This window comes from Brevibacillus sp. BC25 (assembly GCF_000282075.1).
Classification (GTDB): Bacteria; Bacillota; Bacilli; order Brevibacillales; family Brevibacillaceae; genus Brevibacillus.
On sequence record NZ_AKIX01000023.1, the window covers coordinates 1 to 57,671 of the forward strand.

A 57,671-nucleotide genomic window follows, 5' to 3' on the forward strand; every position below is an offset into this window, starting at 1 on the left:
TGGGGACACGACTTCATCCGTTAACATACGATTGCCCGAAGCCACTACTAAAAGTGGGAAATAAACCAATACTTGAAACAATATTACAAAGTTTTATTGACCAAGGCTTTCATAAGTTCTACATCTCAGTTAAATATAAAGCGGAGATGATTCAAGGGTATTTTGGTGACGGTGACCGTTGGGGTGTGACAATACGATATTTACATGAACAAGAGACTCTTGGTACTGCTGGAGCTTTAAGTTTGTTACCTGAACGACCCAATAATCCATTTATTGTTATGAACGGAGATTTGCTTACAAAAGTGCATTTTGAACAGTTGCTAGATTTTCACAAGACTTATCAAGCTTATGCAACTATGTGTGTGCGAGAGTATGATCATCAAATCCCCTATGGTGTAGTTAGGCTCGATAAACAACGATTAACGAGCATTGAGGAGAAGCCGATGCAACGGTTTTTTGTTAATGCTGGGATATATGTACTCGACCCTAATGTTCTAGACTACATCAAGCATAATCAGTATTTAGACATGCCAAGTCTGTTTGAAGAACTAATGCAGGAAGAGAAAAATACAATTGCATTCCCTATTAGAGAATACTGGTTAGATATTGGACGTATGACTGACTACGAAAAGGCCAACAAAGAATACATGGAGGTATTCAGTTGAAAGCGATCGTCATTGGGTTTGGATCTATCGGGATGAGACACGCTAGATTACTTGATAAACTCGAGTGCAAAGTTGCAGTTGTGAGTAGCCGTATTATCGAATGGGATTGTCACTATTTTTCCCTCACGGAAGCACTACAAATAGAAAAGCCCGATTATGTAATTGTTGCTAATCGTACTTCTGAACACTATAAAACATTACTTGAATTAAGTAGAAATGGGTTCAAGGGGACTGTTTTAGTCGAAAAACCACTATTTGATCAAGAAAATGAAGTTCCCCCTAATGATTTTCAAAATCTTTTTGTAGGGTATAATCTTCGTTTTCACCCAGGAATAAAAAAACTAAAGAGTTATTTAGAGAACGAAAAAATATTATCGTTTCACGTTTATACTGGTCAATATCTTCCTCAATGGAGACCACAAATCGACTATAGGACCGCCTACTCTTCCAGGAAGGAAGATGGGGGTGGCGTTCTAAGAGATTTAAGCCACGAACTTGATTACGTAAATTGGCTCCTCGGTGGTTGGGAAAGGTTAACAGCCTTAGGAGGGCAGTTCAGTAGTTTAGAAATTAATAGTGATGATATATTCTCTATCTTATTGCAGACAAAGAAATGCCCCGTGGTCACAATCAATATAAATTATATGGATAGGCTTGCAAAACGATTTGTAATAGTGAATACAGAAAATAATACGATTAAATTAGACATGATTAATAATGAAATAGTAGTTAACGATGAAAAAGAGACATTCGAAGTATCACGAGATTTTACATATATCGAACAGCATACTGCAGTTTTGAATAGAAATATGCAGGATTTATGCAGTCTTGGTGAAGCAAGTGAAGTAATGGGTATGATCAAAGCTGTAGAAGAGGCCAACTTGGAGCAAAGGTGGATTAGAAAATGAAAAGAATATGTACAATTTGTGCTAGGGGAGGATCGAAAGGGGTAAAAAATAAAAATGTCCGCCTTTTACTGGGCCATCCTCTTATAGCATTTAGTATCAGACAAGCGAAATTATCAGGTTTATTTGACTGTGTGGCTGTAAGTAGTGATTCAAAAGACATTTTAGAAGCTGCAAGAACATATGGAGCTGACGTCTTAATCGAACGACCGGCTGAAATGGCCACTGATGAATCTGCAAAACTGCCTGCAATTCAGCATTGTGTAAAAGAAGCAGAGGCTAGATTGGGAGTATCTTTTGACATTATTGTCGATTTAGATGCAACATCTCCGTTACGTGATGTTAAGGATTTAAATTTGGCAGTAGAATTATTTGAAAAGAAGAAAGGATCTAATCTTATTACCGCAGCTCCCGCAAGAAGATCTCCTTACTTCAATTTAGTAGAATTGAATTCCGAAGGTTATGTATACCTATCAAAAAAACTTGAAAAACCTATTGTGAGAAGGCAGGACTCTCCAAAATGTTTTGACATGAATGCTTCTATATATGTATGGACCCGCAATGCTTTCTTTGAAAAACATACTGTATTTAATGATGATACATTACTGTATGAAATGCCAGAGGATCGCTCTATTGATATTGATTCGGAGATAGATTTCAAATTTGTTGAATTCTTAATGAGCCAAAAGAGGGATAGCTATGAAGCCTTATTTGTTTAAGAATTTGTTTGATTTACAGGGGAAAACTGCGGTTGTAACAGGTGGACTTGGAATTCTAGGTAAGAGAATTTGTCAAGGTTTAGCCGAATTCGGCGCAAATGTTGTTGTTGTGGATTTACATGAGAATGATGCAATTGCGTTTGCCGAGGAGCTTGCCGATGTCCACGGAGTTAAATGCTTGGGTGTTCAATGTGATGTTTCTTCGACAGAATCAGTTAAAGAGATGGTTGAGAAGGCTGTTAGTACTTTTGGCGAAATTAATATTCTCCATAATAATGCCGCGAGTAAATCAAGTGATCTCGATGCTTTCTTTGCCCCGTTTGAAGAATACACATTAGATCAATGGCGAGAAATCATGGCAGTGAACATTGATGGTATGTTTTTAGTAGCGCAATCGATAGGAAAACAAATGGTTCTTCAAGGAAAAGGCGGTTCAATTATTCAAACTGCTTCAATTTATGGGATTGTTGCTCCAGATAATAGAATCTATGAAGGGTCTTATTATTTGGGTAAACAGATCAATACCCCAGCTGTTTATTCTGCATCAAAGGCCTCTGTAGTTGGATTGACAAAGTATTTATCCAGTTATTGGGCTTCTCATGGGATTAGAGTTAATACCCTTATTCCTGGGGGAATTCAAAGTGGGCAGAATGAAACGTTTATTACAAAATATTCAAATCGCGTACCGCTGGGAAGAATGGGGAGACCAGAAGAAATTGTTGGGGCAGTGATTTACTTGGCATCTGATGCATCTAGTTATGTAACTGGACAACAATTTGTAATAGACGGTGGTTTATCGGTCTGGTAAAACGATCGAATAGAAAATTGAAAAGACTGGTGAATTCATATGAATATCCTTATTCTTGGCGATTCCCTTGCACTACCACGTCCTCATAGAATTAATAATTTTGATCCGATTCAAGATAAAGAATTAGCTGTTCATTTTAATGAGACTTACGGGTTTTTATTAGAGAAAGAATTACGATCTCAATTTACTGAAATGAATTTTACTGTCACCAATCGTGCGCAACGATTCTCTACTATAAAAAATATTTGCGAACAATTTGGTGACCATCTTTTTTTCTTTCAACCAGATGTCATTGTTATGCAAGTAGGTATTGTTGATTGTTGGTTTAGAGAGGAACTGGGTGGAAAGCAAATAGTTGAAATTGAAGATTTTGAGCAATACTACAGGAAAATTATCTCATTAGTAGAGTTGCGCCCTCAAACGAAACTAATTGTAATAGGGATCTGTAAAACTTCCCTGAAGATGGAACAACGTTATCCCGGAACATTAAAACAAATATCTTTGTACAATGATATTTTAAAAACTGGCGAAAACCATAGCCAAGTATTTTTTATAGATATGGAGTCTCATATTGAGCCAAGCGATCCCCATGTTTACTTACTGCCAGATGACCATCATTTGAACAAGCGAGGTAATTTGTTGGTCAACACTTTTTTACTTAATATAATCAAAGCATTCTATGAGAATATAGCAGGTTGTAACGCCTTTGAAACAGAGATAGATACAAGTTATAAGCATTTTACTCGATCTTTTGGGTATTACCCATATTATGGAGATAACCTTTATAACCTTATATACCTTTCATTTCAGATGCAAGACTTGAGAAAGACAACTGAGTATATCAAGTTTGTGAGGGAAAATAAAATTAAACATACGCTTTTACCTCAACTTGTGGACATGATTAAGGAGCAAATCAATTGATGAAAACGATCGGGATTATTGGGCTAGGACCGATGGGACAAAGATATGTAAATGCTGTTCAATCCATGGAAGAAATTAGAATAGCTGTAGCTGATGTGAGATCAGACGCAGTTAAGAAAATTGAAGATTTCCACTTAAAACAAGAGGTATCCATATATTCAAATCATTTGGACATGCTGCAAAATGAGCGGGTCGACATATTAATCATAGCCACTAATGGGCCAAGCCATTATCCTCTTTTTTTAGATGCAATGAAGTATGGTGTGAAAAAAGTCATTTGTGAAAAACCAATTGCAATATCAATATCCCAGGCTAAAGATATGGTAAACAAATCTAAGGCAGAGGGGATGTTGCTTGCAGTTAATCATGGGAGAAGATGGTCCAAAGATTATGTGGCGTTACGGGATAAATTAAGAAACGAAGTTATTGGTCCAGTAGAAAGCGTGATGTTTTCAATGGGCGGCGGTCAATTGGGATGCAATGGTACTCATTTTATTGATCTGGTGAGCTTTTTATTAGATCAGAAAGTGGTACAAGTATGCGGCTTCCTAAATGATGAAAACATACCCAATCCACGTGGAGCACAATTTAAAGATCCTGGCGGTTATGCGATCTTCCATCTTAGTTCAGGAACACGCATGTTCTTTGAAATGACTGATGATTTGGGAATTCCCCCGTTACTTATAATAAATGGTAAATATGGACGAATTATTATTAATGAATTAAAACGGTCATACACGATTGAAGCGAGAGAAAAGCAAGATCAAGAGTTATCAGTGACTAGGTATGGAACTCCATTAAAATTAATGGAAGAATGTAATCTTGAGCTTGATATTATTACCTTAAGTCGTGATCTAGTAATGAGCTTACTAAGAGACGAGATTCCTGCTAATCCGCTACATGCTGTTGAGGCATTAGAGGTGGTTATTGGAATACATTTCTCCCACGAAACGGGAAATAAAATGATTGAGCTTCCTCTTACTGATAAAGAATACTCAAACAAAATGTTTTCGTTTACTTAAGGGAGGTTCTCATGATATCTCTGGGGATAGTTGGAACTGGTACAATCGCTCCTTTCTATATATCAGCCATTAATTGGCTAAATAAAAATAATGACTCTAATATACGAGTAAGTGCGGCCGTAAATCGTACCAGAGAAAGTAACGAGAGAGCGAAGCATGAATTAAAGATACCAAGGACGTATTCTACTATTGTTGACATGCTTGAAAATGAGAAATTAGATGGAGTGATTATAGCAGTCCCTGCTAGCCAAATTTATGATGTCACTTCAGCATTGATACCATATCAAGTTCCTTTATTGATTGAAAAGCCACCCGGTTTAACAGCACAACAAACGAAATCTTTAGAGGTATTATCCAAGCAGCACGGTACAAGCATAATGGTAGGTTTTAACCGTCGATTTTACAGTGTAGTTAATCAGGCAAAAAATGTAATTGAGGAAGCTGGCGGTCTGCTCGGAATGCGCATGGATGTATTTGAGAGGTATCGATCGCTTCGAGAAAATAATTATCCCCCCGAAAAGCTAGAGATGTTATTTACAGGAAATAGCATCCATTGCATTGACTTGATTCGCTATTACTGTGGTGACCCCAAAAGGGTGAATGCGTTTCATAATTCACAGGATGTAGAACCTTTTAATCATCGATATGCTGCTCTCATTGTTTCAGAATCAAATATACCAGTTACATTTCAGGCGTACTGGCATGCCCTTGGAAATTGGAATTACGAATTATACATACCAGATGGAAAAATACAGTTCACTAATTTGGAAGAAGCCCATGTTTTTCTAAGAAATAAGGAGCCTTACCGGTTACTTCCTGAAGTAGCAGATGTGAATGCTAAACCTGGTTTTGCAAATCAAATCTTATACTTTATTAGAAATGTAGTAACACATAGTAAAGGTGCAGTATATGAGGGAAGTATGTCCATTCAAGATGCTGCTCGAACGATGCAATTAGTAGAGTCACTTAGTCCATCAACAGCGGAATGTATAATCTAAAAGTTTTAGTAAAAAAAACCGATAACTATCTTAAGAAAATATTTCTTAAGGAGGATTGTAATGGAAGTCGGTTCATTAAATAACTTCGGAAAAGCGAAACCGTACACTGAGTTAGTTCAGAATAACAATCAGTCGCAAGAAAAGCCAGCGCCTATAGAACATTCGCAGCAGAGCAAACGTGATTTAGAACATGAAATATCAGGCATAAACAAGTGGTTGCAATCAAGCAGTTCCCACATTAAGTTTACCCTTCATGAGGATCTCAATGAGTATTATGTTCAGGTTATTAATGACCAGACAAACGAGGTGATTCGTGAGATCCCTTCAAAAAAAATGATGGATATGGTAGCGAAAATGCATGAAATGATCGGATTGCTTGTTGACGAAAAGCGATAGGAGGCTACACCCATGGGAATAAGACTTACTGGTATGGCATCAGGAATGAACACTGAAAATATGATCAAAGATTTGATGAAAGCTCAACGCGAACCTGTCAATCGCCTACAACGGAATAAATATAGTGTTGAATGGAAGCGCGATGCTTACCGAGATATGAATACGATTCTTGCAGACTTGCAGAATTCAATGAAAAGTCTAAGGATGTCAGGAAGTTTTAATAAAAAGATTGCTTCCTCCGAAAATGACACAATTGCATCTGTTAAGGTAGCAGGTAAACCTAGTCTATCTTCATATTCTATAGAGGTAGAGAGCTTGGCTAAAGCTGGTACACCTCCAAAAGCTGAGTTTAACCTAGCGGTGACAGATCCCAAAATTCCAATTGGTGGATCGGATTTTACTATCACAATTAGTAAGGATTCGAACGGTGACGGCACAATTGATTCAAATGACACTGTTGGTGTACCTATAACTGTTTCAGGAAAGAATGACTCTTTGGATAGCATTATCCAAAATATCAATAATGCAAAAGCCGGAGTCAAAGCAAGTTATTTTAATAATAAGCTTGTACTGACATCAGAGGATGGCAAACAGTTTAAAGTAGATACTTCGAATTCAAATAACCTAAACATAGGTTCAACTACCTCTACTGCCGGTACCGCTGGAACTCCTGCAAAATTTAAGATTAATGGCGTAGAATATACATCGGCAACAAACTCTTTTTCATTTGATGGCATGGATCTTACCTTAAAACAAGCTAACGTTGGCGCACCCGTAGTAGTTAGTACTAAGACTGACGAAGATGCTGTTTTTAATATGGTAAAAGACTTTGTCGACAAGTATAACGCTGTTCTTGAGACAATCAATAAGAAAATAGCTGAACCCAAATACAAGGGCTATCAGCCTTTATTAGAAGAAGAAAAGGAAGCTCTGCCTGAAAAAACGGCTGAAAAAATGGAGAACATGGCAAAAAGTGGTGTTCTCTTGAGGGATCCTATTCTTACGAGCGGATTGAATGAACTACGTCGTGCGATCAGCACACCATTGCAGGCTTCGGGTACTAATCCAGCATTTGATACACTTTCTGAGATTGGGATTGGTGGCGCTCCAAGTGGTAAAAATGCTTATCTCGAAAACGGAAAGCTATATATTGATGAAACGAAGCTTCGTGAATCTATCCGTAATAATGGCGATGATGTACTGAAACTGTTTACAAACTATAGTAGTAGTAGCGATGCTTCGACAAAGTATACTGAAAGCGGAGTAGCGGAGCGTTTGTATAATCAATTAAATCAGGTCATAGACAAGATAACAAAGGAAGCAGGAGCAGTAGGAACAATTGCAGATGATAGCAATTTAAGCAAGAAAATTAAGCAGACTGATGCTGATATTGATCGTTGGGAAGATCGTCTTAAAATGATTGAAGACCGTTACTGGAAACAATTCAGTGCCATGGAAAAAGCAATGTCGAAAGCTCAATCCCAAGGCTCTTGGTTTGCGCAAATGTTAGGACAGAAATAACAGGGAGAGATGCAGATGTTACAGAATGCTGCACAGACATACCAGTCCAATCAGGTAACAACCGCTACCCCTGCTGATTTGACACTGATGCTGTACAATGGGGCACTCAAGTTCATTAAACAGGCAAAGGCAGCTCTAGAGGAAAAAGACATAATAAAAGCCCATGAGGCCTCTCTGAAAGTACAGAATATCATTTACGAGCTGATGTCTACCTTAAACAGCGATTATGATATATCCAAGGAATTCTCCAAACTCTACGAATATATGCTTAAACGTACAATTGAGGCTAATATGCGTAAAGACGTACGCATTCTTCAGGAAGTAGAAGAACTTTTTGTTCAATTCCGTGACACTTGGAAAGAAGCCATGCTATTGGCGAAAAGACAAGGGTAGGGTATTAGGATATGGAAAAAACAGTTGATGTTCTTCTAGGTAGCCTGTTAGAAACAACATTACGCTTAGAACAAGTAGTAGGTGTAAAGGATTCGGAACCCGATGAATGGTTGTCCTTATTAGATAAGCGAGAAGATGTGATTTCACAAATTCAGCAGTACGAGTTAAACAGTGAATCTCTATCATCAACTCAAAAGCAGCAGCTAGAGCAAATTTACGAGATTAACCAACGCCTCATTCCTCTGATCGACGGAAGAAAGCAGGGCGTTCAGCAGCAACTAAACAATGTTCAACGCAGCAAGCTCGCAATGAATACGTACAACGAAGCAGGTCCAAACGGCTATGGTGCCTTTTTCGACCGCAAAAAGTAAAAACGGCCGGGGAACCGGCCGTTTTCTTTTCACAACTTATGCACGAATATCGATCGATTTTCCAAGAGACGGATGACTTGCCTGAGCCGCTTGAACATTTTGTTGCGTTTTAGCAAAACCCTCCAACATGATGGAAGCTTGCGCTTGCGAAGTCTCCTGCACTTGCTTCGTCAAACTAATAGTAACAGCTTGCTTTAATTGTACGGCATTCACAGATGATCACCTCTTTGCTAGAATTACTTTCTTTATCATTATCGACATTTTCTATACCAAGCTTCACTATAACCATGACTCTATTCCCTCATCTTTTTTCCACCATCTGCTATACTTTAAGAACAACTTGTTGAAAAACTAGGAAGGTGAATCACTTGTGTCCACAAAACGTCGCTCACTCGTCTTAATCGGAGCCGTCCTCCTCATCTTCATACACGCGGTCTACCTAAATGGAACCTTATCGGACCTCCTCAACGTAACCGCCATTGAGCTAGTCGCGCTCTCCGTAGTCATGTCCTATGCAGTCAAACGCAAGCATCTCGACCTGAAAAAAATCTGGCGCCTCCTCATCCACGGCCGACAAAGTAACGTCGAAGAGACGATCAAGCGCTTCTACTACTACGCGCTCGTCCAGAAGGAACAGGGCTATATCGCGCTCGAAAAGGAGCTGCAACAAGAACCCGATTCATTTGTCCAACGCGGATGCTTGCTGGCGATCGAGGGTGTTCCCGAAGAAGAGCTGCGCTTGATCCTGGAGAACGAGCTCAAGGGCGAGCAGTATCGCTACCAACAATCAGCAGGGTTCTTCCGTCTCATTAGCTTGTTGGCGCCGGGGATGGGATTGGTTGGTACGCTTCTGGGGATGACGGGCGTACTGAAGTCGCTCGAAGACATGGCCTTGACCGGACACAGTCTGAGTGCAGCGGTCGTAGCGACGCTGTATGGCGCGCTCTTGGCGAATCTGTTCGCGTTGCCATGCTACTATCGCCTGATGGATCTATACGACCGGGAAATGTTTGAAAAGCGTCTTTTCGTCGAAGGGTGTATTGGTCTCCAGCGCATGGAGACACCACGCTTGTTGTTTGAAAAGCTGAACTCATTCTTGCCAGGTGACCAAAAGCTGGTGCTGATTAAAGAGGCAGGCAGCATGAAGGGCACGATTGAAAGGCAGGACCGCTATGCATGACGAACGGTTATACGACGAAAAAGAGCTAGAAAAAAGCTGGCTGCTCAGTTACAGTGACCTGATTACGCTGTTGTTCGTGATCGTGATTATTATCGCGGCGACACAGACGAAGAGCATTCAGGCACAAAAAGATGAAGTCCAAAAGGAAAAAGCGAGCTTGGAGCAGGTGCATGAGAGTCTCGACCTGCTCAACCTGCAAAAGCTGGAGCTACAGCGAGAGGTCTACCAATTGGAGGCTCGCCAGAAGGAGCTCAAAGGCGAAAAAGAAGAAGAAGGCTCCGAAGACACCGTAAACGTGCCGAAGCCGCCAATGGGCATGTCTGACTCGAGTGAGCGCGATATGGAGACGGTGCGCAACCAGCTATCCTCCGCTTTGGCTGAGCTGAATCTCGACTACGAGGAGACCGAAGAAGGCTTGCGTATCCGTTTGCCGGAAACGATTTTGTTTACGAGTGGTTCGGCAGACCTACAAGCCCAAGGGAAGCAAGTCGTCGGGACGGTAGCAGGGGTTTTGAAGCGCTTTGAGCACAAGGTGCGAATCGAGGGCTATACAGATGATGTGCCGATATCTCGCAGTTCCTTCCAATCCAACTGGGAGCTATCCTCGGCGCGCGCGATCTCTGTCATGCGTGAAATGGTGGATGCTAACTCCTTACCAGCGTCTCGCTTTACAGTGGCAGGCTTGGGGGAATACAAACCGCTTGTGGACAACTCCAACGCGGAGAACCGTGCGAAGAATCGTCGGGTAGAGATCGTGATTTTGGGGGAAAAAGAATAATTCATTATTTTCAGATAAAAGCAGGATTTTTATATGCAGGATAGAACTATATCCCGTATATATGAATCCTGTTTTTTTGCTGCTAGATCTACTTATTCTCCCATTTCGTTCCCCTTACTTTCGTACTAAAGTGGCAGAATATACAGGAAAATGGTTATACCCAGCTTGTGCACAATGGTATGTGGATAATGTGGATAACTCTGTGGAGAACGCAAAAAATCCGTAATTTCCATGTGGACATTGCTGGGGACAAAATGGGCAGATAGAGAGACACAAGGGGGATTTCGAAATGCGTATCGGGACAAATTGGTTCAAATCGCTCGCGTTGGTCGTCGGTGTGGGGGTACTCCTCGCAGGCTGTGGATCGGGTGGTCAGCAAACGTCTGGCAGTGGTGGTTCGGGTGACAAGGTGTACGTAGTCGGTACAGATGCGGCATATCCACCATTCCAAATGCTTGAGGCTGACAAGATTAGTGGCCACGACATCGATGTAATGAACGCGATCGCGGAAGCTGGCGGATTCAAGATCGAGTGGAAAAACACTGGGTGGGACCCACTTTTTGATGGACTAGACAAAGGGACGGTTGATATTGGAATCTCGTCCATCACGATCACGGAGAAGCGCAAGGAGAAATACGATTTTTCGGACTCATACTTTGAAGCAAACCAACTCATTCTGGTAGCGGAAGATTCTCCAGTGACGAAGCTGGCAGATTTGAAAGGCAAGAAGATCGGGGTTCAAGCTGCGACCACGGGTGAAGAAGTGGTCAAAAAAGCGTTTGGAGATACGTACGAAGGCTTGAAAGGCTATGACGACATGCCATCCTCCGTCGATGACTTCTTTAATGGTCGAGTCGATGCAGTGATTGGCGACAATGGCGTTTTGTCATACTACGTGAATAAAGTCAAAGATAAGAAGTTTAAGCTGATTAAAGATGATTCCTTTGAAAAGGAATTTTACGGAATTATCGTGAAAAAGGGCAATACCGATGCGATGAAAAAAATCAACGACGGATTGAAAAAGATAAAAGAAAATGGAAAGCTGCAGGAAATTTACACCCAGTACTTTGGCAATAAGTAGGCAGCAAAATGGCCGGGTGCGTCTCTACGACGTAGCCGGCGTTTGTTCGCAACTTGGCTTGCTGACATGAAGAAGGGAGGATTAGCCATTGGACTGGAGTGTCATCTACGACTACCGAGAATTGTTTATCCGAGGCATTATTAATACAATTTTACTAACGGCAGTGGCTACGGTTTGCGGAACATTTTTGGGGTTGTTCATCAGCTTGGGCAAAATGTCTTCCAAGCGAATCGTACGTTGGACCTGTTCGATTTATGTAGAGCTGTTTCGGGGAACCCCGATGTTGGTCCAAATTTTGCTGATTCATTTTGCCGTGATTCCGTCGATTTGGGGTATTCTGTATCCGGGAGCGAGCAGTCCGGAAGCGATTTATTCAGGCTTCGTCGCGCTTTCGCTCAATGCAGCTGCCTATATGGCGGAAATCTTTCGGGCTGGCATCCAATCAATTGATCCGGGGCAAATGGAAGCGGCACGATCACTTGGTATGAACAAGGGCCTTGCCATGCGCCAAATTATACTTCCACAAGCATTTACACGTATGCTGCCTGCGATCGGAAATGAGTTTATTGCTCTCTTAAAAGATTCATCCCTACTAGCAGTAATCGCGACACCGGAATTAAACTACGCAGCCATGAACGTGGCGAAAAGTACATTTGAGCGCTACCCCCCGTATTTAACGGAAGCGGCGGTTTACCTAGTACTTACGTTGTTCTTGTCCCGTGTAGTTGTACGAGGACTTGAGAAAAAATATTCCACACGGTGATGACGTATTCGTCCATTTTTCGGCGATTCAGTCGGAAGGGTTTCGTTCGTTAGATGAGGGACAGGCTGTAGAATTCGACATTGTGGAAGGGGACCGCGGTCCACAAGCGGCGAACGTCGTGAAATTATAAACGAAACAAATAGCAAAATCCCCCTGGTTCCTTGATCGGACAGGGGGATTCGTTTTTTCAACGTGTTTAACTGATCATTCTTTGAATGCGTAGGGAGCGCTGGAGTCTCAGGTCTATAAAATCATTACCTCTACGAACGAGAGGGCGCATAGGCTCATCGGTATGAATCATAATGATTTCGACGTGGTCGCCATTGTTCAAAAGCGCATGGGAGCCGACGTAAAGTAAGATAATGTAATGGATAAAACGAGATACAATCATCGGATTTAATTGGCCAGTACAAGCTAACTCCCACAGAACATTCGCGGCTTCAAAGGGAGAGGTTCCCTTCCGATACACGCGATCTGTGCATATCGCATCAAATACGTCTGCGACACTGATGATTTGGCATTCAAAAGGAATGCCATCTTTTTTTCTTCCGAGGGGATATCCACTTCCATCCCAACGTTCGTGGTGCATCAGAGCGCATTGTGCCAGCAAGTTGTCGGCATCGTCCATGGTGCGCAGGAGTTCGTAGCCGTATACGGTATGCTTTTTCATAATCGTATACTCTTCGTCTGTCAAACGCTCTGGTTTGGACAGCAGCTCATCGGGAATTTTCATCTTGCCGATGTCATGGAGAAGACCTGCAAGGCCTAAAAAATGAACATCGCGTTGCGGCAATCCGATGATTTTTCCGATTAAAGCTGCCACGATACCTACATGCAGGGAGTGGCGATACGTATAACTTTCTGTTCCTTCATTCAAATAAATGAAGCGCAGAAATCTCATGTGATGAAGAACTTGATCGAGCATAGGATGAACAGCGTCGCTAAATTGTTGCAGTCGGGGGGTATCCCCATTTGCGAGCTGGTTAAATAAATACTCGGTCTTTTGTACGGCCACCATATAGGCCTTTGCAGCCTCTGCCTCACTCCAATGAAGGAGAGGAAAAGGCATATTGGGTGCCTCAGAGTCAGTAGTAACGTGTACGGCTTCCACCTGGTGAGCCTCTAGCAGTCGTATATCACTTAGATGAAGGATTGCACCAGCGGGTAGTAAAAGCAGACCGTACTCATTGTAGACGTCTTGAGCGAGCGTTGTTCCGATAAGTGAATGGGAAGGTTTTACCTCGGCCATGAGGATTCCTCCAGTGCGATGTACGACCGCGATATAGGATTGGATGACTACCTGTCCTATTATAGCATAGGGAATCTAGTAAGTATTGGTAAAATAATGTCGGATATTGATGGTTTGTAAAAGATTTGCAAAGATTTTTTTAATCTGAGTGGAGGATTATTTACAGAAGTGGCGAATAGGTATGTATAGACGGAAGGAGGTTGGAACCATGAAATTTAACATTCGTGGAGAAAACATTCAAGTCACCGCTGCACTTAGAGAATATGTCGAAAAGAAAGTCGGCCGTCTGGAAAAATATTTTGAAACTCCACAGCCTACAGAAGTACAAGTCACCATGCATGTACATCGCGGAGAAGGCACGATCGAGGTAACTATCCCACTGAGTGGGGTCATTATCCGAGCGGAGGAAACGCACGAAGATATGTATGCTGCTATCGATCTGGTAGTAGAAAAGCTGGAACGTCAGATTCGCAAACACAAAACGAAGCTGATGAGGAAGCTTCGGGTTGATTCGACAGGAAGAATCGCACAGCGTGAGAGTCAGCCAGTAGCAGTCATGATCCCGGATGTGGATGAGGATGATATCGACATAGATATCGATATCGTTCGAACCAAACGCTTCGACCTGAAGCCGATGGATGCACAGGAAGCGGTCATGCAAATGGATATGCTGGGACACAGCTTCTTCGTTTTCCAAAACAGTGACACCAATGACGTCAGTGTGGTGTATCGCCGCAATGATGGGCGTTACGGATTGATTGAACCAAAATAACGAAACTTTACACATTCTCATTCGTATAAGACTAGGGAGTTGCTATTGGCAACTCCCTTTACTTGTGTAGAGGATGCTCTATTTGATAAAATATCTTTTTAGAAAGTATTATTTTCGTAGAATCGGTATCCTTATTTTATTATCTGGACTCATGCTGGCTTGTGTATTTTTGTTTGGCAGCATATGGAAGGGGTGTCCTCATGTTAGGACTCGTTAAAAAGATATTCGGCGATAGCAATGAACGTGAAGTAAAGAAAATGTTTAAGCGTGTAGAAAGTATCAACGCGTTGGAACCAACGATTAAGGTACTCTCGGATGACCAATTGCGGGAGAAGACAGCTGAGTTTAAGGCTCGCTTGGCAAATGGAGAAGAACTGGACAAAATTTTGAATGAAGCGTTTGCCGTTGTACGTGAAGCATCGATCCGTGTACTGGGCATGCGTCACTTTGACGTCCAGATGATTGGTGGTATGGTTCTTCAGGAAGGCCGTATCTCCGAGATGAAGACGGGTGAAGGTAAAACGCTGGTTGCGACACTCGCGACATACCTGAATGCTTTGATGGGCAAAGGCGTCCACGTCGTTACCGTGAACGAATACTTGGCTGAGCGTGACTCGACCATCATGGGTAGGCTGTATAACTTCCTCGGACTGACAGTCGGTTTGAACAAGAATGGACTGAGCCCTGAAGAAAAACGCGAAGCATACGCGTGTGACATTACGTATGGTACGAACAATGAGTTTGGTTTCGATTATCTGCGTGACAACATGGTTCTGTACAAGGAACAAATGGTGCAACGTCCGCTCTTCTTCGCTATCATCGATGAGGTGGACAGCATTTTGATTGACGAAGCACGTACGCCGTTGATCATTTCCGGTTCTGCTAACAAATCGACAGAGCTGTACTACATCTGCTCTCATTTTGTGAAACGCCTGGAAGAAGAAAAAGATTTCACAATCGATGAGAAGCTGAAAATCGTCAACCTCTCAGATGAAGGTGTAACCAAAGTCGAACAGGCATTCAACATCGACAACCTGTACGATACGGCACATATCACGTTGAACCACCACATTACGGCGGCGTTGAAAGCACAAGTGCTATTCAAGCGCGATGTCGATTATGTGGTGCAGGAAGGCGAAGTTGTGATCGTTGACGAGTTCACCGGCCGTCTGATGGTTGGACGTCGTTACAGCGATGGCTTGCATCAAGCGATTGAAGCCAAAGAAGGTCTGCGTGTCCAAAGCGAGAGCATGACACTGGCGACCATTACCTTGCAAAACTACTTCCGTATGTACCAGAAGCTGGCGGGTATGACAGGTACAGCGAAGACGGAAGAAGAAGAGTTCAAAAAGATTTACGGTCTCGACGTTGTGGTTATTCCAACGAATAAGCCAGTACTGCGTGTCGATTCACCTGACCTTGTTTTCAAAACAGAGGCAGCCAAATATCGTGCGGTTGTAAACGACATTGTCGAGCGTCACAAAAAGGGCCAACCGATCTTGGTAGGTACCATCTCCATCGAAAACTCGGAGCGCTTGTCCCAAATGCTGAAGCAAAAAGGCGTGCCGCATAACGTATTGAACGCGAAGCAGCATGAGCGCGAGGCGGAAATCGTTGCACGTGCAGGTGTGTACGGAGCGGTTACCATTGCGACAAACATGGCGGGTCGTGGTACGGACATTCAGCTTGGCGAAGGTGTTGCGGATGTAGGCGGTCTTCATATTATCGGTACAGAACGCCACGAGAGCCGCCGGATTGACAATCAGCTGCGCGGTCGTGCCGGTCGTCAGGGGGACCCGGGTTCATCCCAGTTCTTCCTCTCGATGCAAGATGAGCTGATGCGTCGTTTCGGTGCGGACAATATCATGAATATGATGGATCGCCTGGGTATGGAAGAGGATATGCCGATCGAGAGCCGCCTGGTTACTCGTGCGGTAGAATCCGCTCAGAAGCGTGTAGAGGGTTCGAACTTCGATGCACGTAAAGGCGTTCTCCAGTACGACGACGTGATGAATCAGCAGCGACTGGTTGTCTACAAACAGCGTAAAGACATCCTGGAACAGGAAAACCTCAGCGATGTTGCTTTGAATATGATCTACGCAGTAATGGAGCGTGCAGTGTCTCTGCATTGCCCAAAAGAAGAGGTACCAGAGGATTGGGATCTGCAAGCAATGGCCGATGCTGCCAATAATGGATTCCTCTATGAAGAAACGATTACGGCTAAAATGCTGAAAGGCATGGAAGCAGAAGAAATTCTCGAGCTGTTGAAAGCAGAAGTCGATAAGCAGTACAAACAGCGTGAAGAAGAAATCGGCGAATCGATTCGCGAGTTTGAAAAAGTCGTTATTCTGCGTGCTGTCGACAGCAAGTGGATGGATCACATCGATGCAATGGATCAGTTGCGTCAAGGGATTCACCTGCGCGCCTACGCACAAAACGACCCGCTTCGTGAGTACCAGTTCGAAGGATACGAAATGTATCAAGGTATGCTGGCTGCAGTTCAGGAAGAAGTCGCTATGTATATCATGAAGGCCGAAGTCAGCCAAAACCTGGAGCGTCAGGATGTCATTCGCGGTCAAGGAATCGACCCGGATAACTTGCAAACTTCCGGACCATCTGATCGTCCAGATCCAGAGACCTCCGGTGATGCTGATCCGAAAAACCGTGCACAGCGTCGGGCTCAGGAGCAGGGACGCAAACGTCAAAATAAGAAACAATAAGCAAGGACAGAACATTCTTCTCGTATCGGCAAATTCGGTACGAGGGGGATGTTTTTTTCTTGCCCATTCCTAATGCCTTGACAGTATTCGTCCTCATCTATTCTTCCTCGTCTGATATTAACGATCAATTTGTCTAACACTGGTAAATGTGATCGAACGATTCAAGTGGTAATTATCTGAAAAATAAATAGAATCGTAAGTACAACACTTTTACCAAAAATTCACGAAGACGGGGGAATGAACAAATGAGAACGTCAGTGAACGTGATGGGGATACAAACGAAGAATATAATGGAGCGCATTTCCGTTACTTTAAAAGCAGTCCTAAAGACAGGAAAAGAAAATAAAAAAGTACAGCTGATTGAAAAGGAGGAGGGAATAGAATTACCGAGAGTCATCTCAGCGCAAGACCCAGTCTTTGAGGACAAGCGACTGATAGAGGAAATACCGGAGCCGAATTGGAATGAGGCCTTGATCGCACCGCCGAATGGAATGGTGGATCGAACGCATGAAAGTCCGCTAGCCAAAAAATATCGAAAAACACACAACTGGAAGCGACAAGCCTTCATCAAGCAAGCCTACCAGCTGAAAGCAAGCGAAGCTCGGCGTACCCATCTCTATCTGGTTACCGCACCACAGGCGGAAAATAAACAACCACATGAAATCCGAGACCTGAGATCCTCGCCATCACCACCGGTGGCAACGTGACAAAGTGTAGCGGCGAAGTCCCTTTTCTAAACGTGACAAGCTGCCGTATTTGCGCATCTGGCAAATTACGTTACAATAAAACATAGCTTACGTAAAGAGAAGGTGATTCGCAACATGGCATTAATCGATATTGCGGACATCAAACAAGAGATGTCTAGCATGGCTAAGCGTTTAGCGGATATTAGGGGGTCTCTTTGACCTCCCAGTAAAACAGGAACGAATCGGTGAACTGGAAGAGCGCATGCTGGCACCCGATTTTTGGGATGACAATGATGCAGCGCAGAAGACAATCAGTGAACTGAATGTAATCAAAAGCCTCGTAGAGACGATGGCAAAGCTGGATTCTCAGTACGAGGATCTCCAGGTAATGCTGGAGCTCGTCATCGAAGAAGGGGATTCGTCCCTCATTCAAGATCTGTATGACAGTACGCAGGAGCTGAGGAAGTCATTTGAGAGCTTTGAGCTGGAATTGCTTTTGAGTGATGAATACGACAAAAACAACGCCATTCTGGAGCTGCATCCGGGAGCGGGTGGTACAGAGTCCCAGGATTGGGCGTCCATGCTTCTACGTATGTATACACGTTGGGGGGATGCCAAGGGCTTCAAGGTTGAAACATTGGACTATTTGCCTGGCGATGAAGCCGGTGTAAAAAGTGTCACTCTCCTCATTAAGGGCTACAATGCGTATGGTTACCTCAAATCAGAAAAAGGGGTTCATCGTCTTGTGCGGATATCTCCGTTTGATGCCTCTGGACGTCGTCACACATCGTTTGTGTCTTGCAACGTCCTGCCGGAGATCGAAGACGATAATGTGGTAGACATACGTACAGAAGACCTGAAAGTCGATACGTATCGTTCCAGTGGTGCGGGTGGTCAGCATATCAACACGACTGACTCCGCTGTACGGATTACTCACTTGCCTTCTGGAATTGTGGTGACGTGTCAAACAGAACGCTCCCAGATTAAAAACCGGGAGCGTGCGATGAAGATGCTGACGGCACGACTGTTTGAGAAAAAACGGGAAGAACAAGAGAAAACGTTGGCCGCGATTCAAGGTGAACAAAAAGATATTGCATGGGGCAGCCAAATTCGTTCCTATGTCTTCCACCCATACAGTCTGGTAAAAGACCACCGGACGAATATGGAGGTAGGAAACGTTCAAGCAGTCATGGATGGTGATATTGATTCGTTTATCGATGCCTATCTGCGCGCGCAGATTAATCGTTAAACGAAACAGAAGGCTTCAAGGCTTTTGGTATGGAAATCGATACGGTGGTTCCTTTGCCGACATCGCTGGCGATGTTGATTGTGCCGCCGTGATCGCGAATAATTTTTGTGCTTACCATTAACCCCAGGCCAGTTCCTGTTTCTTTTGTACTATAAAAAAGCTCTCCTAATCGAGGAAGTAGCTCGGCAGGGATACCTTGTCCTTGATCGCTGATTCGGATGATAACATCGGAAGATCGCTCTACAACCTTGATTGTGAGATTTCCACCTAACGGCATGGCTTCCATGCCGTTTTTTATGATGTTTATGAAGACTTGCTTGATTTGATATTCCTCACACAATATGAGGGACGTGACTTGCGGAAAATCAGTAAGAATGGATACGTTTTTTAGAAGTGCTTGTGGTTCCAAAAGCTTAATGACAGACGAAAGCAATGGCAAAAGGCCGTTGGGAGCAAATCGCAACGCTTGCGGCTTCGCCATAATCAAAAGCTCACTGGTAATCGAAGTGATCCGTTCGATTTCGGATCGCATAATTTGCAAGTATTGCTGATTGGCGAACTCGTCCCCTTCCATGAGTTGAATAAACCCTTTTAAGGCCGTAAGTGGATTGCGAATTTCATGGGCGATTCCCGCGGCAAGCTCTCCTAGAACTGACAGCTTGTCAGAGTAACGAAGCAATTCTTCTGATTGCCGACGTTCTGTAATATCACGTGCCACAAAAACCGTGCTGAGAATATTACCGCTCGAACAAATGTCAGGTGTTCCTTTCACATCGAATAGCAACATTCTTCCATCTGGGTGCAGGTAATGGTACTCGGCGTCGAGTGTGATCTTCTGCTTCAGCATTTGAGCAAAATCGCTCTTGGCGTTGGTTACTTGCTCAGAATGAATCAAGATAGAAAAATGCTGGTTGATCACTTGATCAATCGTGAGACCAGTAACCGCTTGAACAGAAGGGGAAGCGTAGGTAATAATTCCATCTACATTTACAATAAAAATCAAATCCATAATGTTTTCGGATATTAACCGAAAGTTCTCTTGCATCTGGTAAAGTGCCTCTTCCATTTTCTTTTGCTGCGTGATGTTTTTGGCAATGGAATAGCGACTGATGATTTCGCCGTTTTGAAAAATGGGAAAGCTGGAAGCGATAATATCCACAACCTGCCCGTTTTTATGGAGCAACTGATAATGCTTATTTTTTCTGATTCCTGTAGAGAGGATTTGTTGTTGTTTCTTACTGTCGAGATCTTCTGTAGAAGCGAGAATTTCCCAAATTTGCATGTGCAGCAATTCTTGAGAGGTGTATCCTACCAATGCTTCACCAGCAGCGTTTACTCCTGTGAATCTGCCCTGCATGTCGAACATGAAAACAGCGTCAGGATTGTTGTGGAAGAGAGATGTATATAACTGTATCTGCGTGCCCATACCTATCCGCCTCTCTGTTGCTACTTGCTACCTTTGAATCGTTCGCTGTAGAAAGGAAAAATCCTACCAGACAAAAGTCCGTATTCATAATTATGTTATACTTCATGCAAGACTAAGGTCATGAAAAAGGAGAGAAACCGTCCATGTTGTATGCCGCATTTTTGCCAATCGTGAATCAAGAGCTGAATGCTCAAGTAAGACCTGCGCATCTTACGTATATCAATGATTTGTACAAGCAGGGAAAAGTGTTCATGGCTGGCCCCTTCACAGATAAGCTTGGTGGATTGGTTATTTATAAAGCGGATTCTCTGGAAGAAGCTCGCCAATTGGCTGAGGCTGATCCAGTTGTCGTAGAAGGCGCACGGACGTTGGAGTTACGTGAATGGAGCCCGTTAGAGTTTCCTTTGTCCTAAATGGCTGTAGCAAGAATGAGAAGTGGTAGTCGGAGGCATACTTAGCGAAGAAATCCGAAAAAGGAGGGAACAGCCTTGAAACGCATTTCACTCGTTTTGACAGCGGCTGTACTCGCATTCTCGCTAAGTGCCTGTGGTACCAGCAAGCAAACACAGCCACCAGCACAACAACCAGCAACAGAAACGCCGGCAGCTGAAAAACCAGCGACAGAAACACCAGCGACAGAAACACCTTCGACGACGCCATCCGGCAGCTATGATGCAGCAACTGCAGAAACCATGTTCAAAAATACGTGTGCAGGCTGCCACGGACAGACGTTGGAAGGGGCAGTTGGACCGAACTTGCAAAAGATCGGTAGTCAGTTGAACAAGGAGCAGATCCTGGGCATTTTGGAAAAAGGAAAAGGATCAATGCCTCCGGGTCTCGTCAAAGGAAAAGATGCTGAAAACATCGCTGCATGGTTAGCGGACAAAAAGTAAACAGGGCAACAAACCAGCGCTCGAGCAATCGGGCGCTTTTTTCTTTGGACGTAAAAAAGTTTTTCTGTTGTATTCTAAATGGATTTTTATTATTATTCATGTATAAAAATACGGAATTGAATAAAGGGGAGAGAGCATGGTTCGGGTCGGAATTGTTGGAGCAACAGGGTATGGTGGCGCGGAGTTGATCCGTCTTTTGGCTGGGCATCCGCATGTTGAGATTGCAAACTTATATTCAAGTTCATCAGAAGGAGAAAGCTTGGAAAAATCGTTTCCACATGCAGCTGGGCTCGGATTGCCCACATTGTCACCGATTGATGCAGACAGCATGAGCGGTGTGAACGATTTGATCTTCCTCGCTACGCCTGCAGGAGTAAGTAGCGGGTTGTCTCCGAAGCTGGTCGAAAAAGGCGTAAAGGTCATCGATTTATCCGGGGATTTTCGTCTAGAAAACGGTGCGGTCTACAAAACGTGGTACAAACATGAGCCGGCCCCTTCCCAATGGGTAGAAACAGCCGTTTACGGTTTAACCGAGTGGAATCAAGAGCAAGTGGCGGGTGCCAGTCTCATAGCAAATCCAGGCTGCTATCCCACTGCTACGCTCCTCGCCCTTCTTCCGCTGGTGAAGACAGGCTGGGTGCAGCCTAACAGCTGGATCGTTGATGCCAAATCAGGCGTGTCCGGTGCTGGACGTGGAGTATCGCTCGGTGTTCATTACAGCGAGATTAATGAAAGCATTCATGCATATAAAGTTGCGAATCATCAGCATACACCAGAGATTGAACAGGAGCTGCAAAAACAAAGCGGGGAAGAGACGTTTGTTCAATTTACGCCGCATCTGGTGCCGATGACCCGAGGGATTTTAGTCACGGCTTACGGACAACTAACGACTGATGTCACACAAGCACAAATCCAGGAGCTATACGAAGCTACTTATGCGGATAAGCCTTTTGTGCGTGTACGTCCTGCAGGCAGTCATCCACATACGAAAGAAGTTTATGGTTCCAATTACTGCGATATCGCTATTCATGTTGATCAGCGCACGAAGCGTGTTATCTTGCTGTCGGTTATCGATAACATGATGAAGGGCGCAGCTGGTCAAGCTGTGCAAAACATGAATGCCATGTTTGATTTGCCTGAGAAAACGGGCTTGCCGCTCGTACCCGTATACCCGTAGAGGAGGAGAGCAGATGCAAGGAATTGTCGTGATCAAATGTGGCGGAAGCACCATGGATCAGCTACCTGACTCCTTCTTTCAGGCGATTGCCGGACTGCAGGCGCAAGGGCAAGAGATCGTCATCGTACATGGGGGCGGACCAGCCATTAACAGTATGCTTGATCGAGTTCAGATCACTCCGCAATTTGTCGATGGGCTTCGTGTTACGTGCGAGGACACGCTGCGTGTTGTAGAGATGGTCTTGTGCGGTAACATCAATAAGGCGCTGGTAAAAAGGCTAACGCAGGCAGGAGCCAAGGCATGGGGAGTTAGTGGCATCGATGGTCAGACTCTTTTGGCAACAAAAACGCCAAAGCCACTCGGATGGGTAGGAGAAATCAAGAAGGCTGATACGCTCATTCCGAAAGCGATTCTTGGGCAGGGCTATGTCCCGGTGATTGCTCCCCTTTCCATTAGTGAAGATGGCACAGAGACATTTAATGTCAATGCTGATGTAGCCGCAGGAGCGATTGCAGCAGCACTTAGAGCCGAAAAACTGATCATGGTGACTGATGTTCCGGGCATCATGCAGCCTCAGCCAGACGGAACCAAGGCAGTAGTGCCAGCCACAAGTGCAGAAGAGATTCAGGAAATGATTCGGGCAGAGATTATTACTGGTGGAATGATTCCGAAGGTTCAGGCAGCTATCGATGCTCTCGGACAGGGTGTGGAGCAGGTTGTCATCTGCCGGGGAACCGCTGAAGATCTGCTCGGTGTTTGTGCGGGGCAGGCAGTTGGGACAACCGTTCGTATGAATGTTAATTACGCTTAGGTGAGGAGGGAAATGAATATGCATACAACAACAACGCCTGTGCATCTCATGAATAACTATGCGAGATGGCCAATCAGTTTGGTAAAAGGACAAGGAAACCAGGTGTGGGATGATCAAGGCAAGCAATATCTCGACTTTACCTCAGGAATTGCCGTGACCTCGTTAGGGCATGTCCCGCCAAAAGTAACGGCAAAGCTGCACGAACAGCTCGATACGTTGTGGCATTGCTCGAATCTGGTGCATGTTCCTCAGCAAGAGATTTTGGCGGAAAAACTGAGCCGTCTGTCTGGACTGGATCAAGCTTTTTTCTGCAACAGTGGGGCGGAGGCGAATGAAGGGTTGATCAAGCTCGCCCGCCGCTATGCACAAAAAGTAAAAGGGACTGACCGTTACGAAATCATCAGCTTTGAACAGTCTTTTCATGGACGGACATTGGCTACCTTGACGGCTACTGGACAGGAAAAGGTGAAGGACGGATTCGCACCATTGCCGCAAGGATTTGTCACCGTTCCTTACAACGACCTTGATGCAGTCAAGTCAGCAATTACAGACAAGACATGCGCGATCATGTTGGAGCTGGTTCAGGGAGAAGGCGGCGTACATCCGGCAGAAGAGGCGTGGGTGAAGGCGCTACGTGAATTGTGCGATGCGCACGGATTACTCCTGTTAATCGATGAGATACAGACTGGGGTTGGTCGCACGGGTACATGGTTTGCCTTCCAGCAATATGACGTGAAGCCAGATGTGATTTCATTGGCAAAAGGCTTGGGAAGTGGATTCCCGATTGGTGCGGTCGTCGCGACTAAGGAAGTAGCAGAAGCGTTTGCTCCAGGTACGCATGGTACTACTTTTGGCGGGAATCCCTTGGCAGCAACAGCTGGAATCGCGACGCTTGCGACGATGGAAGAGGAGCAGATTTTGGAGCGGGTAGCCCATATCCATGACGTATTGATCAAAGAGCTGGAGAAGCTCAAGGCAGAGCACCCAGACAAAGTGGTTACGGTTCGGGGAAGAGGATTGCTGCTCGGTGTGGAGCTAACGATTCCTGCTGGTGAGCTGGTTGCGTATGCACGGGAAAAAGGAGTCATTCTGCTGATGGCTGGCCCACAAGTAGTGAGACTCTTGCCTTCGTTTGTAACGACCGATGATGAAGTAAAGCAGGCCATTGCTGTATTAAGCGAGGCGCTATCTCAGGTTTAGATGAAAAAACAAAGAATGCAACGAGTGAACGTGGTCAAAAAACTCGTTGCATTTTTATAATCTCAAATGTATATTAATACAAAAGGTTGCATAAATTTTCGATAAGAGCAATCAGGCCGGTGCCCATTGGAGAGGAGTGGCTTTATAGATGGATAGAGAGAATCAATCGTTAGGAACAGGATATTTAACGCTGGAGAGCGGCGAGGTTTTTACAGGGAAGCTGTATGGCGCCCCAATTAACGGATTCGGAGAAGTGGTTTTTCATACAGGAATGACGGGATATCAAGAGGTGATGACAGATCCTTCTTTTGCAGGGCAAATCGTTACGTTCACGTATCCCTTGATCGGAAACTACGGGATTAACGAAAAGGATTATGAGGCAGCCAAGCCAGCTTTGACAGGGATGATTGTCAGTGAGCTATGCATGGAGCCAAGCCATTACGAATCAAACATGAGTTTGGCCCAAGCGGCAGAAGCATTTGGATTCCCGATCCTTGCAGGGATTGATACGCGAACGATTACAAAGCGCGTCCGTCAAGACGGTACTGTATTCGGTGTCATTTCCGATCAGCCTATGCAGGTAGAAGAAGTTGTGTCCCTGCGCTACAAGCACGCCAAGAAATCATTAGTTGCCAACGTATCCAGACAACAAGTGGAGCGGTATCCGGGAACAGGGGAGCATGTCGTCTTGATTGACCTCGGCATGAAGCAATCGATTTTGGATGCCCTTCTCCAGCAGGGGTGCCGTGTCACGGTCGTTCCATTTGATACGAGTTTTGCCCAAATCAATGCTCTCGCACCAGACGGCTTGCTGTTTTCCAATGGGCCTGGCGATCCGGAGCACTTGCTTGCGTATTGCAGTGAATGGCGCAAAGCCGTGGAGCAGTACCCGACATTGGGCATTTGTTTGGGACATCAAGTATTGGCATTGATGTACGGCGGCAAGACAGAAAAGCTCGGATACGGTCACCGAGGAAGCAATCATCCGGTCAAGGATCTGATGACTGGCAAAGTATATATGAGTTCACAAAATCACGGGTACGTGGTCAAGGAAGAGTCTCTGGATAAACGACAGTTAACGGTTTCCTATCGCAATGTCAATGACGGTTCAGTCGAAGGATTGCGTCACGTCAGTCTGCCTGTTTTCAGTGTGCAGTTCCATCCGGAAGCACATCCGGGCCCTAGTGATACGTCCCACATTTTCCACCAATTCTTGCAGTCGATGCGCGTAGTAGGAGCGAAGAGATATGCCTAAATTGCCACACATTCATAAAGTATTGGTCATCGGTTCTGGTCCGATCGTCATCGGGCAGGCAGCGGAGTTTGATTATGCAGGTGCACAGGCTTGCCTTTCCCTAAAAGAAGCTGGCGTGCAGGTCGTGCTGGTGAACAACAATCCGGCAACGATCATGACAGATGAACAAGTAGCGGACAAAGTATATCTGGAGCCGCTCACGGTGGAATCCGTGACAGCTATTATCGCAAAAGAGCGTCCCGATGGCCTCTTGCCTACGTTAGGCGGCCAAACGGGACTTAATCTTGCTGTTTCGCTGGCAGAAGCGGGCGTGCTGGAAAAGTACAGTGTGCAGCTGTTGGGTACGCCGTTGGCTGCCATTCAAAACGGGGAAGACCGTGAGCTGTTCAAGCAATTGATGCAACAAATCGGAGAGCCTGTTCCAGAGAGCGATACAGTCGAATCTGTAGAAGCAGCAATCGAGTTTGCAAACGTGATAGGCTATCCAGTGATTGTCCGTCCTGCTTATACACTCGGAGGAGCAGGTGGCGGGATCGCAGGGGATGAAGCGACCTTGCGAAAGGTTGCAGCAGGTGGCATTGCGGCTAGCCCAATTGGTCAGGTACTGATTGAGCGCAGTGTAAAAGGCTGGAAAGAGATTGAATACGAGGTTATGCGGGACGCAAATGATACCTGCATTATCGTGTGCAATATGGAAAATTTGGACCCAGTAGGTATTCATACGGGAGACAGTATCGTCGTCGCGCCATCTCAGACGCTGACAGATCGCCAGTACCAAATGCTGCGCAGCGTATCAACGAAAGTGATTCGTTCGCTTGGCGTAGTAGGCGGTTGCAATATTCAATTTGCGCTTGATCCGAATTCCGATCGATATGTGCTGATCGAAGTCAATCCTCGTGTCAGTCGTTCAAGTGCGTTGGCGTCTAAAGCAACAGGCTATCCAATCGCACGGATCGCCGCCAAGCTCGCATTGGGCTACGGACTGGATGAGGTACTCAATCCAATCACGGGCTATACGTACGCTAGCTTTGAACCAGCGCTGGACTACATCGTTGTCAAAATCCCACGCTTCCCGTTTGACAAATTCCCACTGGCAGACCGCAAGCTGGGGACGCAAATGAAAGCGACTGGCGAGGTCATGTCGATCGCCCGCAATCTGGAAGCAGGACTTTTGAAGGCAGTTCGTTCTCTGGAACAGGGCTGCACACATTTGACTCGACCAGAGCTGGCATCCTGGACACGTGAGGAGCTTGCACATTCCTTGCAGGAAGCGACTGATATCAGACTGTTTGTTTTTGCCGAGGCGATCCGCAAAGGCTTTACAGAAAGTGAGCTGCATAGTCTGACTGGTGTCGATCCGTTTTTCTTGCGGAGCTTGCGTAAAATCGTGGACTTGGAAGTAGAGCTGTCTTGCCACGATCGGAAAACACTGACCCCAGAGCTGTTGTTGGAAGCAAAGCGTCGCGGGTTTGCCGATGAAACCATCGCTTCACTAGTGGGTGCTACACCTACCGAAATCAAATCACTTCGTCAAGAATCGGGCATTACGCCTACTTATAAAATTGTGGACACGTGTGCAGCAGAATTTGATGCCCAAACCCCTTACTACTATTCGGATTGGCAAGGAATAGATGAGGTCGAGTCACTGTCTGGCCGCAAAGTACTGGTACTCGGCTCAGGTCCCATTCGCATCGGTCAGGGTATCGAGTTTGACTACTGCTCTGTGCATGCAGCCAAAGCACTTCAGGCAAGTGGTATTGCGGCTGTCGTTGTGAACAACAACCCTGAGACGGTCAGCACTGACTATGAAACAGCCGACCATCTTTATTTTGAACCGCTTCACGTAGAAGACGTGCTGCATATCGCAGAACGCGAACAGGTGGAGGGCGTCATGGTTCAGTTTGGGGGGCAAACCGCGATCAATCTGGCAGCCAAGCTGGAGCATGCGGGTCTGAAAGTAATGGGTACGTCGCTTACAGCCATCGAACGCGCGGAGGACCGCGAGCTGTTCTACGCCATGCTGCGCAAGCTGGACATTCCGCATATCCCCGGTAAAGGAGTATCGTCTTTGGCGGATGCGACCGCGATAGCGGAGGAAATCGGCTTCCCTGTTTTGATGCGACCTTCGTACGTCATCGGCGGGCAAGGTATGGTAGTAGTCCACAATATCGACGAGCTGCAAGCTACCATTAATGACTGGTTGAACCACCCGGACATGAGTATGTTTTTCCCACTCCTCGTGGATAAATACGTTCCAGGCAAGGAAGCAGAAGTAGATGCGGTATGCGACGGACAATCTGTCATTATCCCAGGGATTTTCCAGCATGTGGAGAGAGCGGGCATCCACTCTGGCGACAGTGTAGCCTTGTTCCCAGCACCTCAGCTGACGGATGACATCAAGCACAAAATCGCGAGCTATACAGAAGCAATCGCGAGGGAGATGGAAGCGGTCGGGCTAATCAATATCCAGTTCGTCATAGATGGCGAAACGGTTTATGTATTGGAGGTAAATCCTCGTGCTTCACGGACCGTACCGATTACGAGCAAAGTGACTGGCATCCCGATGGTTCAGTTAGCGGTTCGCGCACAATTGGGTGAAAAGTTGTCGGAGATGGGCTACGGTTCAGGGCTTTTGCCGGAGATTCCGTTTGCAGTCGTCAAGGCGCCAGTCTTCTCCACGATCAAGCTGAACGGCGTAGACCCGGTACTAGGTCCAGAGATGAAATCGACGGGCGAAGTTCTCGGCTTGGGGCATTCTTTCGAAGAGGCAGCAGGAAAAGCCTTTGCTTTCAAAGACAATTTGTACGGCGACTGGCAAAAAGGTCAGGTGGTCATGATTTCTCTGGCAGATGGAGATAAGCAGGACGGCGTAAGAGAATCGATTGGACAAATGCAAGCAGACGGTGCCAATCTGGCGGCAACTCCGGGAACAGCCGAGTGGCTGACAGCCGAAGGAATTGTCGTGAAGCATGTCGTCGCAGATGAAGAGGCGTGGATCGAGCTGTTGCAAAAGGAAGAAGCGGCCTTCGCTCTCGTTACTGCGACGAAAGGCAATCGTCAGGGCCGGACAGGATTTGCTCTGCGAAGCCGTATGGTACAACAAGGTGTGCCATTGTTCTCTGCTGTCGATACGTTCGAGTTATACGTGAAGTCTATTATGAAGAAAAGAGGTGGCTCGCATGCAGCCAGTGAAGATATTGGAACACTTTCAAAACTTACCGTTACAAAAGCATAAAGGAAAAGATTTCTTACGGGTCGATGAATTCAACGGGGAGGAATTGATGGAGCTGCTCCATCTGTCTGCTCACGTCAAGCAATTACAAAAGCTGGGACAGCCATTCCAGCCTTTGCAGGGCAAGACGTTAGGGATGATCTTTGACAAGGCTTCGACCCGGACGCGTGTCTCCTTTGAAGTAGGGATGCATCAGTTGGGCGGCTTGGGGATGTTCATGAGCGGAAAAGAGCTGCAGCTCGGACGCGGGGAGCCGATCAGCGACACAGCGAAAGTTCTCTCTCGGTACGTGGATGCCATCATGATTCGCACCTTTTCCCACTCTTATGTAGAAGAGCTAGCCGAGCACGCGTCGATCCCCATTATCAATGGCTTGACCGATCTGTACCATCCGTGTCAGGCGTTGGCTGATTTGCTTACGATCTGGGAGCATAAAGGCAAGCTGAAAGGAGTCAAGCTCGCCTATGTAGGAGACGGCAACAACGTGGCGAATTCACTGGTGCTGGGCGCAGCTTTGCTAGGTCTGGATGTGCGGGTGGCGACTCCAGCAGGCTACGAAATGGATGCAGCAATTGTCGCAAAAGCTACAGAATACGCGAAACAAAGTGGTGGAAACATGATGGTGACCACCGATCCGACAGAGGCTGTCATGGGGGCAGATGCTGTATACACGGACGTTTGGACTAGTATGGGTTTTGAAGAAGAAAATGAGGTGCGATTGAAAGCATTTGCCGACTATCAAGTGAACGAAAAATTGGTAGCAGCGGCAGATCGTGATTATCTCTTCTTGCACTGCTTGCCAGCACATCGTGGAGAAGAAGTGACAACGGGAGTCATCGACGGATCGCGATCTGTCATTTTCGATCAGGCTGAAAATAGATTGCACGCACAAAAGGCGATATTAGCGGCGCTGGTGTGAACATAGTTCTAGTTAAATAGAACTAGCTGTAATTAAATCGAATAGACTATGAATCTATGATTGCCGAATTTTGTCACTTATGTGTAAAATAAAGGTAGGAAAGAAGCAAAGAAGTACGGACTGTATCTGGTCGCTTGGTCCGTATGGAGCCAGTAGCGAATCCAACCTTTTCCATAATGGAAAAGGAAAGAGGAGCAGGGGCTGTACTTGGTCGCTTGGCCTCTGCATCACGGACAGTAGCGAAGCCAGCTTTCTCCACTATGCCTGAAGGGGGGAAAAGAAAATGAAAAAATGGTTCGCGGCAATTATGATGGTGGTTGCAATCGTAGCAGCTACTTCTGCTAACTTCCATATTGGATAATAAGCGTATTGGAGAAACAAACACCGCTTGGCTGAGTGGTGTTTTTTCTTCAAGCTTGGAGGAAACAACATGCTATTGGATGTAATTGCCCTATCTTTTCTCGTGGCATTGCTGCGAGGGGGAAGAATCAAGGAATTTCCTAAATTCAATCAAATAAAACTTCTTATCGTTACCATATTGCTGCAGGCTTGTGCAGTCATCTTCCCTACGATCGGTGGCCTTTTCATATCGATCGCGTATGTGTTTATTTTGGCTTTCCTCGTTTTTAATCGAGAATTTGAAGATATGCGGATATTTTTAATCGGCTGGTTTCTGAATGCGATTGCAATTTGGTCTAACAATGGAAAAATGCCAATCGATTTAGTCCAAGCAGCAAAGCTTCCTTATGATTTAGAACCAGTTGTAAACGGAACGAATTTCAAGCATAGTGTATTGACGGAAAGTTCGAATTTTCCATTTTTGACGGATGTCATTTACATGCCATCTATCATTCCTCGGATTATTAGCATCGGCGATATTTTTATTATGTTAGGCGCCTTTTTACTTGTTCAGCGATTGATGAATAAACCTATTTCATTACTACAACTTCGCGAAGGTAAAAGTTATGCGACAAAAAACTAATTATGCGGTTTGGATAAAGGGGATTGTTGTACAGGTTGGATTTGTCATTGCAGCAATCTATATTTTTTACACATCTTCATCTGAATGGACTGCTCGTGAGCATTGGGGGGTATTATCTACCTATACCCTCCTGACTATTTTCTCCTGTTTTGCTCCCGTGCGTATATCGAATACGATTTTAACAGTGAACAATGCTGTAATCTTTTCGGGTATCTTGTTGTACGGAGTATGGGTCGGAGTATGGGCTGCTGTTATTGAATCTTTAATCATTGCTTTCCTGGTAAGGTTTAATCCGCTAAAAGCTATCATTAATATCGGGCAATTGTTAATGACTATATGGACAGTAGCTTTTTTGAAGGATTGGATCGAGGGCTTCGGAACCGTTTCTCTCATTATTAGCGATTTGTTTTTGGCTGTTGTGTATTGGTTTGTGAACCTGATTTTATGTGGATTGGGTATCTCCTATTTTCATCAAATGACTTGGGCGCGAACCGTAAAGATGATGGCAAAAGGCTTTACCTCGACTTACTTGCTGCTTTTAATTCTAGCCGGAGTAGGTTCACGGTTAGTAGAGTCATATGGCCCGCTAACACTAATTCCTATGATGATTGCGTTTATTACGATCAGCTACGTATTTCATCATTACTATGACAACCTTCAAAGGCTTCAGCAAAAAGTAGAAGAGGTCAAATCATTCAATCACAACTTCTTAACGACGATGGCTGCATCCATTGACGCACGAGATCGATACACAAGTGGACATTCTCAGCGTGTAGCTTACTGGGGAAGAGAAATTGCGAGAGATATTGGTTTGTCCGAAAGAAAAGTGGAGGATGTTTATATCGGGGGAATCCTGCACGACATTGGAAAAATCGGCATCGAAGACGAAATTCTCAATAAAAAAGGAAAGCTGACCCCGGAAGAGTACGACAAGATCAAGCAGCACACGGTCATTGGCTACGAAATTATTTTGCAAGCAGGGATGTTCAATGAATTGCTTCCTGCGATCCGATCCCATCATGAGCGAATAGACGGAAGGGGATACCCGGATGGTTTAGCTGGGGATGAGATTCCGCTGATGGCGAGAATTTTAGCCATTTCAGACGCTTTCGATGCGATGGTCGCGGACAGGCCATATCGAAAAGGCTTGCCAGTGGAGGAAGCGCTTCAAGAAATCAGACGGGGCTCCGGTACCCAATTTGATCCGATATTGGCGGAGCATTTTATCAGAATCGTTCAGCGACTGCCATACGAAGAGTTGCAGAGCATTATCGGAATGGAGTCCATCCCACAAAAACAGTTACAGGAGGCAATCAGATGAGCTGCCCCTTGTAACTGTTTTTATTCGTTTACGTCCATATGCGGACGAGCTCTCTGGTTTCTAAATGGCAGGTAAGCTTGAATACATCTGGATTGCTTAATTTCTCCCAATCGTGAAAGCCAAAGCGGTCATCAATTGATTTCATGAGCAAGGCCAGCAGGCATCCGTGGCTAACAAGCACGATTTCTTTATGCGCTTCTGCCAAAATCTCAGTGAGCAATGAATTTACCCGGTTTATAGCAGTAAGACTGGATTCGCCCCCTTCGAATTCAAGCGTCAGGTCATTGAACGTATCGCGCAGTCGTTCGAACCAATCTTCACGTGGTACCCCGCTAAGGACGCGCTCGACCAAACGCTTGTCTTCTTCAACCACAATTCCGCGTTCCTGTGCAAGTGGTTGGATGGTAGCAATCGCCCGATGATACGGACTCGAAATGATTCGATCAATGGGGAAACCTGCGAAGAAGGTGGCAAGCTCCCGAGCTTGTACTTCTCCCTTTTCCGTGAGCAGGGCTTCGGGTTCTTGGCCAGCAGCCTGACAATGACGTACCAAATAAATTGTTTTCATAATCCCTCCAACAGATATCTCCTATGGAATTCCTCCTTTCATTCATTCTCTACCTTGGATAAGTTTCCCTTTCAATCCCACAACGTTTATGCATAAACAGATGATGAGTATGCATAAAAACAAGATACTCTTTATACGGAAAATGTATAATTCCTCTGCATCTCCGTTTTTATCTGCGAATTCACAAGAAATATACAAGAAAAATAGTTGTATTTTTATTAGTTCGTTTGTATAATTACTCGCATAAGAGAAACTTCGAAACGGGGAGAGAGAATGATGGCAAAAGATAAAATTGTGTTGGCCTATTCAGGCGGTTTAGATACATCGGTAGCAATTAAATGGTTGCAAGATACGTATAACTACGATGTCATTGCAGTTGCATTGGATGTAGGGGAAGGGAAAGACCTCGATTTCGTACAGAAAAAAGCATTGCAGGTAGGGGCATTGAAATCCATCGTAGTGGATGCTAAAGATGCATTCGCAGAGGAATTCGTATTGCCAGCTCTGAAGGCAAACGCGATGTACGAAGGGAAATATCCGCTAGTGTCTGCACTGTCGCGTTACCTGATTTCGCGCGTGCTGGTTGAAATCGCGGAAAAAGAAGGCGCGGTAGCTGTCGCACACGGTTGCACAGGAAAAGGAAACGACCAGGTGCGTTTCGATGTTTCCTTTACAGCACTGAACCCGGATATCAAAATCGTGGCGCCAGTTCGTGAATGGGGCTGGACGCGTGACGAAGAGATCGAATACGCGAAACAGAACAATATCCCGATCCCAATCGATCTGGACAATCCATACAGCATTGACCAAAACCTGTGGGGCAGAAGCTGCGAGTGCGGTGTTCTGGAAGATCCATGGGCAGCTCCTCCAGAAGGTGCATACGATCTGACGAAGTCGATCACGGATGCACCAGACGAGGCAGAAGAAATCGAAATTACTTTCGTGCAAGGGAAGCCAACTGCATTGAACGGCGAAGAGCTCCCGCTTGCTGAGCTGATCCTCAAGCTGAATAAAATTGCTGGAAACCATGGCGTAGGCCGTATCGACCATGTGGAAAACCGTTTGGTGGGCATCAAATCTCGCGAAGTTTACGAGACACCGGCTGCGACTACCTTGATTTTGGCTCACCGTGAGCTGGAATTCTTGACGCAACCTCGTGAGGTGGCTCAGTTCAAACCAATTGTCGAGCAAAAACTGGCGCAAGTGATTTACGAGGGTCTCTGGTATTCGCCAATTCGCAATGCTGTCCAGGCATTCATTGAAGAAACGCAAAAATACGTATCGGGTGTTGTACGCGTGAAGCTGCACAAAGGACATGCAATCGTTGTAGGCCGTACCTCTGCATCGTCTCTATACAGCCATGAGCTGGCGACTTACAATGCAGGTGACCAATTCGACCACAAAGCAGCACTCGGTTTTATCAAGCTGTGGGGTCTGCCTACAAAGGTATACGCACAGGTAAACGAGGGTGTACTGCACGAGAATAAAAACACTGCCATTAAGATTTTGGATGAAAAGGATGCGATCAAGCAATGAAACTCTGGGGAGGACGCTTCACGAAGCCGACGAATCAACTCGTAGAAGAGTATACCGCTTCTATTTCTTTCGACCAGAAAATGTGGCGACAGGACATCGTCGGAAGCCTGGCTCATGTTGCCATGTTGGGCAAGTGCGGCATCCTGCCGATGGAGGAAGTAAGACAGATCATCGCTGGCTTGAAAAAGGTAAAAGAGAAAATTGAGCGCGGGCAAGCTGAGTTTCTCGTTGCGCACGAAGATGTGCATATGAATATTGAAAAGATGTTGATTGAAGAGATCGGTCCGGTAGGGGGAAAACTCCACACCGGCCGTAGCCGGAATGATCAGGTTGCGTTGGATATGCACCTGTACCTCAGAGAAAAGCTGATGGAGATCATCCAATTGGCGATGTATTTGCAAGAGGCATTGCTTGAGCAAGCGAGCCAGCATCTCGATACCGTCATGCCAGGCTATACACATTTGCAGCGTGCGCAACCAGTATTGTTTGGCTATCACCTGATGGCGTACGTGTCCATGCTGCAACGCGATATCGAACGGATGACTGAGACGTGGAAGCGTGTGAATGTGCTGCCGCTTGGAGCAGGTGCTCTCGCAGGTACGACTTTCCCGATCGACCGCACATTTGTAGCGGAATTGCTGCAATTTGACGGTATCTATCAAAACAGCATGGATGCGGTGAGTGACCGTGATTTCATCGTCGAATTTTTGGCAGACGCTTCTTTGGTCATGACCCATCTTTCCCGTCTATGCGAAGAGCTCGTCATCTGGAGCAGCCAGGAATTCTCCTTTGTGGAACTAGACGATGCATTTTGCACGGGGTCCAGTATCATGCCGCAAAAGAAAAATCCTGATGTAGCAGAGCTGGTTCGCGGAAAAACAGGGCGTGTTTACGGCAATCTGTTTGGATTGTTGACCGTATTGAAAGGTTTGCCGCTGGCGTACAACAAGGACATGCAAGAAGATAAAGAAGGCATGTTCGATACGGTAGCGACCATTCATGGGGCACTAGCGTTGCTCACGCCGATGATTAAGACGATGCATGTCAAAGCAGATCGCATGCGTCAAGCAGTTACCAACGATTTTTCCAATGCGACAGACTTGGCAGATTACTTGGTACGCAAAGACATGCCGTTCCGTCAGGCGCATGAAGTCGTAGGGAGAACTGTCTTGTACTGCATCGAGCAGCAAAAATATCTTCTCGATTTGACCTTGGAAGAATTCCAGAGCTTCTCAGAGGATATTGGGGCAGATGTGTATGACGCTCTAGCTGTTGAGACAGTCGTCAATGCACGCAACGTGTTGGGTGGGACCGCTCGTAATCAGGTAGAAGTACAAATTGATTGGTACCGCAAGCAACTGGTAGAAACACATGCTTGGGTGGACAAAAACAGTCAAAAGGTCATGATCGAATCCCTGATCGATGTCGGTTCACCTGCATAAAAACGTACATGCAGGAATAGCAAAAACCCCAAAGCTTTGGGGTTTTTTTGCGTTCTATCCTTATCTACCGATTATTTTCGAATCAAAGCCTAATGAGGTTGCGTACGCTAGAGGTAACTCCATGCGGGCTGTTTTTAAAGGATCAACGACCTGACAGATACGCAAATCGCCCGCAGCGGAGAGTAGGAAAGTGGCTTCGGCCTTTTCTACGCCCAGCTCTTCGTGTAGAAATTGTACCATGTTGATTACCGCTCGATCCGCTGCCTTGTCCAGCTGTTTTTCTGACGCAATCGTGATCAGGTGCTCTTGGTTGACTGCCATCGGTAACGGCCACTGCTTTCCTTTTATCACATCGAGCTTTACGGTTACTTCCCCTGCAATTTCCACACCACATACAGCTACTTCACCGTCAGCCATTGCAGCATGAAGGTCACCCAGGGCAAATAATGCGCCGGGAACATTTACAGGTAAAAGCAATGTAGTACCTTCACGCATTTGCTTGCAGTCCATGTTGCCGCCGTGATCGCCCGGCGTACCGCACGAAATGGCTTCTTTGGCAGGAGCTGTTCCAATTACGCCAATCATGGGATTGATCGGAACCTGAAGCTTGTCTGACAAGACAGCTTGTCCATCTTGTATTGGAATCATTTTGATCACATTTTTTTGCAGGGCGAATCCCATTACACCCAGTTCTGGTCCAGTAACCATTACGCCTTGGTTTTTAATCTCAATTTTCTGAATATGAACAACCAAAATATCGCCTGGTTCTGTTCCTTCTATATAAATAGGGCCGGAAGCAGGGTTGATCCGATTCCAATCAAGCTCTTGAAACACGGTATCAGCCGATTGGATTTGGTCCTCAAAGCAATCGCAAGTTTCAAACGTTACGATACTGCCTGCTTCTACCTTCAAGACCGGCCGATTCTCAGGAGACATGGCATAAATCACGTCCTGCTTTTTTACTCTGTACATAGTTGCAGTCCTCCAGTCCATTTCGAAATTTACATATATTTCTTTATCATAGCATGAAATGCCTATGTGTTTAGCGCCGAATCATGCAGGAAATAATTGTACAAAGGGATCGAAGGCCTAAAGAGAGCAGGGAGCAATCATGCAAGAAACCAACAAGATCAGTCCCCGTCAACTATTGATGCTCGTCACCCTTGTTACCATTGGGGACTCCGCTCTCGTCCTGCCTGGCATGACGGCTGCACTCGCTAAACAAGATGCGTGGATATCTGTCCTGGTCGGGCTTGTGGTGGGACTGCTCAATATTGTCTTACTCATAGCTGTGGGGAAGCTTTATCCGAATCAAAGCTTTTTCACCTTCGTTGATCAAACCGTTGGGAGAGTACTAGGAACGATCATTACACTCTCGTTTATTAGCTATACTCTGTTTTCAGCAGGGGCGCATGTGATGGAAATTGGCGACTTTGTTGGCACGCATCTATTAGTCTCGACTCCAAGATTCGCGATACAGCTGTTGTTTGTCATTGTGATTATGTTTGGTGTCAGTTTGGGACTGCAAACAGTCGCAGAATCGGCAGAAATCTATTTTGTCTGGTTCTTTTTCTTTTTTGGTTTACTCATGATTACTCTACTGCCACAGGCGGAAATATCGAGAATTCAACCTGTATTTGAAAATGGGTGGAAGCCTATATTGCAAGGATCTACGGCGGCAATTGCCTTTCCTTATTCAGAGCTGGTCATTTTTATGGCGGTTCTTCCGTTTGTCTCGCCCATCCAAAAACGGATGAGATCTTTTTTTCTGGGGACGTTGCTTGGGGGAATTGTGCTGTTCATCATCATGCTGATGTGCATCCTTGTTTTGGGGGCAGATCAGACTGCGCGGCATTTTTATCCGACCTATGTTCTTATCAAACAGCTGAAGCTCGGGGATTTCATTCAGCGGCTAGAGGCGATTATCGCGGTGATCTGGTTTATCGCGGTGAGCGTCAAAATTACGCTGTATTGTCTGTTTTTTCATCTGGGCATCCGTCACGTCTTTCGAATCGACAACTTCAGGGTTCTAATTTTTCCGTACATCGTTTTGCTCATGGTGATGTCCATGATTTTCTCACCCAATATGGTCGTTTTTGGCGACATCATTGCGAAGTACTGGCCATTCTATGATTTTACTTATAGCTTCGGTGTACCGTTGGTGCTGTTATTCGCGCATAAAATTAAGAAAAGATCATTAGGACAGTAAAAAGTGATCAGTAGAGAGCTTAACCAGTGGAACGTTTACCACTCCTACTGAACAGAGAAAAGTTAAGTTGTATTGATAAGGCAATCAGTAGTAAAGCAAAAATGACCCATATGAGAGGCACTTTACTAAAGTTCCATCATACGGGTCATATTTATATTTAATATACTGGTAATAACAAGATGATCAGAGTTTACTGAGTTTGTTAAAGATTATTATTTTTTTGTAACTGATACACTCCATGAGTTTCCAGTTGGGTTCCCACTTTTCAATTGAATAACCAAGTTCTTCCCAACTGCATTTGCTTTTAAAACAGAGTTTTTATCTACTGTTACAGTTGCTTCCATTTGATCTGGGTCACCTGGATACACAGAATAAGTAAAGCCTTTTGGAAGTTGATAAGTTCCGCCAACTTTAAGAGTTACTGAAACAGGGTCAGCGGCAGCTTGAGCAAAATAAGTCGCGTTTTCAGAAGCATTCGCTACTTGAACTCCGAAAAGAAGCGGTACAGCGAGTGTAGCAGTGAATATAAGTTGACTGATTTTCATGAAACTTATACCTCCAGAGATTGAAATATTTTCCATTTAAACGGAATATCAAAATATTATCATTTAAGTATTTTTATGTAAATAATAATTTGGTAAAATTGACCATTTCCATTTTTGATAGGAATGGGATAGCAAAATCTATAAGCAAGGAGACGGATTACAATATACGACACATTGAAGCCGGATCTCTTGATACCCTATTGATTCGGTATTTGAGATAAAACCATGGATTGGAAGTAAAACACCTTTCTTAAATTGAGTCATGGAAGTGTCGAGCAACCATGCGATCTAAGAAAGGTGTATACTCAATGCTTATAAATTATCTAAGGAGATATTCAATCTGGTTATTCTTCTTGGTTAAACGATCCTCGGAGAAGAATTGAGAAAATCTCCTTACAAACATTTTTGTAAAATCAGTAGCACATCTTTGCTAGTAAGCTGTTTAAAACTACCAATCGGGCCAAACGGAGTGGCTTTTTCGGCCATGAGTTGCAAGTGCTCATCGGTGATGTCGTAATCAGCCAATCGGGTCGGGGCACCGATACGCGCAAAGAAAGCTTCTGTAGCGGCAATCCCCTCCAAGGCGATCTCATCATCTGTCTTGCCGGAAGGATCGACATTCCATACCTCTGTTGCGAAGCGCACGAAGCGAGCGACGTTTTCACGGTACACATAGCGCATCCATTTCGGGAAGATGATCGCCAGACCGCCACCGTGCGGGATGTCGTAAACAGCACTGACAGCGTGTTCAATGGAGTGGGTTGCCCAGTCTGTTGTGACGCCAACCGGGAGAGTGCCGTTCAATGCCATTGTTCCGCAATACAGGATGTTGGCGCGGGCATCGTAGTCTTCCGGATTGGTGAGGACGCGTTCTGCATTTTCGATGACGGTCTTCATGATCGACTCAGCAAAACGTGTTTGCAATGGAATTTCGGTTGTATGCGTGAAATACTGCTCGAATACATGGGACAAAATGTCGCTGATTCCGTAGATTGTTTGGTCGCGAGGTACGCTAAACGTATGCTCAGGGTCCAGAATCGAAAACGCCGGAAACGTCGTGCCAGCTCCATACTTTTCTTGTGTCTCCCAGTTGGTGACGACACTTCCCCGGTTCATTTCAGAACCAGTAGCAGCAAGTGTCAGTACGGTACCGAGGGGCAGAGCCTTTTGTGCGACCGCTTTACGCGTATAAAAATCCCATACATCTCCCTCGTAAGGCACACCAATTGCGACTGCTTTGGCCGCGTCGATTACACTGCCTCCACCAACAGCGAGTATCCAATTAACGCCTTCTTGGCGGCATAGCTCAATTCCTTTGTTCACGGTACTCAGACGTGGATTTGGCTCCACTCCTGCCAACTCATGCACGCGGCAGCCCGCAGACTGGAGGAGAGAAATCACTTTGTCGTAGAGACCGGTTTGCTTTATACTGCCACCACCATATACCAAAAGAACAGTGGGACCTAGCTGTCTTGCTTTTTCATCGAGCTGGGCCAATTGACCCCGTCCAAAAATCAGCTGCGTCGGGTTATGGTAAACAAAATTTTCCACGGTATAACCAGCTCCTTTTACATGATGACTTTCTTGTCACACTCATTGTAGCCAACTGTTTTCCATGAAGCTAGGCGGGAATGTGCAATCTTATTTTCTCCCTAATTCGTGACAGTTGTTAACATTCGAAGCTGTTTCGACAAGAAATGAGAGATTTAGTGGATACCAACCTTGAATCGTGGTGGTATAATGGATAAGATGGGAAATCCCGCTGTTTTTCAACAAGGTATGTCAGCGGTTGCAAGTGGGTAGAGGGGTTTTGTCGATTTTACCGTTAACAAAAAATCAGGATCAAGATACATAGAGAAGGATCTGACGAAGTAGGATGTGATTTGCTTGATCGAAATGTTCGATGTGTGGAAAACATACCCGAATGGTACGAATGCTTTGAAAGGTATCAACATTCGAATCGAAAAGGGTGAATTTGTGTACGTAGTTGGCCCCAGTGGAGCGGGTAAATCTACGTTTATCAAATTAATGTACCGTGAAGAGAAGCCGACGAAAGGACAAATCTTTTTGGGTGGCTTCAATGTCAGCAGAATTAAAGAACGTCAAATTCCATTAGTCCGTCGCAGTATCGGTGTCGTGTTCCAGGACTTCAAGCTGCTGCCGACGTTGACCGTTTTCGAAAACGTCGCATTTGCGATGGAAGTAATCGAGAGCAATCCTAAACAAATCAAGCCGCGCGTAATGGATGTTTTGGGACTCGTAAAGCTCAAGCATAAAGCCAAAATGCTGCCAAACGAGCTGTCCGGTGGTGAGCAGCAACGTGTTGCCTTGGCGCGAGCACTGGTAAATAGTCCGGGAATTATTATCGCGGACGAACCGACGGGGAACTTGGACCCTGAGACCTCTTGGGAAATCATGAAGCTGTTTGAAGAAATCAATCAGCGTGGAACGACAGTCGTCATGGCTACCCACAATAGGGAAATTGTAAACACCATGAGAAAACGGGTGATTGCGATCGAAGCAGGCCAAATTGCCCGTGATGAGCAGAGAGGGGAATACGGTTATGAAGATTAGGACGCTGGGGCGCCATGTCCGTGAAGGGGTCAAAAACCTCGGGCGGAACGGCTGGATGTCGTTCGCATCTATTAGTGCCGTGACCATTACCCTCTTTATCTTGGGCGTTTTCCTCATTCTGGCGATGAACGTCAATTACTTTGCGCAATCCGTCGAAAAACAAGTGGAAATTCGCGTTTTCATGGACTTGCTTGCGACAAAAGAAAACATCACGCAGGTTGAAAACAACATCAAGAAACTTCCGCAAGTGGAGTCTGTTTCATTTATACCGAAAGACGAAGGGCTGAAGCAGTTTAAAGAGAGCCTTGGTGAAAAAGCGTATTTGTTTGAAGGATTGGAGGAAAGCAATCCTCTGCCGGATGCGTTTACCGTAAAAACGAAGCAACCGCAAGACACTGCTGCTGTTGCCGCTCAAATTAAAAATTTCCAGTATGTCAAAAGCCTGACCTATGGGGAAGGCACTGTGGATAAGCTGTTTTCCTTGACAGGAGCAGTTCGTAATGTTGGGATTGCTTTTATTATTGGACTTGGCTTTACAGCGATGTTCTTGATTGCCAACACGATTAAGCTAACAATTGTTGCACGTCGCAGAGAAATTGAAATCATGAAGCTGGTTGGGGCCACGAACTGGTTTATCCGTTGGCCATTCTTTGTGGAAGGGCTGTTGATGGGTGTGGCAGGGGCATTGATTCCGACCATTATGTTAACGGTTGGGTATTACTACCTCCTGGATGCCATTCACTCCAGCTTTGAAGCTTCCCAACTGTTTAAACTGTTGCCGCTATTCCCGCTCGTGTATCAAGTGGCGCTGGCTTTGCTTGCGATTGGTGCATTCATCGGCATTTGGGGAAGTTTGGTGTCCGTACGTCGCTTCTTGCGAGTTTAATAATTTGAAGAGCGTGGGAGGAGTAACATGAGAAAGAGAATCCTGCTAGCACTCGTAATCACTGGGCTTGTGGTTGGTACTGTGCTCCCGACAAATGTAAGCTTGGCAGCGCCTAGTAAGGCCTCTTTGGACAAGATTAATCGAGAGCTAAAAGAAATCCAAAAGAAGAAGAAAAGCCAGCAGCAGCAATTGAAGAAGACCGAAGAACAGATCAATGTCGTGCAAAAAGAGAAAAAAGGCTTGGAGACGCAATTGATGCAAATTGATTTGCGGCGCAACGATACACAGAACAAGCTGGACAAGCTTGAGAAGCAAATGGATGATACCAAGGAAAAAGCAGCAAACGCTCAGGATCAACTGGATGAAGCAAAAGACCGCGTAGCCAAAAGGGATGCCTTGCTCAGAACGCGTGTGACTTCCATGTATGAACGCGGTACGATCTCCTATTTGGATGTACTTCTCGGTTCCTCTGACTTTGGGGACTTTTTGACGCGCATGCAGGCCTTGCAGCTTATTTTAGAACAGGACACGCGTATTTTAGAGGATAACATTCGCGATAAGGAAACGATCGAGACCAAAAAGAAAGAAATTGATCATCAACTGACTGTGTACGCCGGGATGTTTGATGAGGCTGAGGATCTAAAAGTCGAATTGGACAAGCAATACAAGCAAAGTATGGTGGTCAAGGCTGAATTGGAAAAGAAAGAATCTGCCCTTCAAGAAGATTTTGTTCAGTATGGACAGGAGCTTTTGTCGATCACTAAAATGGAATCAGCTAAATACGCCGAGCGGGTACGAGCAATGAGTTCCTCCAGTACAGCCTACAAGGGCGGAAAGTTTGCTTTACCAGTAGCGAGTGGTCAATTTCGCTTCACTTCTGGTTTCGGTGTACGAAAGGACCCGTTTACGGGTAGATCTGCTGGGCATAATGGTGTAGATATGGCAGCACGAAAAGGAACCACAATCATGGCTGCGGCTGACGGAATAGTGATCTATGCCGGATATTCCAACGGCTACGGGAATACTGTAATGATCAAGCATAACGCAGAATTTACCACTCTGTACGGTCATATTCGCGAGGGCGGTATCAAGGTGTCTGCTGGCCAGTCCGTATCGAGGGGCCAAAAGATAGCGGAGGTAGGCTCTACCGGTCGCTCAACTGGGAATCACGTGCATTTCACCGTCTATAAAAACGATGTTGAGGTCAACCCGATGCCATACTTGAAGTAGACCCTCGTGCGACCAGACAAATATTGTTAACGGAACATGCATACACTAGCAGCATATCTTTTTCCGGTAGCACAAAGGATGGTGACGTAACAGTGAGATGGAAAGGACGTACCGTTATCGCGCTTGTACTCATCTCCATGGTAGCCAGTAGTTTTATTACGATGGCGATCATGAAGACATCGGCTAGCGCCAGTTCGAGTCAAGGTGGAGCTTTAACAGCATCCAGCATGGCGTTATTTTCTGGGAGCGGAGATTATCCGAAAGAGTTCCAGAAGCTGTACGAGGCGTTTTCAGCAATCAAGAAAGATTACATCCAAAATGTCACCAATGAGCAGTTAGTAGAGGGTGCAATTGGCGGAATGGTCGGGTCGCTCGAAGATCCGTACAGTGATTACATGGACCCTCGTTCTGCTGAGGAGTTCACATCTACCCTACACTCGACTTTCCAAGGGATCGGGACAGAGGTAACGATGCAAAATGGTCGGGTAACGGTTGTTTCGCCATTCAAAAACTCCCCAGCAGAGCGTGCAGGGCTGCGACCAAACGACCAAATTTTGAGCGTAAATGATGAATCTCTTGAAGGATTGGACCTGCATCAGGCAGTGACGAAGATTCGCGGTCCAAAAGGAACAAAGGCGGTTCTCAAAGTAGTGAGAGCAGGAGTGCCAGAGCCTCTTACCATCGTGTGTGTACGTGACGATATTCCAATTGAGACGGTAAACAGTCAGATACTCGAGAAGAACGGTGTCAAAGTAGGCGTGATCAACCTTACTCAATTCTCTACAGAAACAGCTAAGCACTTTAAAGATCAACTGGCTGCTCTCGAACAGAAGGGGATTGGCGGTTTGGTCATTGACGTTCGAGGCAATCCGGGCGGGTATTTGTTAGCCGTGAAAGAAATCGGAGAAATCCTCGTACCGAATAAAGGTAAGATCGTGCAAATCGAGTATGGAAATGGCGGACAGCAAAAGGAAGAGTATTTCTCGACTACAGAAGCTGCTAAGCCTTACCCAATCTCGGTACTGATTAATGGCGGAAGCGCCAGTGCTTCGGAAATTCTCGCAGGTGCTCTGCGGGATAGCGGCAACTACAAGCTGGTCGGTGAGAAGACCTTTGGTAAAGGAACCGTTCAGAGTACCATGGAAATGAACGACAAGAGCCAATTGAAGCTGACGATTGCCAAGTGGGTCACACCGAAGGGTGAATGGGTCCATAAAAAAGGCATTACGCCAGACTTTGCAGTCAAGCAACCAGACTATTTCAACGCAACTCTGTTGCCGGCAGATAAAGTATTGCAGCGCGATATGGCTGGCACTGACGTGAAAAACCTGCAGCTCATCCTGAAGGGCTTGAATCTGTCCCCAGGACGAGAAGATGGCTATTTTGATGAAAAGACAGAGGAAGTAATCAAGCAGTTCCAAACCTCCAACAAACTTGAGGTAACTGGCAAAGTAGACGCGAAGACACGCTCTTCGCTGGAAGAAAGTCTCCGTAAAACGATGACGAAGCCAGAGAATGACCTGCAATTGCAAAAAGCGCTGGATGTAGTCACGGGTAAGTAATGAATAATCAAGAAAATGGAAGCAGGTAATTCCCTGCTTTCCGTAGAAATGATAACCACGGCAAATCAAATGCCGTGGTTTTTCTTTCTTTTAATTGAGGTGAGGCAATTGGCGATACAGGCAGATATGCTTACCATTGCATATGGCTTTGCCGCATTTTTTATCAATCCTGTCTTCTATCTCTTTCTGGTGTTTATTTATTTGCATTATCGCAGACAGATGAACCTGGAAAGACAGCTTTTTTCTGCACGCATTCAGTCCCCCTTGCTCTCGACGATACGGGCTGTAGGGATGGGATTGGTGGGAGGCTTGCTTATTTCTCTTCTTAGTGCAGGACTCGGCGTGGTCGTGCAAGCACAGGATTTGTGGATACTATGGGGATTGGCGCTCATCTTGGCGTTGATTCGTTTACGGTTTCTCTGTTTCGCATATGCTGCAGGGACTTTGGCGATTTTACACGCGATCACACAGGTCATTCCTCCGGTTACGGATGTTCCTGGATTGAGCTATGTCTGGGAAATGATTCATCAGGCGAAACCGTTGCCGTTGCTTGCGTTAGTTGCGGTCATGCATCTGATTGAAGCGATGCTCGTACGCTGGAATGGCGGGCGGGACGCTTCTCCGCTGTTCGTGGAAGGGCAGCGTGGTCGGATCGTCGGTGCCTATTTGCTTCATTCTTTTTGGCTGACGCCAACCGTGCTGTTCGTACAGATGGAGCCTGGCGCTATCAGCGGTGCGTTGTATCCAGGGTGGCCGTTCTTTTCGCCGGAAGCCGCTTCATTCGGATTGATGCTTCTGCCGACAGTGACCGGATTCTCTGATATGACACAAACGATGACTCCGTATAGAAAAGCAACGCAGGTTGCGAAAAATTTGACACTGTATGCGATTGGTTTGTTGGGTTTGTGCGCTCTGGCTGTATGGTTTTATCCGTTGATCTTGCTGGCCGCGATCTTTGCACTGTTCGGTCATGAGGCACTGTTTTTCTGGAGTCAGTATCAAGAAAGAAAGCGTTCACCTTATTTCATCCAGTCTTCGCGTGGTGTAAAAGTAATGGGTGTCATTCCGGGTACGAGAGCAGAGGAGATCGGTATCACGCCCGGTGAGATTATCGTGAAAGTAAATGGCATTTCGGTGCGGGAAAAAGAAGATTTATATCCGGCGTTACAAGCCAATCCTGCCTTTTGCAAAATGGAAGTACTCACGCGTGAAGGCGAGCTGAAGTTCGTACAGTGTGCGGTCTATGCGGGTAATCATCACCAACTGGGGATCATTGTGGTTCCCGATGCAAATACCCGTGCATTTGTTGATTTGAAACGCGCCAGTGTAGTCGAGCTGATCAAGCAGAAGCTGGAGAAGCTGAATGTAGGAGCATAAGGATAGTTGGGGGAGAAGGTATGCAGACAAACGTGCATACCTTCTTTTTTTCGAGTAAAGCTTGTCCATTTGGTAACTTACGGGTAGCTGTTGCGTCTCAATGTAGGAGGAAAAAAGAGGGAGTGGGTTCGGTGTTCAAAGTGAAAAGAACGGTCTCGTGGTTTTTGTCAGGTACATTAGCTGCCGCCACAGTTTTTGCCGGCCCCTTATCAGGAGTAGGCGCAACGAGTCATGTGACCGTAGCGCAGGCTCAATCGGTTGTGGCTGTGCCGATGCATGTGACGAAAGGTGTCCAAAAGCTAGTCAAGCTTTTACCGGAGCTGTCTTCGCGCTATGTCGTTTACGGTGGTGATGTGGATGGACCCGGTGTTAGCGGGGTGGTGGTCACGTTTGCACAGTCTGCTGCTGAGGCTGAACTGTCTATGGATGATGCGATTTTTGACGGACAGACAGGAGAGTTGCTCAGACTGAATCTTACCCCGAAAGCAGCAACAAAGCCTGCCTACCCGACTGAGCAGCAGGCAAAAACACGTGCGCTAGCTTTTGTCGCTGGATTGCAGGGGACTGGCACAGGTAACACCTATCAAGCGAGAGAGGTTTATAAAAATAAGGACTTATGGACGGTTCGACTGGTGCGAGTCCTGAATAATGTGGTGCTCGATGACGATTATGATTGTCTTGTCAGTTTTGATGCATCGGGAAGAATCGTTTGGTTTTCTACGTTTGATGGCAGATTATACGAAAAAGTAAGTCCCTCTTTACTCCCATCTCCTCAGCGCGTCATCTCCTCCGAACAAGCAGTACGAAAGTGGCAAGAAAGCCGTCCATTAGAACTTGTTTATTTATTGCCCATTCATAATCAAAGCGATCAGGTAGAAGCAAAGCTCGCTTATGTCCTGAAAAATGGAATCATAACGCAACAACATACAGGTAGTGCATTGGATGCCTTTAGTGGTAAACGATTATTAACAACGAATACCCGAGCGACAACGACCCCGTCTCAGACCATCAATGTGACTGGAACAGGTGAGAAGTGGGTAGCGCAAACAGAGACGCAAGCGCGTGATTTGTTACGCATGTTGTTTAGAATCGAAACAGAAAAACAGCCGCTGTCCATCTACGAGGCTAGTTACGATAATGGTCCAGCTCTTCGTTATTTCATATGGGGGAATTTTGGTGAGGGGGTTCCCGATGCCGACAAGATATCGCGAATGGCTACCTTTCCTGAGGGAAGCAGTAACGGCGAGCAGCATCATCTCCTGGTGACGAATGCAAAGACTGGTGAACTGCTTAGATTTTCCACAAAGGTGAACAATCCGCACTGGTCAAACGTGAAAACGGATAAGAAGCGGGATCGGATGGAAGCGGATAAGCTTTTGAAAAGACTGACTCCGTCTGGAAGCAATCAGATTCAAATAACGGAGGATGGAGATGAAAGGTACACCTCGATCATAGCTGATCCCCTTGTGAACGGCATTCCAGTTTATGGGATCAACCAGAGTGTGGAACAGGGGATGTATACGATTCGGATCGATTCATGGACGGGTACATGGGAGCAGGTGAGCATAAACAAACCGGTCAGTGTCAAATACCCGGCCCGTTCCCAAGCGCTTAAAGAACAAGTGGCCATGAACCGTTTACTGCAATCCTATCCACTTGAGCTGACCTACATCCACCAGCCAGATTATAAGAAAGACACGATTACCTGGAAGCTCGGCTATGACCTTTCGTTCCGTCAAACTCGCTCGCATTGCTTCTGCGGGGGAGAATTTAAAGTAGATGATACGTTTTATGTGGATGCGATAACCGGGAAAGTGATCGTAAACGAATAGCACCCTGCAAAAGAAAAAGCCGCCTTCTCCGATTGCGAAGATGTGCGGCTTTTTGTATGGGATTCTAGGCAGTTGCTTCGAATCCTGTGATTTGGTTGAGAGCGACTTTTTTATCATCCTTGAGGACGAATTCGACTACTCCGTTTTTCATGCTGACAGCTTTGACCACGCCTGTAAGAGGCGTATTGGTATTGGTACCGTCAGGATTCGTCTGAGACTGATTGTACGTGATGTTGTAGCCGATCATTTGCGCGTAGGCAAGGGAGTTGCCCATCGTTCTGTTTTCAGGTTTCACCGTCATGCCTACGATTTCTTCGGCTTTTACGGTTGATCCATTATCCAGTTGGAATTGTGCGGTACCATTTTTGGTAGTAAAGCCAGTGATGACGCCATTCAAGATTTCATCCACCTTGGAAACGTCGTGTGTGGTATCTGGATTGCCATCCCGGTCGACTTCCTTGGTAACTTTATAGGAAATCTCTCGACCGATCATCTCCATGTACTTCACGCTGTTATCGAGTGTATTGCCAGCGAGACCTTGCGATTCCAGTCCGGAGACGTCTGCGAGCGGAATCGGTGTCGATTCGCCTGCGATGCGGAAGTAGATTTTGCCTTGATCCATGTAGACGGCATCAAGTACGCCTTCTTTCTGCTGCGTCGAAGTTTCTCCCGTCATCTCGTCTTTTGTAGTAAGGGAATACGAGGCTGTACGACCTACTAGCTTTTCATACTTTTCCAAAGTGACCATGCTGTTGTTCGATTGCTCCATCAGCGTGGTCATTTTTGTGATTTTTTCTACCATGGTCAGCATACTTGTTTGCTGGATGAACTGAGAGTTGTCCATTGGGGACATAGGGTCTTGATGCTTTAACTGCTCGAGCATGAGCTTCATAAAGGCATTTTGGTCGAGCTCGGTGGTGAATTCTTTTTTGCCTTTATAACTCAAATGAGGTTGTATATAAGGGTTATTTTTAACGGTTGTTCCGGTATCTGACATGTCAATCCTCCCTGAAGGTGGCGAGTCTATCTGTGCATGTTTGCACTTCCTTCATCTTATATCGGAAAAACAGGCGGAAAGATGAAGACAAACGTTTGTTCGAATTTTGGGCTTAAACTAGCCGAAATTGTGTTATAATGGAAGTAGAAACAGTCATGCTATGAGGAGATGAACGAGGGAATGGAGCGTTTTGAATTGGTATCGGAGTTTCAACCGTCCGGTGACCAGCCGACCGCCATTGCCGAGCTGGTGGCAGGGTTACAGGCTGGCAAGCGACACCAGACATTGCTGGGTGCGACGGGAACGGGAAAGACTTATACGGCTGCCCAGGTAATTGCTCAGGTGAACAGGCCAACACTCGTGATGGCACACAACAAAACTCTGGCCGCTCAGCTTTGTGCAGAGTTTAAGGAGTTTTTCCCGAACAACGCGGTGGAATACTTCGTCAGCTACTACGATTACTATCAACCCGAAGCATACATTCCCCAATCGGATACGTTTATTGAAAAAGACTCGAGCATTAACGACGAGATCGACAAGCTCCGTCACTCCGCTACCAGTGCGTTGTTTGAACGCCGAGACGTGATCATCGTTGCCTCCGTCTCCTGCATCTACGGGTTGGGTTCTCCCGAGGAGTATCGGGAGCTGCTCTTGTCTTTACGTGTTGGCATGGAAACAGGACGGGACGAGATTTTGCATCGTTTGGTCGATATCCAGTACACACGCAACGACATCAACTTCACGCGCGGTACGTTCCGTGTGCGGGGGGACGTCGTGGAGATTTTCCCTGCCTCAGAGAGTGAGCAGGCGATTCGCGTTGAGTTTTTTGGTGATGAAATAGAGCGGATTACTTCGATTGACGTACTGACCGGCGAGATTTTGGGACAGCGTGATCACATTGCCATCTTCCCTAAATCTCACTACGTGACGCGCGAGGAAAAAATGAAGCTGGCTGTCCAAAGCATCGAGGCCGAGCTGGAAGAAAGACTGAAAGAATTCCGTGATGCGGGTAAGCTCCTGGAAGCACAGCGACTGGAGCAACGCACACGGTACGATATTGAGATGATGATGGAGATGGGCTTTTGCTCCGGTATTGAAAACTACTCGCGCCATCTGACGGGACTGCCTGCCGGGCATGCTCCTTATACCTTGCTAGATTACTTCCCAGAAGATTTTATCGTCATGATGGATGAGTCGCATATGACCTTGCCGCAGGTTCGGGGGATGTATAACGGTGACCGCGCACGGAAGGATGTACTGGTCGATCACGGATTCCGTCTGCCCTCTGCACGTGATAACCGTCCACTCAAGTTCGAGGAGTTTGAAGGAAAGCTGAAACAAGCGATCTACATTTCGGCTACACCTGGTCTTTATGAGCTGGAACACAGTCCGGAAATGGTACAGCAGGTGATTCGTCCGACAGGCTTGATTGATCCAACGGTTACGGTACGTCCGATCAAGGGACAGATTGACGATTTGATTGGCGAAATTCAAGCCACGATTGCGAAAAATGAGCGGGTTCTCGTCACGACTCTGACGAAGAAAATGTCTGAGGATTTGACGGACTATCTGAAAGAAATCGGAATCAAGGTGCGTTATCTTCACTCGGATATTAAAACGATTGAACGGATGCAGATTTTACGTTCATTGCGCTTGGGTGAATTTGACGTGCTAGTCGGGATCAACCTCTTGAGGGAAGGTCTTGACTTGCCGGAAGTATCACTCGTAGCGATATTGGATGCAGACAAGGAAGGCTTCCTTCGCAATGAGCGTTCGCTGATTCAGACGATTGGTCGGGCTGCGCGGAACGCAGAGGGACGCGTTATTATGTACGCTGACAAAATGACAGATTCGATGACCTCTGCGATTCGTGAGACAGACCGTCGTCGTTCTATTCAAATGGCTTACAATGAAGAGCACGGCATCACGCCGCAAACCGTGAAAAAGTCCGTCCGCGAAGTGATCGAGGCGACCAAGGTAGCGGAGGAAAAAGCAGATTACTTGCCACATGCAGATTTCAAGAAAATGCCGAAGAAGGATCGCGTGGCTGTTATAGAACGTATGGAAGAAGAAATGAAGGAAGCGGCACGCAACCTCATGTTCGAGCGTGCGGCCGAATTGCGTGATTTGATTCTTGAGCTGAAGGCGGAACTCTAAGGAGAGGTTTTTTTCATGCCATTAGAACATATTGTCGTAAAGGGTGCACGTGCCCACAACCTAAAAAATGTTGATGTAGTCATTCCGAGGGACAAATTCGTCGTTCTGACGGGTTTGTCTGGCTCGGGTAAGTCCTCGCTTGCTTTTGACACGATTTACGCAGAGGGACAACGACGCTATGTCGAGTCACTGTCCGCATACGCCCGTCAATTTCTCGGGCAGATGGACAAGCCGGACGTGGATTCGATTGAGGGACTTTCCCCTGCGATCTCGATTGACCAGAAAACGACGAGCCGCAACCCTCGCTCCACGGTAGGTACGGTTACGGAAATCTACGACTATTTGCGCCTTTTGTATGCGCGTGTCGGTAGAGCGGTTTGTCCGGAGCATGGCATTGAGATCCAATCCCAGACCATTGAACAAATGGTCGATCGACTATTGGAGTATCCTGAGCGCACGAAAATGCAGATTCTCGCGCCTATGGTACAAGGACGCAAGGGAGAGCACGTCAAGCTGCTCGAGGACATCCGCAAGCAAGGCTTCGTCCGTGTGCGGGTCAATGGTGAAATTACCGATCTGTCCGAAGACATCAAGCTGGAAAAGAACAAGAAGCATAACATTGAGGTTGTCGTTGACCGGATCGTCGTGAAGCCGGATGTACAGGCGCGTCTGGCAGACTCCCTGGAAACGGCACTTCGTTTAGCAGATGGCAAGGTCATCGTCGATGTGATGGAGCAAGAGGAGTTGCTGTTCAGTGAAAAGCATGCTTGCCCAGTATGCGGATTCTCCATCGGAGAGCTGGAGCCGCGGATTTTCTCCTTTAACAGCCCGTTTGGTGCTTGCTCGGAGTGTGATGGACTGGGTGTCAAACTGGAGGTAGACCCGGATATGGTCGTTCCCGATGTGACGAAGACGCTCGATGACGGGGCGATTGGCGCATGGGAGCCGAAGACTTCTACTTACTATCAACAATTGTTGGAATCAGCTTGCCGTCACTTTAACATTCGGATGGATGTGCCATATGAGGAGCTTACGGTAGCGCACCGACAAATCTTGATGTACGGCAGTGAAGGCGAAAAAATTCACTTCCGCTATGAGAACGAGTTTGGGCAGGTGCGGGAGGCAGTCGTACCGTTCGAAGGTGTCGTCATCAACCTGCAACGACGTCATCTGGAGACGAGCTCGGATTACATCCGTGAACAAATCGAAGGCTTTATGAGCCAAAAGGCGTGTCCTGTCTGCAAAGGCCAACGTTTGCGTCAGGAGAGCTTGGCAGTAAAGGTCGGGGAGCGCAGCATTTCTGAGCTGACTATACTGTCGATTCTCGATGCGCATCAGTTTGTCGATGGCCTGGAACTGACAGAGCGGGAAACGAAGATCGCGAACCTGATCGTAAAAGAAATCAAGGAGCGACTGAACTTCTTGATTGATGTCGGACTGGATTACCTGACACTGAGCCGTGCAGCGGGAACATTGTCTGGGGGAGAAGCGCAGCGGATTCGACTGGCTACGCAGATCGGTTCTAGTCTGATGGGCGTTCTCTACATTTTGGATGAGCCGAGTATCGGGCTGCATCAGCGGGATAACGCGCGTCTGATCAAGACGTTGGAGCATATGACCAAACTGGGGAATACATTGATCGTCGTCGAGCATGATGAAGATACGATGATGGCCTGCGATTATATTATCGATATTGGACCGGGCGCTGGCATACATGGCGGTCAAATCGTAGCGGCAGGAACTCCGGATGAAGTCATGAAGGACCCTAACTCCTTGACGGGTGCCTATTTAAGTGGGCGCAAATTCATCCCTGTTCCGATGGAGCGTCGCAAGCCTTCGGACAAATGGATCAAGATTGAGGGCGCGAAGGAAAACAACCTGAAAAACGTCACTGCGAAGCTTCCTCTAGGCGTTTTTGTTGCCGTAACAGGTGTATCTGGCTCAGGAAAAAGTACGCTGATCAATGAAATTTTGCAAAAGACACTAGCTCGTGATTTGAATAAGGCAAAGGTGAAGCCAGGTGAGCATCGGCGCATCCTGGGACTGGAGCATTTGGATAAGGTGATCGACATCGACCAATCTCCAATTGGACGTACACCACGTTCCAATCCGGCGACATATACAGGTGTCTTTGATGATATTCGCGACCTGTTTGCTTCCACCAACGAAGCCAAAGTGCGCGGCTATAAAAAAGGTCGCTTCAGTTTTAACGTCAAGGGCGGCCGTTGTGAAGCGTGCAGTGGTGACGGGATCATTAAAATCGAGATGCACTTTTTGCCGGATGTGTATGTGCCTTGCGAAGTTTGCCATGGCAAACGCTACAACCGCGAGACGCTCGATGTAAAATACAAAGGCAAGAACATTGCAGATGTGCTGGAAATGACCATTGAGGATGGCGTAGAGTTTTTCCGCAACCTGCCAAAGATTGAGCGCAAACTACAGACAATTGTAGACGTAGGGCTAGGATACGTAAAGCTTGGGCAGCCTGCTACGACGCTCTCAGGCGGGGAAGCGCAACGTGTCAAGCTCGCATCTGAGCTGTATCGACGCAGCACAGGGCGTACGCTTTACATTCTGGATGAACCGACAACTGGTCTGCATACGGATGACATTGATCGTTTGTTGAAGGTACTGCAACGATTGGTGGAAAACGGGGAGACGGTGCTAGTCATCGAGCACAATCTCGATGTGATCAAAACGGTTGATTACATCGTAGATTTGGGGCCTGAGGGTGGTACCCGTGGCGGAGAAATTGTCGGAACGGGAACACCGGAAGAAGTGGCAAAAATGGAAGGCTCTTATACGGGTATCTATTTAAAGCCGATTTTGGAACGTGATAGAGAACGGACGAATGCCAAGCTAGAGCAATTCGTTTCGAAGTAATCGAGAGACAGCCTCCCTGATTCAGGGAGGCATCTTTGCTAGGTGGACGCAAAGGGGGAAGAAAAGATGGATTACGTGAAGGATTCTCTTGCCGCACTACCTGCCGAACTGGTGGCAGAAGCACAGAAGCGCTTTGATGGACAAGATCCTGCTCACGATTGGCAACATAATTTGCGTGTGATGGCGATGTGTGAGAGGATTGGCCGCGAGGAAGGGGCAGATATGGAAGTGCTGCGCCTAGCTGCTTTGCTGCATGATATCGGGAGAGCAGAAGAACGGCAAACAGGTGAGTGCCATGCCGAAATCAGCGCAAGACTAGCAGGGGAATGGCTCTCCGAACGCAGTATGACGGAAGCATTCATCTCACGTGTACAGTCTGCAATTCTCGCCCATCGTTTTCGCAAAAACCGACCGCCACATACCTTGGAAGAAAAGGTCTTGTTTGATGCAGACAAGCTGGATTCGATTGGGGCTATTGGAGTGGCTCGGGTTTTTGCTTATACTGGGGTTATTGGGCAACCCATACAATCGGATGACCCTAATCAGCATACACCTTATAAGGAATACACTTGGAAGCTGCAGCGCATCAAAGACAAGCTTTTCACCACGACTGCCCAGAAAATCGCCGAAGACAGGCATCGATTCATGAAAACGTTTTTTGAGCAATGGGAATGGGAAGTAACGGGGAATCGTTAATCGTTGCGCGAAGGCAAGACTGTATAGGGGGAATGCACCATGAGCCGCTGGATAATCAAAATGCTTTTAAATGGGGCTGCGCTACTTTTAATCAGCAGTTGGTTCCATTCCATTTATGTCGCGAATTTCACAGTAGCACTATGGGCTACATTGATTTTGGGGATGGTCAATACAGTGATTCGGCCGATTCTGCTGTTTTTTACTTTCCCCTTGCAAGTATTGACGATCGGTTTGTTCTGGTTTGTCATTAATGCCGTGACGTTTGCGTTGACTGCCTACTTTATTGATGGATTTGAAGTGGGGCCATGGCCTGACAACATTGGCACGGTCATCGTGGCAGCAGCACTGATGAGTATTTTTGGCTACCTCATTGAGGTTGTAGTAGGGATGAAAAAAGAAAAGAGGTAGTATGTTCGAAAAAGCCCCGTATTCTCTCAAACGAGTCGCGGGGTTTTTGCCTAATAAGGATGCTCGGTCTTATTAGGTTGTCGTAAGTACAGAGGTTTCGATACAATAGAGACACAACCATAGGGACGGAAAATCCCATGTGAGGGGGAAGCTTCATGCGTAAGACGAATGTGAGCCATCTAGTGGACCATTTCAATATGACGATCTTGAGCGGGGAAGAGGGCTTGGGGCGTGAGATTACCGTAACGGATTTGAGTCGTCCCGGCTTGCAGTTAGCCGGTTACTATTCGTATTATGCGGAAGAGCGGATTCAATTGTTCGGCTTGACGGAAATCAACTTTTTTCAAACGCTGACTCCAGAGGAACGGCTGGAACGGATGAATTTTCTCATGCAAAGTCAGGTTCCTTGCTTCTGTGTGACCCGTAATCAGATGGTGCCTGAAGAGATGATTGACGTTTCCAATCGGTTGGGGGTACCTGTACTTCAGTCACCGCTGGCAACGACGACGCTAGTCGGGAAAGTGACCAACTTCCTGGAGAATCGTCTTGCACCAACGACGACGATTCATGGGGTACTCACAGACATTTACGGTGTCGGCGTTTTGATTATGGGATCGAGCGGGATCGGGAAGAGTGAAGCCGCACTTGAGCTTGTAAAGCGCGGACACCGACTCGTAGCAGATGACGCAGTGGAGATTAAGCAGACACAGGGCGGGCAGCTAAGCGGTAGCGCTCCTGAGCTGATTCAGCATCTCTTGGAAATCCGTGGTGTGGGGATTATCAACATTATGACGATGTTTGGTGCAGGTGCCGTGCGCAATGTAAAAAACATCGAGATGGTTGTTCAGCTAGAGCTGTGGGAGCCACATAAAATGTACGAGCGGTTGGGGCTCGATGAGGAAACATTGAAGATCATGGATACCGAAATTCCGATTATTACCGTTCCTGTTCGACCAGGACGAAACTTGGCAGTCATCATTGAGGTTGCAGCGATGAACTTCCGTCTGAAGCGGATGGGTTACAACGCAGCGATGCACTTCACACGGAAACAGTCGAATGCCATTTTAGAAGATGCCGATTCTGACTTGTAGGAGAAAGAGACGCATATGAGGAAGACAACACGTTATCCCGTAAATGGGGTAAATCCGCTTTGGCACATGTATCAAACGGTAAGCTTCTGGAAAGTCATGAAAAATTTTATCGTCATCCAACTCTCCAGGTATACGCCGATCGTTTCGTGGAAGAACTGGATGTACCGCACATTTTTGCGTATGGAAGTAGGGCAGCATAGTGCGGTTGCGTTGATGGTGATGATGGATATTATGTTTCCCGAGAAAATCAAGATCGGTCGTAATTGCGTGATCGGGTACAATACGACCATACTTGCGCATGAATATTTGATAGATGAATACCGTTTGGGAGAAGTGATTATTGAGGATGCTGTACTGGTGGGGGCCAACACTACCATTTTGCCGGGAGTAACGATAGGCAAAGGGGCCATTGTCGCAGCGGGAACGGTTGTTCATAAAGATGTCCCGCCTGGTGCCTTTGTAGGTGGGAACCCCATGCAGCTCATTCGAACGAAAGCTTCAGAGGAAGAAGTCATGTAGCGTCTTTTCCATTATGATCAGCCGCCAGGTGTTTATCCTGGCGGTTTTTTGTTTTGTGTTAAATTTTCCGACTATTCTTATCTTGGTTGACCTAAGATTCTCGACGTGGTAATCTTCTTCATAACACTTTAGTTTGTTACCATATTAGCAGAGTAAAGCGAATGTGATGGAGGGAACAAGGATGGCAAAACCCTTGGGATTCGAAAAGCCGCTTGGGATGAGGGACATACTACCGGAATCACTGGCGAAACAACGGCACTTGGAGCGGGAGCTGCGGCAGTGTATCGAAAGATGGGGCTATGACGAAATATCCACACCCTCTCTGGAGTATTTCGATACGGTAGGAGCAGCAAGTGCAACACTAACAGACCGGATGTTTCGCCTCCTGGATAAACAAGGCCACACCGTAGTCCTGCGTCCGGATATGACAACGCCAATTGCAAGGGTTGTTTCCTCCCTTTATAAAGATGTTCCATTGCCGATTCGGTTGTATTACCAGGCAAATGTGTTTCGGGCACAAGAAAAGGAAGCGGGACGGAATGCGGAGTTTTCTCAAACCGGGATCGAGCTGATCGGAGATGCGTCTGTCGATGCGGATGCGGAAGCCATTGCACTTGCTGTGTTTTGCTTGCGGGTAGCGGGTGTAGAGACGTTTCGCATTGCCATTGGGCATGTCGATTTCGTAGACGGTCTTTTGGAGGAAGAGATTGAGGATGAGTATGTTCGCAATCAATTCCGTCAGTTTT

53 protein-coding genes, 1 pseudogene and 1 riboswitch (1 of these 55 running past the window's edge) are annotated in these 57,671 nt (G+C 46.2%); of the genes and pseudogenes, 46 read left to right on the forward strand and 8 right to left on the reverse strand.

Going from position 1 to position 57,671, the window contains the following annotated elements; translation table 11 throughout:
- The 11 genes from PMI05_RS05090 to PMI05_RS05140 form a co-directional block, all read left to right on the forward strand.
- A partial coding sequence (locus PMI05_RS05090) for a sugar phosphate nucleotidyltransferase (protein WP_007718131.1) occupies positions 1-665 on the forward strand: 665 nt, incomplete at its 5' end.
- The gene (locus tag PMI05_RS05095; protein WP_007718150.1) at positions 662-1,573 is read left to right on the forward strand and encodes a Gfo/Idh/MocA family protein; all 912 of its coding nucleotides are present in this window, start codon (positions 662-664) and stop codon (positions 1,571-1,573) included. The genes PMI05_RS05090 and PMI05_RS05095, both read left to right, overlap by 4 nt.
- Positions 1,570-2,289, forward strand: a complete 720-nt coding sequence (locus PMI05_RS05100; protein WP_007718153.1) for a cytidylyltransferase domain-containing protein — start codon at positions 1,570-1,572, stop codon at positions 2,287-2,289. The genes PMI05_RS05095 and PMI05_RS05100 overlap by 4 nt, the downstream gene beginning before the upstream one ends.
- Entirely contained in the window at positions 2,270-3,097 is an 828-nt protein-coding gene (locus PMI05_RS05105; protein ID WP_007718156.1) for an SDR family oxidoreductase, read from the forward strand. The genes PMI05_RS05100 and PMI05_RS05105 overlap by 20 nt, the downstream gene beginning before the upstream one ends.
- Before the next feature lie 39 nt (positions 3,098-3,136).
- Positions 3,137-4,018, forward strand: a complete 882-nt coding sequence (locus PMI05_RS05110; protein WP_007718159.1) for an SGNH/GDSL hydrolase family protein — start codon at positions 3,137-3,139, stop codon at positions 4,016-4,018.
- Positions 4,018-5,040: a Gfo/Idh/MocA family protein gene (locus tag PMI05_RS05115; RefSeq protein ID WP_007718162.1), complete on the forward strand. Its 1,023-nt coding sequence runs from the start codon at positions 4,018-4,020 to the stop codon at positions 5,038-5,040. The genes PMI05_RS05110 and PMI05_RS05115 overlap by 1 nt, the downstream gene beginning before the upstream one ends.
- Before the next feature lie 11 nt (positions 5,041-5,051).
- Positions 5,052-6,038, forward strand: a complete 987-nt coding sequence (locus PMI05_RS05120) for a Gfo/Idh/MocA family protein (protein ID WP_007718165.1) — start codon at positions 5,052-5,054, stop codon at positions 6,036-6,038.
- A 60-nt stretch (positions 6,039-6,098) separates the two neighbouring features.
- Positions 6,099-6,434, forward strand: a complete 336-nt coding sequence (gene flaG / locus PMI05_RS05125; protein WP_007718168.1) for a flagellar protein FlaG — start codon at positions 6,099-6,101, stop codon at positions 6,432-6,434.
- A 12-nt stretch (positions 6,435-6,446) separates the two neighbouring features.
- Positions 6,447-7,955, forward strand: coding sequence for a flagellar filament capping protein FliD (fliD, locus tag PMI05_RS05130; RefSeq protein ID WP_007718173.1), 1,509 nt, complete (start codon positions 6,447-6,449; stop codon positions 7,953-7,955).
- Between the two features lie 15 nt (positions 7,956-7,970).
- A complete protein-coding gene (fliS, locus tag PMI05_RS05135) occupies positions 7,971-8,348 on the forward strand; it encodes a flagellar export chaperone FliS (protein ID WP_007718175.1) in 378 nt (125 codons plus the stop codon).
- Positions 8,349-8,359: 11 nt separating this feature from the next.
- Positions 8,360-8,719: a flagellar protein FliT gene (locus PMI05_RS05140; RefSeq protein WP_007718178.1), complete on the forward strand. Its 360-nt coding sequence runs from the start codon at positions 8,360-8,362 to the stop codon at positions 8,717-8,719.
- A gap of 36 nt (positions 8,720-8,755) precedes the next feature.
- Here the strand turns inward: PMI05_RS05140 and PMI05_RS29790 are convergent, their stop codons facing one another.
- On the reverse strand, positions 8,756-8,932 hold the full coding sequence (locus PMI05_RS29790; RefSeq protein ID WP_007718183.1) for a putative motility protein: 177 nt from the start codon (positions 8,930-8,932) through the stop codon (positions 8,756-8,758).
- A 157-nt stretch (positions 8,933-9,089) separates the two neighbouring features.
- On the opposite strand from PMI05_RS29790, the gene PMI05_RS05145 reads away from it, so the two are divergent.
- The 5 genes and pseudogenes from PMI05_RS05145 to PMI05_RS29795 form a co-directional block, all read left to right on the forward strand.
- A complete protein-coding gene (locus PMI05_RS05145; protein ID WP_007718192.1) occupies positions 9,090-9,899 on the forward strand; it encodes a motility protein A in 810 nt (269 codons plus the stop codon).
- Positions 9,892-10,677: an OmpA family protein gene (locus PMI05_RS05150; protein WP_007718194.1), complete on the forward strand. Its 786-nt coding sequence runs from the start codon at positions 9,892-9,894 to the stop codon at positions 10,675-10,677. Before PMI05_RS05145 ends, PMI05_RS05150 begins: the two co-directional genes overlap by 8 nt.
- Before the next feature lie 289 nt (positions 10,678-10,966).
- Positions 10,967-11,758, forward strand: a complete 792-nt coding sequence (locus PMI05_RS05155) for a basic amino acid ABC transporter substrate-binding protein (RefSeq protein WP_007718196.1) — start codon at positions 10,967-10,969, stop codon at positions 11,756-11,758.
- 88 nt (positions 11,759-11,846) lie between these two features.
- The gene (locus PMI05_RS05160) at positions 11,847-12,521 is read left to right on the forward strand and encodes an amino acid ABC transporter permease (RefSeq protein ID WP_007718198.1); all 675 of its coding nucleotides are present in this window, start codon (positions 11,847-11,849) and stop codon (positions 12,519-12,521) included.
- Positions 12,517-12,651: pseudogene (locus PMI05_RS29795) on the forward strand (cold shock domain-containing protein); the annotation flags it as partial. The gene PMI05_RS05160 and the pseudogene PMI05_RS29795, both read left to right, overlap by 5 nt.
- A gap of 66 nt (positions 12,652-12,717) precedes the next feature.
- Here the strand turns inward: PMI05_RS29795 and PMI05_RS05165 are convergent.
- Positions 12,718-13,770, reverse strand: a complete 1,053-nt coding sequence (locus PMI05_RS05165; protein WP_007718199.1) for an HD-GYP domain-containing protein — start codon at positions 13,768-13,770, stop codon at positions 12,718-12,720.
- Positions 13,771-13,978: 208 nt separating this feature from the next.
- On the opposite strand from PMI05_RS05165, the gene hpf reads away from it, so the two are divergent.
- From hpf to prfB, 4 genes are all read left to right on the forward strand, one after another.
- Positions 13,979-14,542, forward strand: coding sequence for a ribosome hibernation-promoting factor, HPF/YfiA family (gene hpf, locus PMI05_RS05170; RefSeq protein WP_007718201.1), 564 nt, complete (start codon positions 13,979-13,981; stop codon positions 14,540-14,542).
- A gap of 200 nt (positions 14,543-14,742) precedes the next feature.
- On the forward strand, positions 14,743-17,262 hold the full coding sequence (gene secA / locus PMI05_RS05175; RefSeq protein WP_007718203.1) for a preprotein translocase subunit SecA: 2,520 nt from the start codon (positions 14,743-14,745) through the stop codon (positions 17,260-17,262).
- A gap of 245 nt (positions 17,263-17,507) precedes the next feature.
- Positions 17,508-17,969: a hypothetical protein gene (locus tag PMI05_RS05180; protein ID WP_007718205.1), complete on the forward strand. Its 462-nt coding sequence runs from the start codon at positions 17,508-17,510 to the stop codon at positions 17,967-17,969.
- Between the two features lie 114 nt (positions 17,970-18,083).
- Positions 18,084-19,197 (forward strand): peptide chain release factor 2 gene (gene prfB / locus PMI05_RS05185; RefSeq protein ID WP_157230845.1). Its coding sequence is split into 2 segments (ribosomal slippage): positions 18,084-18,164 and positions 18,166-19,197, totalling 1,113 coding nucleotides; the frame shifts between segments, so codons are not numbered across the junction.
- On the opposite strand, the gene PMI05_RS05190 is transcribed toward prfB, so the two are convergent.
- On the reverse strand, positions 19,187-20,623 hold the full coding sequence (locus PMI05_RS05190; protein WP_007718211.1) for a PAS domain S-box protein: 1,437 nt from the start codon (positions 20,621-20,623) through the stop codon (positions 19,187-19,189). The genes prfB and PMI05_RS05190 overlap by 11 nt on opposite strands.
- 143 nt (positions 20,624-20,766) lie before the next feature.
- On the opposite strand from PMI05_RS05190, the gene PMI05_RS05195 reads away from it, so the two are divergent.
- The 10 genes from PMI05_RS05195 to PMI05_RS05240 all read left to right on the forward strand — a co-directional run bounded on the left by PMI05_RS05195 (position 20,767) and on the right by PMI05_RS05240 (position 32,413).
- Positions 20,767-21,036, forward strand: a complete 270-nt coding sequence (locus PMI05_RS05195; protein WP_007718215.1) for a YciI family protein — start codon at positions 20,767-20,769, stop codon at positions 21,034-21,036.
- 75 nt (positions 21,037-21,111) lie between these two features.
- Positions 21,112-21,516: a c-type cytochrome gene (locus PMI05_RS05200; protein WP_007718218.1), complete on the forward strand. Its 405-nt coding sequence runs from the start codon at positions 21,112-21,114 to the stop codon at positions 21,514-21,516.
- Between the two features lie 136 nt (positions 21,517-21,652).
- Positions 21,653-22,693, forward strand: coding sequence for an N-acetyl-gamma-glutamyl-phosphate reductase (argC, locus tag PMI05_RS05205; RefSeq protein ID WP_007718220.1), 1,041 nt, complete (start codon positions 21,653-21,655; stop codon positions 22,691-22,693).
- 13 nt (positions 22,694-22,706) lie between these two features.
- On the forward strand, positions 22,707-23,504 hold the full coding sequence (argB, locus tag PMI05_RS05210) for an acetylglutamate kinase (RefSeq protein WP_007718237.1): 798 nt from the start codon (positions 22,707-22,709) through the stop codon (positions 23,502-23,504).
- An 18-nt stretch (positions 23,505-23,522) separates the two neighbouring features.
- Positions 23,523-24,704 carry an aspartate aminotransferase family protein gene (locus PMI05_RS05215; protein ID WP_007718241.1) on the forward strand — a complete coding sequence of 394 codons (1,182 nt, stop codon included), beginning with the start codon at positions 23,523-23,525 and terminating at the stop codon, positions 24,702-24,704.
- Positions 24,705-24,852: 148 nt separating this feature from the next.
- Positions 24,853-25,959: a carbamoyl phosphate synthase small subunit gene (locus tag PMI05_RS05220; protein WP_007718244.1), complete on the forward strand. Its 1,107-nt coding sequence runs from the start codon at positions 24,853-24,855 to the stop codon at positions 25,957-25,959.
- Positions 25,952-29,194 carry a carbamoyl-phosphate synthase (glutamine-hydrolyzing) large subunit gene (gene carB, locus PMI05_RS05225; RefSeq protein WP_007718245.1) on the forward strand — a complete coding sequence of 1,081 codons (3,243 nt, stop codon included), beginning with the start codon at positions 25,952-25,954 and terminating at the stop codon, positions 29,192-29,194. Before PMI05_RS05220 ends, carB begins: the two co-directional genes overlap by 8 nt.
- A complete protein-coding gene (gene argF / locus PMI05_RS05230; RefSeq protein WP_007718246.1) occupies positions 29,139-30,110 on the forward strand; it encodes an ornithine carbamoyltransferase in 972 nt (323 codons plus the stop codon). Before carB ends, argF begins: the two co-directional genes overlap by 56 nt.
- A 92-nt stretch (positions 30,111-30,202) precedes the next feature.
- Positions 30,203-30,284, forward strand: a riboswitch (cyclic di-GMP riboswitch).
- A gap of 256 nt (positions 30,285-30,540) precedes the next feature.
- Entirely contained in the window at positions 30,541-31,092 is a 552-nt protein-coding gene (locus PMI05_RS05235) for a DUF5317 family protein (protein WP_007718253.1), read from the forward strand.
- Positions 31,076-32,413, forward strand: a complete 1,338-nt coding sequence (locus PMI05_RS05240) for an HD-GYP domain-containing protein (protein WP_007718254.1) — start codon at positions 31,076-31,078, stop codon at positions 32,411-32,413. The genes PMI05_RS05235 and PMI05_RS05240 overlap by 17 nt, the downstream gene beginning before the upstream one ends.
- Positions 32,414-32,441: 28 nt before the next feature.
- On the opposite strand, the gene PMI05_RS05245 is transcribed toward PMI05_RS05240, so the two are convergent.
- Positions 32,442-32,981 carry a histidine phosphatase family protein gene (locus PMI05_RS05245; protein WP_007718255.1) on the reverse strand — a complete coding sequence of 180 codons (540 nt, stop codon included), beginning with the start codon at positions 32,979-32,981 and terminating at the stop codon, positions 32,442-32,444.
- A 276-nt stretch (positions 32,982-33,257) separates the two neighbouring features.
- Between PMI05_RS05245 and PMI05_RS05250 the strand changes: the two genes are divergently transcribed.
- Both PMI05_RS05250 and argH read left to right on the forward strand, forming a co-directional pair.
- Positions 33,258-34,517 carry an argininosuccinate synthase gene (locus tag PMI05_RS05250; RefSeq protein WP_039960294.1) on the forward strand — a complete coding sequence of 420 codons (1,260 nt, stop codon included), beginning with the start codon at positions 33,258-33,260 and terminating at the stop codon, positions 34,515-34,517.
- Positions 34,514-35,959: an argininosuccinate lyase gene (gene argH, locus PMI05_RS05255; protein ID WP_007718258.1), complete on the forward strand. Its 1,446-nt coding sequence runs from the start codon at positions 34,514-34,516 to the stop codon at positions 35,957-35,959. Before PMI05_RS05250 ends, argH begins: the two co-directional genes overlap by 4 nt.
- Positions 35,960-36,019: 60 nt before the next feature.
- Here the strand turns inward: argH and PMI05_RS05260 are convergent, their stop codons facing one another.
- Complete coding sequence (locus tag PMI05_RS05260) at positions 36,020-36,931, reverse strand: acetamidase/formamidase family protein (protein ID WP_007718262.1); 912 nt, start codon at positions 36,929-36,931, stop codon at positions 36,020-36,022.
- A gap of 139 nt (positions 36,932-37,070) precedes the next feature.
- On the opposite strand from PMI05_RS05260, the gene PMI05_RS05265 reads away from it, so the two are divergent.
- Positions 37,071-38,168: an endospore germination permease gene (locus PMI05_RS05265; protein ID WP_007718263.1), complete on the forward strand. Its 1,098-nt coding sequence runs from the start codon at positions 37,071-37,073 to the stop codon at positions 38,166-38,168.
- Positions 38,169-38,380: 212 nt separating this feature from the next.
- Here the strand turns inward: PMI05_RS05265 and PMI05_RS05270 are convergent, their stop codons facing one another.
- On the reverse strand, positions 38,381-38,713 hold the full coding sequence (locus PMI05_RS05270) for a hypothetical protein (RefSeq protein WP_007718266.1): 333 nt from the start codon (positions 38,711-38,713) through the stop codon (positions 38,381-38,383).
- A gap of 393 nt (positions 38,714-39,106) precedes the next feature.
- A complete protein-coding gene (locus tag PMI05_RS05275) occupies positions 39,107-40,264 on the reverse strand; it encodes an iron-containing alcohol dehydrogenase (protein ID WP_007718268.1) in 1,158 nt (385 codons plus the stop codon).
- A gap of 336 nt (positions 40,265-40,600) precedes the next feature.
- On the opposite strand from PMI05_RS05275, the gene ftsE reads away from it, so the two are divergent.
- From ftsE to PMI05_RS05305, 6 genes are all read left to right on the forward strand, one after another.
- Positions 40,601-41,287: a cell division ATP-binding protein FtsE gene (gene ftsE / locus PMI05_RS05280; RefSeq protein ID WP_007718270.1), complete on the forward strand. Its 687-nt coding sequence runs from the start codon at positions 40,601-40,603 to the stop codon at positions 41,285-41,287.
- On the forward strand, positions 41,277-42,173 hold the full coding sequence (gene ftsX, locus PMI05_RS05285) for a permease-like cell division protein FtsX (RefSeq protein ID WP_039960296.1): 897 nt from the start codon (positions 41,277-41,279) through the stop codon (positions 42,171-42,173). The genes ftsE and ftsX overlap by 11 nt, the downstream gene beginning before the upstream one ends.
- 27 nt (positions 42,174-42,200) lie before the next feature.
- Positions 42,201-43,403: a murein hydrolase activator EnvC gene (locus tag PMI05_RS05290; protein WP_007718274.1), complete on the forward strand. Its 1,203-nt coding sequence runs from the start codon at positions 42,201-42,203 to the stop codon at positions 43,401-43,403.
- A gap of 92 nt (positions 43,404-43,495) precedes the next feature.
- Positions 43,496-44,965 carry a S41 family peptidase gene (locus PMI05_RS05295; RefSeq protein WP_007718275.1) on the forward strand — a complete coding sequence of 490 codons (1,470 nt, stop codon included), beginning with the start codon at positions 43,496-43,498 and terminating at the stop codon, positions 44,963-44,965.
- 15 nt (positions 44,966-44,980) lie between these two features.
- On the forward strand, positions 44,981-46,342 hold the full coding sequence (locus tag PMI05_RS05300; protein WP_007718276.1) for a PDZ domain-containing protein: 1,362 nt from the start codon (positions 44,981-44,983) through the stop codon (positions 46,340-46,342).
- A gap of 122 nt (positions 46,343-46,464) precedes the next feature.
- Positions 46,465-48,174 carry a hypothetical protein gene (locus PMI05_RS05305; RefSeq protein WP_039960298.1) on the forward strand — a complete coding sequence of 570 codons (1,710 nt, stop codon included), beginning with the start codon at positions 46,465-46,467 and terminating at the stop codon, positions 48,172-48,174.
- Between the two features lie 64 nt (positions 48,175-48,238).
- Here PMI05_RS05305 and PMI05_RS05310 read toward each other — a convergent pair whose 3' ends face one another.
- Positions 48,239-49,171 (reverse strand): flagellar hook assembly protein FlgD, encoded by a 933-nt coding sequence (locus PMI05_RS05310; RefSeq protein ID WP_007718278.1) that lies wholly within the window; start codon positions 49,169-49,171, stop codon positions 48,239-48,241.
- A gap of 180 nt (positions 49,172-49,351) precedes the next feature.
- Here PMI05_RS05310 and uvrB point away from each other — a divergent pair, with 180 nt between their 5' ends.
- From uvrB to PMI05_RS05345, 7 genes are all read left to right on the forward strand, one after another.
- A complete protein-coding gene (gene uvrB / locus PMI05_RS05315; RefSeq protein ID WP_007718279.1) occupies positions 49,352-51,328 on the forward strand; it encodes an excinuclease ABC subunit UvrB in 1,977 nt (658 codons plus the stop codon).
- 15 nt (positions 51,329-51,343) lie between these two features.
- Positions 51,344-54,211, forward strand: a complete 2,868-nt coding sequence (gene uvrA / locus PMI05_RS05320) for an excinuclease ABC subunit UvrA (protein ID WP_007718282.1) — start codon at positions 51,344-51,346, stop codon at positions 54,209-54,211.
- 66 nt (positions 54,212-54,277) lie between these two features.
- Positions 54,278-54,907, forward strand: coding sequence for an HD domain-containing protein (locus PMI05_RS05325; RefSeq protein ID WP_039960301.1), 630 nt, complete (start codon positions 54,278-54,280; stop codon positions 54,905-54,907).
- 39 nt (positions 54,908-54,946) lie between these two features.
- Positions 54,947-55,315 carry a phage holin family protein gene (locus PMI05_RS05330; protein WP_007718286.1) on the forward strand — a complete coding sequence of 123 codons (369 nt, stop codon included), beginning with the start codon at positions 54,947-54,949 and terminating at the stop codon, positions 55,313-55,315.
- Between the two features lie 155 nt (positions 55,316-55,470).
- Positions 55,471-56,406 (forward strand): HPr(Ser) kinase/phosphatase, encoded by a 936-nt coding sequence (gene hprK / locus PMI05_RS05335; RefSeq protein ID WP_007718288.1) that lies wholly within the window; start codon positions 55,471-55,473, stop codon positions 56,404-56,406.
- Between the two features lie 15 nt (positions 56,407-56,421).
- Entirely contained in the window at positions 56,422-56,925 is a 504-nt protein-coding gene (locus PMI05_RS05340; RefSeq protein ID WP_007718291.1) for a DapH/DapD/GlmU-related protein, read from the forward strand.
- Between the two features lie 181 nt (positions 56,926-57,106).
- Positions 57,107-57,671, forward strand: partial view of an ATP phosphoribosyltransferase regulatory subunit gene (locus tag PMI05_RS05345; RefSeq protein ID WP_007718293.1) — the start only. Its footprint extends 611 nt past the window's final position; only the first 565 of its 1,176 coding nucleotides appear in the window; the start codon lies at positions 57,107-57,109; its stop codon lies off the right edge, out of view.

What these genes read in the sequence shown, in the direction of transcription:
- PMI05_RS05100 (WP_007718153.1), top strand. Translation starts at nt 1,570, where the DNA reads ATGAAAAGAATATGTACAATTTGTGCTAGGGGAGGATCGAAAGGGGTA.
- PMI05_RS05105 (WP_007718156.1), top strand. Translation starts at nt 2,270, where the DNA reads ATGAAGCCTTATTTGTTTAAGAATTTGTTTGATTTACAGGGGAAAACT.
- PMI05_RS05110 (WP_007718159.1), top strand. Translation starts at nt 3,137, where the DNA reads ATGAATATCCTTATTCTTGGCGATTCCCTTGCACTACCACGTCCTCAT.
- PMI05_RS05115 (WP_007718162.1), top strand. Translation starts at nt 4,018, where the DNA reads ATGAAAACGATCGGGATTATTGGGCTAGGACCGATGGGACAAAGATAT.
- PMI05_RS05120 (WP_007718165.1), top strand. Translation starts at nt 5,052, where the DNA reads ATGATATCTCTGGGGATAGTTGGAACTGGTACAATCGCTCCTTTCTAT.
- flaG (WP_007718168.1), top strand. Translation starts at nt 6,099, where the DNA reads ATGGAAGTCGGTTCATTAAATAACTTCGGAAAAGCGAAACCGTACACT.
- fliD (WP_007718173.1), top strand. Translation starts at nt 6,447, where the DNA reads ATGGGAATAAGACTTACTGGTATGGCATCAGGAATGAACACTGAAAAT.
- fliS (WP_007718175.1), top strand. Translation starts at nt 7,971, where the DNA reads ATGTTACAGAATGCTGCACAGACATACCAGTCCAATCAGGTAACAACC.
- PMI05_RS05140 (WP_007718178.1), top strand. Translation starts at nt 8,360, where the DNA reads ATGGAAAAAACAGTTGATGTTCTTCTAGGTAGCCTGTTAGAAACAACA.
- PMI05_RS05150 (WP_007718194.1), top strand. Translation starts at nt 9,892, where the DNA reads ATGCATGACGAACGGTTATACGACGAAAAAGAGCTAGAAAAAAGCTGG.
- PMI05_RS05155 (WP_007718196.1), top strand. Translation starts at nt 10,967, where the DNA reads ATGCGTATCGGGACAAATTGGTTCAAATCGCTCGCGTTGGTCGTCGGT.
- PMI05_RS05165 (WP_007718199.1), bottom strand. Translation starts at nt 13,770, where the DNA reads ATGGCCGAGGTAAAACCTTCCCATTCACTTATCGGAACAACGCTCGCT.
- hpf (WP_007718201.1), top strand. Translation starts at nt 13,979, where the DNA reads ATGAAATTTAACATTCGTGGAGAAAACATTCAAGTCACCGCTGCACTT.
- secA (WP_007718203.1), top strand. Translation starts at nt 14,743, where the DNA reads ATGTTAGGACTCGTTAAAAAGATATTCGGCGATAGCAATGAACGTGAA.
- PMI05_RS05180 (WP_007718205.1), top strand. Translation starts at nt 17,508, where the DNA reads ATGAGAACGTCAGTGAACGTGATGGGGATACAAACGAAGAATATAATG.
- PMI05_RS05190 (WP_007718211.1), bottom strand. Translation starts at nt 20,623, where the DNA reads ATGGGCACGCAGATACAGTTATATACATCTCTCTTCCACAACAATCCT.
- PMI05_RS05195 (WP_007718215.1), top strand. Translation starts at nt 20,767, where the DNA reads ATGTTGTATGCCGCATTTTTGCCAATCGTGAATCAAGAGCTGAATGCT.
- argC (WP_007718220.1), top strand. Translation starts at nt 21,653, where the DNA reads ATGGTTCGGGTCGGAATTGTTGGAGCAACAGGGTATGGTGGCGCGGAG.
- argB (WP_007718237.1), top strand. Translation starts at nt 22,707, where the DNA reads ATGCAAGGAATTGTCGTGATCAAATGTGGCGGAAGCACCATGGATCAG.
- PMI05_RS05215 (WP_007718241.1), top strand. Translation starts at nt 23,523, where the DNA reads ATGCATACAACAACAACGCCTGTGCATCTCATGAATAACTATGCGAGA.
- PMI05_RS05220 (WP_007718244.1), top strand. Translation starts at nt 24,853, where the DNA reads ATGGATAGAGAGAATCAATCGTTAGGAACAGGATATTTAACGCTGGAG.
- carB (WP_007718245.1), top strand. Translation starts at nt 25,952, where the DNA reads ATGCCTAAATTGCCACACATTCATAAAGTATTGGTCATCGGTTCTGGT.
- argF (WP_007718246.1), top strand. Translation starts at nt 29,139, where the DNA reads ATGCAGCCAGTGAAGATATTGGAACACTTTCAAAACTTACCGTTACAA.
- PMI05_RS05235 (WP_007718253.1), top strand. Translation starts at nt 30,541, where the DNA reads ATGCTATTGGATGTAATTGCCCTATCTTTTCTCGTGGCATTGCTGCGA.
- PMI05_RS05240 (WP_007718254.1), top strand. Translation starts at nt 31,076, where the DNA reads ATGCGACAAAAAACTAATTATGCGGTTTGGATAAAGGGGATTGTTGTA.
- PMI05_RS05245 (WP_007718255.1), bottom strand. Translation starts at nt 32,981, where the DNA reads ATGAAAACAATTTATTTGGTACGTCATTGTCAGGCTGCTGGCCAAGAA.
- PMI05_RS05250 (WP_039960294.1), top strand. Translation starts at nt 33,258, where the DNA reads ATGGCAAAAGATAAAATTGTGTTGGCCTATTCAGGCGGTTTAGATACA.
- argH (WP_007718258.1), top strand. Translation starts at nt 34,514, where the DNA reads ATGAAACTCTGGGGAGGACGCTTCACGAAGCCGACGAATCAACTCGTA.
- PMI05_RS05260 (WP_007718262.1), bottom strand. Translation starts at nt 36,931, where the DNA reads ATGTACAGAGTAAAAAAGCAGGACGTGATTTATGCCATGTCTCCTGAG.
- PMI05_RS05265 (WP_007718263.1), top strand. Translation starts at nt 37,071, where the DNA reads ATGCAAGAAACCAACAAGATCAGTCCCCGTCAACTATTGATGCTCGTC.
- PMI05_RS05270 (WP_007718266.1), bottom strand. Translation starts at nt 38,713, where the DNA reads ATGAAAATCAGTCAACTTATATTCACTGCTACACTCGCTGTACCGCTT.
- ftsX (WP_039960296.1), top strand. Translation starts at nt 41,277, where the DNA reads ATGAAGATTAGGACGCTGGGGCGCCATGTCCGTGAAGGGGTCAAAAAC.
- PMI05_RS05290 (WP_007718274.1), top strand. Translation starts at nt 42,201, where the DNA reads ATGAGAAAGAGAATCCTGCTAGCACTCGTAATCACTGGGCTTGTGGTT.
- PMI05_RS05300 (WP_007718276.1), top strand. Translation starts at nt 44,981, where the DNA reads ATGGAAGCAGGTAATTCCCTGCTTTCCGTAGAAATGATAACCACGGCA.
- PMI05_RS05310 (WP_007718278.1), bottom strand. Translation starts at nt 49,171, where the DNA reads ATGTCAGATACCGGAACAACCGTTAAAAATAACCCTTATATACAACCT.
- uvrB (WP_007718279.1), top strand. Translation starts at nt 49,352, where the DNA reads ATGGAGCGTTTTGAATTGGTATCGGAGTTTCAACCGTCCGGTGACCAG.
- uvrA (WP_007718282.1), top strand. Translation starts at nt 51,344, where the DNA reads ATGCCATTAGAACATATTGTCGTAAAGGGTGCACGTGCCCACAACCTA.
- PMI05_RS05325 (WP_039960301.1), top strand. Translation starts at nt 54,278, where the DNA reads ATGGATTACGTGAAGGATTCTCTTGCCGCACTACCTGCCGAACTGGTG.
- PMI05_RS05330 (WP_007718286.1), top strand. Translation starts at nt 54,947, where the DNA reads ATGAGCCGCTGGATAATCAAAATGCTTTTAAATGGGGCTGCGCTACTT.
- hprK (WP_007718288.1), top strand. Translation starts at nt 55,471, where the DNA reads ATGCGTAAGACGAATGTGAGCCATCTAGTGGACCATTTCAATATGACG.
- PMI05_RS05340 (WP_007718291.1), top strand. Translation starts at nt 56,422, where the DNA reads ATGAGGAAGACAACACGTTATCCCGTAAATGGGGTAAATCCGCTTTGG.